Annotated in this window: 58 protein-coding genes (2 of these 58 cut by a window edge); 23 read left to right on the top strand and 35 right to left on the bottom strand. The window is 69.8% G+C overall.

Annotated features, from left to right (window positions below):
• The 6 genes in view from AB0B61_RS44475 to AB0B61_RS44450 are tightly spaced (at most 3 nt apart) and all read right to left on the bottom strand, a layout consistent with a single transcriptional unit that may run on beyond the window.
• Positions 1-254 carry the 5' end (the start) of an aldo/keto reductase gene (locus AB0B61_RS44475; protein WP_358445947.1) on the bottom strand. It extends 706 nt beyond the left edge of the window, so the window shows 254 of its 960 coding nt (coding positions 1-254); the start codon lies at positions 252-254; the stop codon falls past the left edge of the window.
• Complete coding sequence (locus AB0B61_RS44470; protein ID WP_358445945.1) at positions 251-1114, bottom strand: ABC transporter ATP-binding protein; 864 nt, start codon at positions 1112-1114, stop codon at positions 251-253. The genes AB0B61_RS44475 and AB0B61_RS44470 overlap by 4 nt, the downstream gene beginning before the upstream one ends.
• Positions 1111-1980 (bottom strand): ABC transporter ATP-binding protein, encoded by an 870-nt coding sequence (locus AB0B61_RS44465; RefSeq protein ID WP_358445942.1) that lies wholly within the window; start codon positions 1978-1980, stop codon positions 1111-1113. Before AB0B61_RS44465 ends, AB0B61_RS44470 begins: the two co-directional genes overlap by 4 nt.
• Positions 1977-2939: an ABC transporter permease gene (locus AB0B61_RS44460; RefSeq protein ID WP_358445939.1), complete on the bottom strand. Its 963-nt coding sequence runs from the start codon at positions 2937-2939 to the stop codon at positions 1977-1979. Before AB0B61_RS44460 ends, AB0B61_RS44465 begins: the two co-directional genes overlap by 4 nt.
• Positions 2936-3871 (bottom strand): ABC transporter permease, encoded by a 936-nt coding sequence (locus AB0B61_RS44455; protein ID WP_358445935.1) that lies wholly within the window; start codon positions 3869-3871, stop codon positions 2936-2938. Before AB0B61_RS44455 ends, AB0B61_RS44460 begins: the two co-directional genes overlap by 4 nt.
• 3 nt (positions 3872-3874) lie before the next feature.
• Entirely contained in the window at positions 3875-5401 is a 1527-nt protein-coding gene (locus AB0B61_RS44450) for an ABC transporter substrate-binding protein (protein ID WP_358445933.1), read from the bottom strand.
• Positions 5402-5760: 359 nt separating this feature from the next.
• Between AB0B61_RS44450 and pdxA the strand changes: the two genes are divergently transcribed.
• Both pdxA and AB0B61_RS44440 read left to right on the top strand, forming a co-directional pair.
• Entirely contained in the window at positions 5761-8169 is a 2409-nt protein-coding gene (gene pdxA / locus AB0B61_RS44445; RefSeq protein WP_358445931.1) for a 4-hydroxythreonine-4-phosphate dehydrogenase PdxA, read from the top strand.
• Positions 8170-8207: 38 nt separating this feature from the next.
• The gene (locus AB0B61_RS44440) at positions 8208-9035 is read left to right on the top strand and encodes a DeoR/GlpR family DNA-binding transcription regulator (RefSeq protein WP_358445928.1); all 828 of its coding nucleotides are present in this window, start codon (positions 8208-8210) and stop codon (positions 9033-9035) included.
• Positions 9036-9077: 42 nt separating this feature from the next.
• Here AB0B61_RS44440 and AB0B61_RS44435 read toward each other — a convergent pair whose 3' ends face one another.
• The 3 genes from AB0B61_RS44435 to AB0B61_RS44425 all read right to left on the bottom strand — a co-directional run bounded on the left by AB0B61_RS44435 (position 9078) and on the right by AB0B61_RS44425 (position 11855).
• Positions 9078-9479, bottom strand: coding sequence for a hypothetical protein (locus tag AB0B61_RS44435; protein WP_358445925.1), 402 nt, complete (start codon positions 9477-9479; stop codon positions 9078-9080).
• A gap of 613 nt (positions 9480-10092) precedes the next feature.
• Positions 10093-11196 (bottom strand): HAMP domain-containing sensor histidine kinase, encoded by a 1104-nt coding sequence (locus AB0B61_RS44430; RefSeq protein ID WP_358445923.1) that lies wholly within the window; start codon positions 11194-11196, stop codon positions 10093-10095.
• The gene (locus tag AB0B61_RS44425; RefSeq protein WP_358445920.1) at positions 11193-11855 is read right to left on the bottom strand and encodes a response regulator transcription factor; all 663 of its coding nucleotides are present in this window, start codon (positions 11853-11855) and stop codon (positions 11193-11195) included. Before AB0B61_RS44425 ends, AB0B61_RS44430 begins: the two co-directional genes overlap by 4 nt.
• 115 nt (positions 11856-11970) lie before the next feature.
• Here AB0B61_RS44425 and AB0B61_RS44420 point away from each other — a divergent pair, with 115 nt between their 5' ends.
• Positions 11971-13509, top strand: a complete 1539-nt coding sequence (locus AB0B61_RS44420; protein ID WP_358445918.1) for a hypothetical protein — start codon at positions 11971-11973, stop codon at positions 13507-13509.
• On the opposite strand, the gene AB0B61_RS44415 is transcribed toward AB0B61_RS44420, so the two are convergent.
• Complete coding sequence (locus AB0B61_RS44415; RefSeq protein WP_358445916.1) at positions 13500-14354, bottom strand: helix-turn-helix transcriptional regulator; 855 nt, start codon at positions 14352-14354, stop codon at positions 13500-13502. The two genes, AB0B61_RS44420 and AB0B61_RS44415, sit on opposite strands and share 10 nt — an antisense overlap.
• Before the next feature lie 142 nt (positions 14355-14496).
• On the opposite strand from AB0B61_RS44415, the gene AB0B61_RS44410 reads away from it, so the two are divergent.
• Complete coding sequence (locus tag AB0B61_RS44410) at positions 14497-15273, top strand: alpha/beta hydrolase (protein ID WP_358445913.1); 777 nt, start codon at positions 14497-14499, stop codon at positions 15271-15273.
• Here AB0B61_RS44410 and AB0B61_RS44405 read toward each other — a convergent pair.
• The 4 genes from AB0B61_RS44405 to AB0B61_RS44390 are packed head-to-tail and all read right to left on the bottom strand — an operon-like array spanning position 15257 to position 19534.
• Positions 15257-16444 carry a glycoside hydrolase family 68 protein gene (locus tag AB0B61_RS44405; RefSeq protein WP_358445910.1) on the bottom strand — a complete coding sequence of 396 codons (1188 nt, stop codon included), beginning with the start codon at positions 16442-16444 and terminating at the stop codon, positions 15257-15259. The two genes, AB0B61_RS44410 and AB0B61_RS44405, sit on opposite strands and share 17 nt — an antisense overlap.
• A 2-nt stretch (positions 16445-16446) precedes the next feature.
• On the bottom strand, positions 16447-17271 hold the full coding sequence (locus tag AB0B61_RS44400; RefSeq protein WP_358445907.1) for a carbohydrate ABC transporter permease: 825 nt from the start codon (positions 17269-17271) through the stop codon (positions 16447-16449).
• The gene (locus AB0B61_RS44395; RefSeq protein ID WP_358445904.1) at positions 17268-18167 is read right to left on the bottom strand and encodes a sugar ABC transporter permease; all 900 of its coding nucleotides are present in this window, start codon (positions 18165-18167) and stop codon (positions 17268-17270) included. Before AB0B61_RS44395 ends, AB0B61_RS44400 begins: the two co-directional genes overlap by 4 nt.
• A 5-nt stretch (positions 18168-18172) precedes the next feature.
• Positions 18173-19534: an extracellular solute-binding protein gene (locus AB0B61_RS44390; RefSeq protein WP_358445901.1), complete on the bottom strand. Its 1362-nt coding sequence runs from the start codon at positions 19532-19534 to the stop codon at positions 18173-18175.
• A gap of 148 nt (positions 19535-19682) precedes the next feature.
• Between AB0B61_RS44390 and AB0B61_RS44385 the strand changes: the two genes are divergently transcribed.
• A complete protein-coding gene (locus AB0B61_RS44385) occupies positions 19683-20753 on the top strand; it encodes a LacI family DNA-binding transcriptional regulator (protein WP_358445898.1) in 1071 nt (356 codons plus the stop codon).
• 14 nt (positions 20754-20767) lie between these two features.
• Here the strand turns inward: AB0B61_RS44385 and AB0B61_RS44380 are convergent, their stop codons facing one another.
• The 5 genes from AB0B61_RS44380 to AB0B61_RS44360 form a co-directional block, all read right to left on the bottom strand.
• On the bottom strand, positions 20768-21505 hold the full coding sequence (locus AB0B61_RS44380; RefSeq protein ID WP_358445896.1) for an MFS transporter: 738 nt from the start codon (positions 21503-21505) through the stop codon (positions 20768-20770).
• Complete coding sequence (locus AB0B61_RS44375; RefSeq protein ID WP_358445894.1) at positions 21427-22458, bottom strand: nitronate monooxygenase; 1032 nt, start codon at positions 22456-22458, stop codon at positions 21427-21429. Before AB0B61_RS44375 ends, AB0B61_RS44380 begins: the two co-directional genes overlap by 79 nt.
• A 98-nt stretch (positions 22459-22556) precedes the next feature.
• Positions 22557-22943, bottom strand: a complete 387-nt coding sequence (locus AB0B61_RS44370; RefSeq protein WP_358445891.1) for a hypothetical protein — start codon at positions 22941-22943, stop codon at positions 22557-22559.
• A 340-nt stretch (positions 22944-23283) separates the two neighbouring features.
• On the bottom strand, positions 23284-23919 hold the full coding sequence (locus tag AB0B61_RS44365; RefSeq protein WP_358445966.1) for a serine hydrolase: 636 nt from the start codon (positions 23917-23919) through the stop codon (positions 23284-23286).
• 33 nt (positions 23920-23952) lie between these two features.
• Positions 23953-25239, bottom strand: coding sequence for an alpha/beta fold hydrolase (locus AB0B61_RS44360; protein ID WP_358445888.1), 1287 nt, complete (start codon positions 25237-25239; stop codon positions 23953-23955).
• Between the two features lie 59 nt (positions 25240-25298).
• Between AB0B61_RS44360 and AB0B61_RS44355 the strand changes: the two genes are divergently transcribed.
• The gene (locus AB0B61_RS44355) at positions 25299-25850 is read left to right on the top strand and encodes a helix-turn-helix domain-containing protein (RefSeq protein WP_358445886.1); all 552 of its coding nucleotides are present in this window, start codon (positions 25299-25301) and stop codon (positions 25848-25850) included.
• 19 nt (positions 25851-25869) lie between these two features.
• On the opposite strand, the gene AB0B61_RS44350 is transcribed toward AB0B61_RS44355, so the two are convergent.
• The 3 genes from AB0B61_RS44350 to AB0B61_RS44340 are packed head-to-tail and all read right to left on the bottom strand — an operon-like array spanning position 25870 to position 27491.
• Entirely contained in the window at positions 25870-26388 is a 519-nt protein-coding gene (locus AB0B61_RS44350; RefSeq protein ID WP_358445883.1) for a YceI family protein, read from the bottom strand.
• Between the two features lie 3 nt (positions 26389-26391).
• Positions 26392-26760: a hypothetical protein gene (locus AB0B61_RS44345; RefSeq protein WP_358445881.1), complete on the bottom strand. Its 369-nt coding sequence runs from the start codon at positions 26758-26760 to the stop codon at positions 26392-26394.
• Between the two features lie 8 nt (positions 26761-26768).
• The gene (locus AB0B61_RS44340) at positions 26769-27491 is read right to left on the bottom strand and encodes an SDR family NAD(P)-dependent oxidoreductase (RefSeq protein WP_358445878.1); all 723 of its coding nucleotides are present in this window, start codon (positions 27489-27491) and stop codon (positions 26769-26771) included.
• 103 nt (positions 27492-27594) lie between these two features.
• Here AB0B61_RS44340 and AB0B61_RS44335 point away from each other — a divergent pair, with 103 nt between their 5' ends.
• A complete protein-coding gene (locus AB0B61_RS44335; RefSeq protein WP_358445875.1) occupies positions 27595-28431 on the top strand; it encodes a helix-turn-helix transcriptional regulator in 837 nt (278 codons plus the stop codon).
• Positions 28432-28517: 86 nt separating this feature from the next.
• Here AB0B61_RS44335 and AB0B61_RS44330 read toward each other — a convergent pair whose 3' ends face one another.
• A complete protein-coding gene (locus AB0B61_RS44330) occupies positions 28518-29747 on the bottom strand; it encodes a serine hydrolase domain-containing protein (protein WP_358445873.1) in 1230 nt (409 codons plus the stop codon).
• 291 nt (positions 29748-30038) lie between these two features.
• Here AB0B61_RS44330 and AB0B61_RS44325 point away from each other — a divergent pair, with 291 nt between their 5' ends.
• A complete protein-coding gene (locus tag AB0B61_RS44325) occupies positions 30039-30755 on the top strand; it encodes a helix-turn-helix domain-containing protein (RefSeq protein ID WP_358445870.1) in 717 nt (238 codons plus the stop codon).
• 139 nt (positions 30756-30894) lie between these two features.
• Here the strand turns inward: AB0B61_RS44325 and AB0B61_RS44320 are convergent, their stop codons facing one another.
• Positions 30895-32127: a glycosyltransferase gene (locus AB0B61_RS44320; protein ID WP_358445867.1), complete on the bottom strand. Its 1233-nt coding sequence runs from the start codon at positions 32125-32127 to the stop codon at positions 30895-30897.
• A gap of 429 nt (positions 32128-32556) precedes the next feature.
• Here AB0B61_RS44320 and AB0B61_RS44315 point away from each other — a divergent pair, with 429 nt between their 5' ends.
• The 4 genes from AB0B61_RS44315 (at position 32557) to AB0B61_RS44300 (ending at position 36420) form a co-directional block, all read left to right on the top strand.
• Positions 32557-33528, top strand: coding sequence for an NAD(P)-dependent oxidoreductase (locus AB0B61_RS44315; RefSeq protein ID WP_358445865.1), 972 nt, complete (start codon positions 32557-32559; stop codon positions 33526-33528).
• A 176-nt stretch (positions 33529-33704) separates the two neighbouring features.
• On the top strand, positions 33705-34646 hold the full coding sequence (locus tag AB0B61_RS44310; protein WP_358445862.1) for an RNA polymerase sigma-70 factor: 942 nt from the start codon (positions 33705-33707) through the stop codon (positions 34644-34646).
• A 68-nt stretch (positions 34647-34714) separates the two neighbouring features.
• A complete protein-coding gene (locus AB0B61_RS44305; RefSeq protein ID WP_358445860.1) occupies positions 34715-35560 on the top strand; it encodes an alpha/beta fold hydrolase in 846 nt (281 codons plus the stop codon).
• Positions 35561-35610: 50 nt separating this feature from the next.
• The gene (locus tag AB0B61_RS44300; RefSeq protein WP_358445857.1) at positions 35611-36420 is read left to right on the top strand and encodes a MerR family transcriptional regulator; all 810 of its coding nucleotides are present in this window, start codon (positions 35611-35613) and stop codon (positions 36418-36420) included.
• A gap of 4 nt (positions 36421-36424) precedes the next feature.
• Here the strand turns inward: AB0B61_RS44300 and AB0B61_RS44295 are convergent, their stop codons facing one another.
• Positions 36425-36799 (bottom strand): nuclear transport factor 2 family protein, encoded by a 375-nt coding sequence (locus tag AB0B61_RS44295; protein ID WP_358445854.1) that lies wholly within the window; start codon positions 36797-36799, stop codon positions 36425-36427.
• Positions 36800-36964: 165 nt separating this feature from the next.
• Here AB0B61_RS44295 and AB0B61_RS44290 point away from each other — a divergent pair, with 165 nt between their 5' ends.
• The 4 genes from AB0B61_RS44290 to AB0B61_RS44275 all read left to right on the top strand — a co-directional run bounded on the left by AB0B61_RS44290 (position 36965) and on the right by AB0B61_RS44275 (position 39016).
• Positions 36965-37162, top strand: coding sequence for a hypothetical protein (locus AB0B61_RS44290; protein WP_358445852.1), 198 nt, complete (start codon positions 36965-36967; stop codon positions 37160-37162).
• Positions 37163-37452: 290 nt separating this feature from the next.
• Complete coding sequence (locus tag AB0B61_RS44285) at positions 37453-37701, top strand: hypothetical protein (RefSeq protein ID WP_358445849.1); 249 nt, start codon at positions 37453-37455, stop codon at positions 37699-37701.
• A gap of 37 nt (positions 37702-37738) precedes the next feature.
• The gene (locus AB0B61_RS44280; protein ID WP_358445846.1) at positions 37739-38194 is read left to right on the top strand and encodes a transcriptional regulator; all 456 of its coding nucleotides are present in this window, start codon (positions 37739-37741) and stop codon (positions 38192-38194) included.
• A 9-nt stretch (positions 38195-38203) separates the two neighbouring features.
• Entirely contained in the window at positions 38204-39016 is an 813-nt protein-coding gene (locus AB0B61_RS44275; RefSeq protein ID WP_358445843.1) for a class I SAM-dependent methyltransferase, read from the top strand.
• On the opposite strand, the gene AB0B61_RS44270 is transcribed toward AB0B61_RS44275, so the two are convergent.
• Together AB0B61_RS44270 and AB0B61_RS44265 are read right to left on the bottom strand one after the other, a co-directional pair.
• Positions 39004-39447, bottom strand: coding sequence for a RidA family protein (locus AB0B61_RS44270; RefSeq protein WP_358445840.1), 444 nt, complete (start codon positions 39445-39447; stop codon positions 39004-39006). The two genes, AB0B61_RS44275 and AB0B61_RS44270, sit on opposite strands and share 13 nt — an antisense overlap.
• 10 nt (positions 39448-39457) lie before the next feature.
• Positions 39458-40558, bottom strand: a complete 1101-nt coding sequence (locus tag AB0B61_RS44265) for an aminotransferase class V-fold PLP-dependent enzyme (protein ID WP_358445837.1) — start codon at positions 40556-40558, stop codon at positions 39458-39460.
• Positions 40559-40705: 147 nt separating this feature from the next.
• Between AB0B61_RS44265 and AB0B61_RS44260 the strand changes: the two genes are divergently transcribed.
• From AB0B61_RS44260 to AB0B61_RS44250, 3 genes are all read left to right on the top strand, one after another.
• Entirely contained in the window at positions 40706-41509 is an 804-nt protein-coding gene (locus tag AB0B61_RS44260) for an IclR family transcriptional regulator (protein ID WP_358445834.1), read from the top strand.
• A 114-nt stretch (positions 41510-41623) separates the two neighbouring features.
• On the top strand, positions 41624-41950 hold the full coding sequence (locus AB0B61_RS44255; RefSeq protein WP_358445832.1) for a metalloregulator ArsR/SmtB family transcription factor: 327 nt from the start codon (positions 41624-41626) through the stop codon (positions 41948-41950).
• Positions 41919-42308, top strand: a complete 390-nt coding sequence (locus AB0B61_RS44250; RefSeq protein WP_358445830.1) for a VOC family protein — start codon at positions 41919-41921, stop codon at positions 42306-42308. The genes AB0B61_RS44255 and AB0B61_RS44250 overlap by 32 nt, the downstream gene beginning before the upstream one ends.
• 26 nt (positions 42309-42334) lie before the next feature.
• Here AB0B61_RS44250 and AB0B61_RS44245 read toward each other — a convergent pair whose 3' ends face one another.
• Positions 42335-43513 carry a DUF3500 domain-containing protein gene (locus AB0B61_RS44245; protein ID WP_358445827.1) on the bottom strand — a complete coding sequence of 393 codons (1179 nt, stop codon included), beginning with the start codon at positions 43511-43513 and terminating at the stop codon, positions 42335-42337.
• Positions 43514-43667: 154 nt separating this feature from the next.
• On the opposite strand from AB0B61_RS44245, the gene rox reads away from it, so the two are divergent.
• On the top strand, positions 43668-45095 hold the full coding sequence (gene rox, locus AB0B61_RS44240) for a rifampin monooxygenase (RefSeq protein WP_358445824.1): 1428 nt from the start codon (positions 43668-43670) through the stop codon (positions 45093-45095).
• Positions 45096-45116: 21 nt separating this feature from the next.
• Here rox and AB0B61_RS44235 read toward each other — a convergent pair whose 3' ends face one another.
• From AB0B61_RS44235 to AB0B61_RS44205, 7 genes are read right to left on the bottom strand one after another with little or no spacing between them, the layout of a single operon-like run.
• Positions 45117-46244 (bottom strand): enolase C-terminal domain-like protein, encoded by a 1128-nt coding sequence (locus AB0B61_RS44235; protein ID WP_358445822.1) that lies wholly within the window; start codon positions 46242-46244, stop codon positions 45117-45119.
• 4 nt (positions 46245-46248) lie between these two features.
• Positions 46249-47217: a D-2-hydroxyacid dehydrogenase gene (locus AB0B61_RS44230; RefSeq protein WP_358445819.1), complete on the bottom strand. Its 969-nt coding sequence runs from the start codon at positions 47215-47217 to the stop codon at positions 46249-46251.
• Positions 47214-48200 (bottom strand): hydroxyacid dehydrogenase, encoded by a 987-nt coding sequence (locus AB0B61_RS44225; protein WP_358445816.1) that lies wholly within the window; start codon positions 48198-48200, stop codon positions 47214-47216. Before AB0B61_RS44225 ends, AB0B61_RS44230 begins: the two co-directional genes overlap by 4 nt.
• Positions 48200-49348, bottom strand: a complete 1149-nt coding sequence (locus AB0B61_RS44220; protein ID WP_358445813.1) for a hypothetical protein — start codon at positions 49346-49348, stop codon at positions 48200-48202. Before AB0B61_RS44220 ends, AB0B61_RS44225 begins: the two co-directional genes overlap by 1 nt.
• Positions 49349-49351: 3 nt before the next feature.
• Positions 49352-50206 (bottom strand): carbohydrate ABC transporter permease, encoded by an 855-nt coding sequence (locus tag AB0B61_RS44215; protein WP_358445810.1) that lies wholly within the window; start codon positions 50204-50206, stop codon positions 49352-49354.
• Positions 50206-51210, bottom strand: a complete 1005-nt coding sequence (locus tag AB0B61_RS44210; RefSeq protein WP_358445807.1) for a sugar ABC transporter permease — start codon at positions 51208-51210, stop codon at positions 50206-50208. The genes AB0B61_RS44215 and AB0B61_RS44210 overlap by 1 nt, the downstream gene beginning before the upstream one ends.
• A gap of 22 nt (positions 51211-51232) precedes the next feature.
• Positions 51233-52687, bottom strand: coding sequence for an extracellular solute-binding protein (locus AB0B61_RS44205; RefSeq protein ID WP_358445804.1), 1455 nt, complete (start codon positions 52685-52687; stop codon positions 51233-51235).
• Between the two features lie 192 nt (positions 52688-52879).
• On the opposite strand from AB0B61_RS44205, the gene AB0B61_RS44200 reads away from it, so the two are divergent.
• The 3 genes in view from AB0B61_RS44200 to AB0B61_RS44190 are tightly spaced (at most 27 nt apart) and all read left to right on the top strand, a layout consistent with a single transcriptional unit that may run on beyond the window.
• On the top strand, positions 52880-53656 hold the full coding sequence (locus AB0B61_RS44200; protein ID WP_358445801.1) for a sugar phosphate isomerase/epimerase: 777 nt from the start codon (positions 52880-52882) through the stop codon (positions 53654-53656).
• Positions 53657-53683: 27 nt separating this feature from the next.
• A complete protein-coding gene (locus AB0B61_RS44195) occupies positions 53684-54742 on the top strand; it encodes a LacI family DNA-binding transcriptional regulator (RefSeq protein ID WP_358445798.1) in 1059 nt (352 codons plus the stop codon).
• 26 nt (positions 54743-54768) lie between these two features.
• On the top strand, positions 54769-55509 hold the start of the coding sequence (locus AB0B61_RS44190) for a DUF2264 domain-containing protein (RefSeq protein ID WP_358445796.1). Its footprint extends 1044 nt past the window's final position; only the first 741 of its 1785 coding nucleotides appear in the window; the start codon lies at positions 54769-54771; the stop codon falls past the right edge of the window.

Raw genomic sequence — 55509 nt, 5'->3', positions numbered from 1 at the left:
GGCGCGTGCTCGCCCGCGTCCGGATGGGGCATGCCGGCCTTGGTGGCGAGGACGACCCGGTCGCGCCGGGTGGCGAGCAGCGGTCCGAGAATGGATTCGGTCGCGCCGCCCGCGTAGGCGTTCGCGGTGTCCACACCGGTGATGCCGGACTCGAGCGCCACGTCCAGCATGCGCTCGGCCTCTTTCGCGTCGGCCGTGTCACCGAACGTCATGGTCCCCAAGACCAATGGGGACAGCCGGACGTGTGATGTCATTGATCGGTTCCTCGCTGAACGGGTGTCGCCGGGAGCTGCGTAGTGGACGGGGCCCGCACCAGGTCGCGCGGCTTGCGCCCCTGGATCGCGGTCGGATCCAGCGCGGCCCTGCGCAGGGCGCGGGTGTAGGGGTCGGCCGGTGCGGCCAGCACCTTCCGGGTCGGGCCGGACTCGACCAGGCGTCCTTTGCTCATGACGATGATCTCCTCGCTGATCTCCCTGACCACGCCGAGGTTGTGGGAGATCACGACATAGGTGAGGCCGGTCTCGGCCTGGATCTTCATGAGCAGGGCGAGGACCTGCGCCTGCACGGACACGTCCAGCGCGCTCGTCGCCTCGTCGCAGACCAGCAGGTCGGGCTTGGAGGCGAGGGCTCTGGCGATGCCGATGCGCTGGCGCTGGCCACCGGAGAACTCCGGCGGGCGGCGCTCCAGGGCCGTGGCCGGCAGGCCGACCTGGTCGATGAGGGTGGCCGCCTCCTTGGCCCGCGCGCGTTTGTCGCGCATTCCGCGCACGCGCAGCGGTTCGGCGACGATCTCCTGCGCCGACAGGTGCGGGTCGAGCGATCCGTACGGGTCCTGGAAGATCATCTGTACCCGGGTACGCAGGGGACGCAGCTGTTTCTCGCTCATCCGGGCGATATCGGTGCCACCCACCACGATGCGCCCCGCGGTGGGTTTGACCAGCCGGACGATCGACCGGGCGATCGTGGACTTGCCGCAGCCCGACTCCCCCACGATGGCCAAGGTGCCGCCCCGCCGGACGGTGAAGCTGACGTCGTCGACCGCGCGGAACACGCCGCGGGCGACGGGATAGTCCACGACCAGGCCGTCGACCTCGAGCAACGCGTCATCGGTCATCGGGGTTCTCCCAGCGCTACGGGCGCGTCCGGAGACTCGCCGTCCTCGTCCCACGGGCCGAGCCGTGGGACCGCCGCCAGCAACTTCCTGGTGTACGGGTCGCGGGGCGCGTTGACGATCTGCTCGGCCTCACCGGACTCGACGAATCGGCCGTCCTTCATGACATGGATGCGGTCCGAGACGAGCCGGGCCACGCCGATGTCGTGAGTGATCATGAGGATGCCGATGCCGATGTTCTCCTGTACTTCGAGCAGCAGGCCGAGGATGCCCGCCTGGACGGTGACGTCGAGGGCGGAGGTGGGTTCATCGGCGACGAGCAGGACGGGCGATCCGGCGAGCGCGATCGCGATGAGCACGCGCTGCAGCATGCCGCCCGACAACTGATGCGGATACTTGCCCAGCTGGGACGCGGGGTCCGGGATGTGCATCCGGGCCAGCAGGTCGACGGACCGCGCGACGGTTTCCGCCCTGGACAGGCCGCGGTGCCGCAGCCGTACGGCCTCGCGCAGTTGCTGCCCGATGGTGTGGACGGGGCTGAGCGCCGTCATCGGATCCTGCGGGATGAGCGAGACGGTACGCCCGCGCACCTCGCGCACCGCGCGCGGGTCGGCGATGACGTCGACGCCCTGGAAGCGGGCCGTGCCGGACAGGACCGCCAGCTCCGGGGGGAGCAGCCGCAGGATGCCCATGGCCGTGGTGGACTTGCCGGATCCCGACTCACCGATGATCGTCACGGTTTCGCCCTGGCGGATGACGAAGCTGACGCCGTCGACGGCGCGCACGATGCCGGCCTCGGTCATCAGCTCGATCTGCAGGTCCTCGACCTCCAGCAGGGGACGATCGGCCGCGTCGAACTCGGCTGTCATGCTCGGCTCACCTTCCCTTCCGTCTGCGGGCCCTTGCGCCGGCGAGCACGGTCCCGCAGGCCGTCCCCGAGCAGGTTGACACCGACGACGAGCAGCACGATGACCAGTCCGGGCAGCGTGACCAGCCACCACGACGTCGTGATGTAGTCCTGGCCGTCGGCGATGATGCGGCCCCACGTGGCGAACGGACGCTGCGGACCGGCGCCCAGGTAGCTCAGCGCGCTCTCCAGCAGCACGGCCTGGGCCAGCAGCAGCAGGATCACGAGCGAGGCCTGCTTGACCACGTTGGGCAGCACGTGCCGGAGCAGGGTGGTGATGCGGTGCAGGCCGAGCACCCGGGCCGCGGCCACGTACGGTTTCTCGCGCTCGACGAGCACCAGGGAACGCGTCAGGCGGGCCACCTCCGGCCACTGCGCGAAGGCGATCACGAAGGTGATGACCGGAATGGACGGACCGAAGAGCGCGACGACGAGCAGCAGCATCAACAGCAGAGGCAACGACAGCTGCGCTTCCAGCAGGCGGGAGACCACGGTGTCGACCCAGCCGCCGAAGAATCCGGCCGCCGCGCCGGCGATGAGGCCGATGATTCCGGACACGACGATGGCCAGCACGCCGACGGTCAGCGAGACCTGGCCGCCGTGCAGGACCCGGGAGAGCAGGTCCCGGCCGAGCTGGTCGGTTCCGAACAGGTGCCCGCCGGTCAGGGGCGGCAGGCGGCGCAGGCTGAGGCTCTGCTCGTCCGGCCCGGGAATCGGCAGGACGCCGGCCAAGGCGACGGGCAGGACGACAAGGGCCACGCCCACCGAGCCGATCCATATCTTCAGCCGCGCGCTCTTGCGGCGGCGGACCGCCCCCGATCGAGCGAGATCCTTGGCGGTCACCGCGCTGGGCCGCGCGGCGGGCGCCGCGGTGTCCCCGCTGCCGGAGCCGTCGGCGGGGCCGACTGTCGTGGCGGTCATGAGGCCACCGCCTTCCCGAGTCGCACCCGCGGGTCGAGCAGCGGGTAGGTGAGATCGATGAGGAGCTGGACGAGCACGGTCAGGATGGCTGTGACCAGGACGGTCGCCTGGATCAGCGGGTAGTCCCTGGTCTCCAGCGCGCGTACGACGAGCGATCCGACACCTGGCCAGGCGAAGACGACCTCGACCACCACCACGCCGTTGAGCATGGCGGCGAAGCGGGTGCCGAGCGCGGTCACCAGCGGGACGGCCGAGTTGCCCAAGGCGTAGCGCCAGGTCAGGCCGCGTTCGGAGATGCCGCGGGCGCGGGCGATCGTCAGATAGGGGGCCGCGAAGCCGGCTCCCATCTCCCTGCGTACCAAGCGGGAGATCAGCGCGATCTGCAGGATGCCGACGGTCACGGTGGGCAGGACGAGGCCGGCCCAGCTGGTGAAACCGGATGCCGGGAGCACGGGGACGAGCACCGCGAAGATGGTCAGCAGCATGATGCCGCTCCAGAACTCCGGCATGGACTGCCCGGCGATCATGGCGACGTTGGCCCCGAGCTCGCGGGCGGTGTCGGCGTGCCTGGCCATCCAGACGCCGGCCGGGATGGCCACGACCGCGGCGAACAGGATGGCGGACACGGCGAGCATGATGGTGTACGGCATCCGGCTGAGGACGACATCCAGAGCGGGGGCCTGGAAGGAGAAGGACGTGCCCAGGTTGCCGTGGAACAGGTCCTGGACGAAGATTCCGTACTGCTGTATGAGCGGTTTGTCCAGGCCGAACTGGGCGCGGATGCGGTCGAGCTCAGCCGTGGTGGCCAGCGGGCTGGCGTAGGCGGCCGCCGGATCCCCTGGTGCCAGCCGTACGAGCACGAACACCGTGGAGACGGTCAGGAAAATCGCCAGGATGCTCTGCCCGACTCGCTGCGCAACATAGCGGACCACGATTCATCCATTCAGTCGCACGGATGCGAGTTCGTAGGAGTTGGTGGGACTGAGCAGCACGTTCTCCACGCGCTTGCGGCGGGCGATGACGGTCTTGGGGACGAAGGCCCACATGCAGGGCCAGGTGTTCCAGATCTCCTTCTGGGCGGTGGCGAGGATGCTCTCCCGGGCCGCCTTGTCGGTTTCCTGCGAGGCCTTCTCCAGCAGGGCGGCGATCTTAGGGAACACGTAGCCCTGGTAGGTGTCGCGGGTCGCCTCCTTTTCCTTCGTGCCGGCGAACATGCCCTGCAGGGGCGTCAGCGCCAGCCCGGTCGGGCCGGGGTAGCCGTTGCCGAGGACGTCCCAGTCGCCGCCCCGTCCCTGCCGCCACTTGGAGATGTCGCCGCCCGGCTGGAACTGCTGGAGTTCGGCCTGCACGCCGACGGCCTTGAGCATCTCCACCACCGCCTCCATGACGCTCGTGTCGTTGGCGAACTCTCCGGTCTCCCAGATGATCTTGATCTTGAGATCCTTCACCCCGGCGGCGTCGAGCATCTGCTTGGCCTTCTGCGGGTCGTAGACGTATTCGCCCGTCTGGACCGCGCCGGTCAGGGTGTCGGCCACCACGCCTCGAGCGGGGGAGACCGAATCGGCGAAGACGTCCTTGATCAGGGAAGGGCCGTTGATGGCGTAGCTCAGCGCCTCACGTACGCGCGGGTCGGCGAGCGGGTGCCCGGCGGGCTTGCGGAAGTTGTAGAAGAGCTGAGTGATCCGCGTGCTCGGCACCTGCTGCACCTCCACGTCGCCCAGACCGGACAGCTGGCTGATCGCATCGGGAGAGATCGCGTCGATCACGTCGACCTCGCCGCTGCGCAGCGCGACGACGCGGTTGGCCTCCTCCGGCAGGAACCTGACCTGTACGGTCTTGATCGCCGGCGCGGGGCCCCAGTACTTGTCGTTGACCTGCAGCGTGTACTCGCCGGTGCCCCGGTTCGCGGCGGTGACGACGTACGGGCCCGAGCCCACGCCGCCCTGGAGTTCCTCCGGTTTGTTGGCGGCGGCGGGGGTGATGAGGATGTTCGCCATCAGGTAGTCGAGCGTCGGCACCGGATGCTTGGTGACGAGCTTGAAGGTGGCGGCGTCGACGGGGGTGACCGTCGGCCATTCGGGGAAGAGGCCGGCCAGGAATGATCCGGGGACCTTCTGGTACATCTGCAGGGCGGTTGAGACGTCTTCGACCGTGACCGGGCTGCCGTCGGAGTAGCGGACGCCGTCGCGCAGCTTGACCGTCCACTCGGTGGGAGCCGTCAGCTCGAACCGCTCGGCCAGGACGTGCTGCACGGTGAGCTTCGGGTCGATGAAGGTCAGCGCCTGACGGACGCCGCGCTGGACGGTGACGGCGGCGTCGAACTGGTTGAGCTTGTTGTCCAGCGACACGAGCGAGCGGTTGAGCGCCAGGGTGATGCCGGAGCCGGCACCGGCCCCGCTGGTGGAGCCCACGCCGGGCGCGCTTCCCGGTCCCGCGCAGGCGGCGAGGGGACTCAGGGTCATGGCCGCACCCGTGAGAGCGCCGAGACGGAGAAGACTGCGACGGGAGAACTGGGGGCCGCTTCCGGGATGAGTCACTGGGCTTCTCGCTTTCTGAACCGTCCGCAGTGGTACGCCGCTCAGCAGCGGCCGTCTGCCAGGACCGGATGTTTCCCACGTCACAACGACGTTGCTGCACCATTACACGACTGCGCATCTCGCGCAAGAGGCCTAGCGCATTTTGTGCAAGCTGTGACATCATCCAGTCAAGACGAAGGATACGTCGGCGTGCCCGCCCCGCTCCGGAGCGGATCGCGCACGAGGGTTCGCGACAGCCGCGAGAGTCCGTCTGACCTGCAAAGATCAATCGCACCGGGGGTTCCTTGACGCCCAAGCCCAGCACGGCCGCACACGGTGTCCTCATCGTGGCCGACGACCTGTCGGGGGCGGCCGAGTCCGCAGCACGCGTCATGATGCGCGGAACACGCACGAGGGTTCTTCTCACTCATGACGCCGTGCGCGGCGAGCGCGATCTCGCCGACATCCTGGTCGTCGATACCGACTCCCGGCACCGGCCGCCCGCCGAAGCCGGCGCGGCGGTGCGTTCCACGCTCGCCGCGGCCTCCGCCGGGCGGCTGATCTTCAAGAAGATCGACTCTCTGCTGCGCGGCAACGTCGCGGCGGAGGTCGCCGCGCTCGCGGCGCCCGGGGCCGCTGTCGTCCTCACCCCTGCCCTGCCCGGCCTGGACCGGGTGGTACGCGACGGCGTGCTGTACGTGGCCGGTGTCGCCCTCCACCAGGTGAACGCCTGGGCGGTGGACGGCGTCCCTGCTCCGGCGTCGGTCGAGGCGGCTCTGGCGCCGCTCCCGGCCCGCGTGCTGGACCTCGCGACCGTGCGATCGGATCGCCTTGCCGACGCGATCGCCTCCTGCGCGCGGGATGCGCACATCGCGCTGTGCGACGCGGAGACGGATCAGGATCTGGACGCCGTGCTGCGCGCCTCGCTGGCCGTGCCGTCGGTGCGGCTGGTCGGATCCGGCGGGCTCGCCGACGCGCTCGGGCGTCATCTGCGCGGTCTCGGCCCGGCCGCCGGGGAGCATTCGCCTGTTCCACAGCCTGTTTCGCGGCCTGATTCGTGGCCTGTGTCGCGGCCTGATTCGCGGCGCGGCGGCGTGGGCTCCCCGGGACCGCTCGTCGTGACGGGCGGCGGTGCGGGCTCCCCCGCGCCGCTTGTCGTGGTGGGCAGCGCCGAGCCGGTCGCGGCCGAACAGGTGCGCCGGCTGGCCGAGGCCGGAGCCGTGCCCGTGGCCCTGCCTCTGACGGCGCTCCTCGGCACACCCGACGGCCGCGAACCCCTCCCCCGCATTCCCCTCGGCGATCGGACGGTCGTGGCCTACCTCGACTCCGCCGGCGTCGTCCTCCCCGCGGCCTCCCGTGACCTCGCGCGCCGGCTGGCCGATGCCGTCGCGGACGCGGTACGCGCGTACGAGAGGCCAGTGGACCTCGTGCTGACCGGCGGCGAGACCGCCCGGCGCGTCCTCGACGCCCTCCAGGTGCGGGAACTGACCCCGCTCGGGCAGGTACACCCGGGAGCCGTCCACTCCCGGACGGCCGACGGCCGTTCCGTGGTCACCCGCCCGGGCAGCTTCGGGGAAGCCGACTCGCTCGTCGAGATCGTCAGGGCCCTGGCCCCGCACTCCCTCGAATCCCTTGACCCCACTCTCTCCGAAAACCCAGCGAAAGGTCCCGTCGTGAGCATCAGCACTGCCGGCGTCAGCCGACAGCCTCGCACAGCGGCCACTCCGATCATCGCCGTCACCATGGGTGACGGCGCCGGTGTGGGCCCGGAAGTCATCGTCGGCGCCCTCCAGGACGCCGGCACCGCCGCACTCTGCCGTCCCGTCGTCATCGGCGACGCCGTACGGCTGCGCCAGGCGGCCGGCATCCTCGGGATCGACACCGAGATCGTCGCGATCGACACGGTGGCCGACGCCGTGTTCGAGCCGGGACGCCTCAATGTCATCGACCTGGGACTCCTGCCGGAAGACCTGCCCTGGGGGAAGATCTCTCCCGTGGCGGGGGCGGCCGCGTACCACTATGTCCGCGTCGCCAGCGAGCTGGCGATGGCCGGGGACGTGCAGGCGATCTGCACGGCGCCGCTGAACAAGGAGGCCCTGCACGCGGGCGGCTACATCTTCCCCGGCCACACCGAACTCCTCGCGCACCTGACCGCGACCGGCGAGGTGTCCATGATGTTGTCCTCGCCGAAGATCCGGGTCATCCACGTCACCACGCACATCGGACTGATCGACGCCATCGCGAAGATCGAGCCCGGCCTGGTGGAGCGGACAGTGCGCCGAGGCCACGAGGCGCTACGGCGGGCCGGGATCGAGAACCCGCGCATCGGAGTGTGCGGCATCAACCCGCACGCCGGCGAGAACGGCCTGTTCGGCTACGGCGAAGAGGCCGAGAAGATCGTCCCCGCTATCGAAGTCCTCAAGGCCGACGGCATCGACGTGCAGGGGCCGCTGCCCGCCGACACGGCCTTCTTCGTCGCGGGACGCGGTGACTACGACCTCATCGTGGCGATGTACCACGACCAAGGGCACGGCCCGGTGAAGATCCTGGGTATCGAGGCCGGGGTGAACATCACCGTGGGCCTGCCCGTGATCCGCACGTCCGTGGATCACGGAACCGCCTTCGACATCGCGGGGAAGGGCATCGCTGAGGTCGGTAGCATGATCGAGGCGCTGCGGCAAGCCGCCCAGATGTCTCCCAGTCCGGCGAGCTGACCCGGGACCGTTGAACGACCAGCCGAGAAGGAGGAGCGTTGTCCAGGAACTCTGACCGTCGGCGCGCCGAGATCGTGCGCCTGGCCACGACCAGTGGTCTGGCCAGTGTCGAAGAACTGTCCTCGACGTTCGCCGTGACGCCCTCCACCATCCGCCGTGACCTCGCCCGGCTGACCACGCAAGGGCTGCTGACCCGGACGTTCGGCGGCGCGATGGCCGTCGTCGCCCACCCTGAGGATTCGGTACGCCAGCGCGTCGGCGACGCCTTCGAGGCCAAACACGGCATCGCCCGATGGGCGGCTCAGCAGATCGGAGCCGGCGAGTCCGTACTGCTCGACGCCGGCTCGACCGTCGCGGCGCTGGCTCACGAGCTGCGCTCCAGCACCCAGCTCTTCATCGCCACCACGAGCTTGACCGTGCTCAAGGAGCTCGGCGACGTCGAGAGCCTCCATGTGGAGTGCCTCGGCGGCCGGCTGCGCCATCTCAGCCAGGGGTTCGTGGGCCCCATCACCGAGGCGTCTCTAGAACGGATGTCGTTCGACCGCGTCTTTCTCGGGGCCGACGGAGTCACCGCCGACCGGGGGATCTGCGAGGCCGACCTCCAGCAGACCCGGCTCAAGGAGCTCATGGCCCGCAACTCCCGTAAGACCTACGTACTGGCGCACGCGGCCAAGCTGGGGCGAGGTCCGTTCCATGCCTGGGTACGGCTCCCCCGGCCCTGGACGCTGGTGACCGACGACACGGCCTCGGAAGACGCGCTGACCCCGTTCGCGAGAGAGGGAGTCGAGGTGGTCGTGGTCGACGTCGAAGGCCGGATCAGCAAACCGAGGCCGGCCGCCGATCAGCCGAGCGCCCCGCAAGGGTGAGGGCAGCGCGGCCGATCATGCCGCCCTGACCCGGGCAACCGGTCACGATCCTTGGTGGAGCGGGGCCTGATCGGCCGGTTCCGTCAGGCTCGTACGATTGGCGGCATAGGCGGTGAGGGCGCCGATCGCGCAGATGATCGCGATGCCGAACAGCGCGTACCGTGCCGAGTCGAGCATCGAGGCGCCGCCCAGGTTGACCAGGACGCCGCCCACCGCCGTACCGAACGCGATCGACAGGATCGTCACGGTGGCGATCGCCGCCGCCCGGCCGCTTTCCTCCGGATCACGGGTGCTGGACATCGCGGCCACCGACAGATGCGGATAGGCCAGACCGATGCCCGCACCTGCGACGAACAGCACCGGAGCCCAGACGAGCACCAGCCAGCTCGGCGTGTCCGCACGCTGTAGCAGCCCCTGCAGGAGGAGGCCGGCGGCGAGCAGCACCGGGACAGGAGGCGGCCGGTGAGCATCGTCGCGATCACCATGGCGACGAGGTAGATCGTCATGTTCCAGGCATAGAAGCTCGCGCCGCCGAGGCCGGCCACCGCGGTCGGCAGCAGGGTATGAACCGTTCTTCATATTCGCTATGAAAACCTGGGATTCTGCTCTGGGCTCGTAGTCCGTGCTGTGCCGGTGGAACGTGATCCGCGGGATGGATCGGTATCCGGCGGAGGTGTATCGCTCACGTGTTCTACCCAAAGCGGTCAACTCTTGGTAGCGTTACGGTTACATATCGTGGTGGCGGGGGTGGGCGGGGTGCAGGTTACGGGCTGCAGGTCCGTGCGGTACACGCGTCGATGCCGCCTGGTCACCCATGACCTGGTGGGGGCGGTGGGTGAGTAGGCTCACTGCGACGGCCTCCCGCACCGCTTACGCGGCGGTGGTGGAGGCGACTGGTGAGGTCGTCGCGCAGGCGCTGGTGGCCAGGCCACGCCCGTCCGAGTTGCCTGCTTCCTTCAGGGAACCACAGAGAATTCAAGACGCTCGCCGCCAGATAGATGTTGATCGCGCCGACGAGTACTCCGCTAGCAACGCGGAGCCGGGGCGGCGTGCCCGGTCAGCGGGGACGAGATCCGTGGGCGAAGCGCACGGTGATGGACAGGCCGCCTTCGGGGCGTGCGCTGGCGGTGAGGGTGGCGTGGTGGGCTTGGGCGACGGCGTTGACGATGGCCAGGCCGAGGCCGTAGCCGTCGCGGCGGCCGTGACGGTCGGGCGCCAGTTTCTGGAAGGGCTGGAAGAGCCGCTGGATCTGGTCGCCGGGGATGACCGGCCCGCTGTTGGTGACCGTGAGGGCCACCTGGGTTCCGATGGTCTGGGTGGTGATCTTGACCTGCCCGCCCGGGTGGTTGTGGCGGATGGCGTTGTCGATGAGGTTGGCGACGAGGCTTTCGATCAGTCTCGGGTCCCCGGACGTCACCGCGGGCGTGAGGTGTTCGGCCAGGTCGATCCCAGTCTGCGCGGCTTGGTCGCGGCGGGAGGCGAGCACTCCCGCGACGATCTGAGTGAAGTCGAGGGGGTCCCAGCGGGTGACGCCGCGCTCACTGGTGGCCAGAGCGAGCAGCGCCTGGACGAGCCGCTCCTGGTGTTCACCCAGGGCGAGGGCCTCCTGGCAGACCGTACGCAGGGTCTCGGCGTCGGCGTCGGGGTCGGCGAGGGCGACTTCGAGGAGGGTACGCAGGCCGGCGAGCGGGGTGCGCAGCTCGTGGGAGGCGTTGGCGACGAAGTGGCGTTGGGCGTCGAAGGAGGCTTGCAGGCGGGCGAACAGGTCGTCGAGGGTGTGGCCGAGTTCGGTCAGCTCGTCCGCGGGCTCGCCGAGGTCGAGGCGCCGGTGGAGGTCTCCGGCGGAAATGATCTTGGCAGTGGTGGTGATGGCGCGCAGCGGGCGCAGGAACCGGCCGGCGACGTACCAGCCGAGAGCCAGGGCGACGGGGATCAGGATGACCAGGGCGACGGCGGATCCGGCGAGGAGCTGGGGCAGGCTGATCCCGGCTCCGGTTTCGGCTATCGGGCCGGATGGGCCTTTGGGCGTGGTCTGCTGGATGCTGGCCAGCGGGACGTCGACGAAGATGAGCACAACGATCCCGGCGGCGTAGATGCCCGCCGCGTAGGCCAGTGCGAGCCGCGTCTGCAGCGACCTTCTGGTGAGCGTCTGGGAGGTCATGACGGTCCGATGCGGTAGCCGCCTTCGCGGATGGTCTCGATCACGGGCGGGTCGCCGAGCTTGACCCGCAACCGGTGCATGGTGTGCTTGACGGCGCTGCTGAAGGGGTCGGCGGCCTCGTCCCAGACGCGCTCCAGCAGTTCCTCGGCGGAGATGACCAGCCCGGGAACGGCCAGCAGGCATTCCAGCAGGCCGAACTCCCTGGGGCTCAGCTCAAGGCGCCGACCGGCCCGGAAGGCGACACGGCGGGCCGGATCGAGGGTGATGTCCCCGCATGCCAGGGTCGGCGGCAGCGGCGGGGTGGCACGGCGGGCCAGGGCACGGACGCGGGCGACCAGTTCGGCGAACGCGAACGGCTTGGGCAGATAGTCGTCGGCGCCGAGACTGAGCCCGTCGACGCGGTCCTCGATCGTGCCGGAGGCGGTGAGCATGAGCACGCGAGTCTCACAGCGGCCGTGGGCGAGTCGCCGGCAGATCTCGTCCCCGTGGACGCCGGGCAGATCGCGGTCGAGGATCACCACGTCGTAGCGGGTGGTGGCCAGACGGTCGAGGGCGGCGGTGCCGTCCAGGACTACGTCGACGGCCATGCCCTCGCGGCGCAGCCCGGTCCCGATGGAGCGGGCGAGGATCTCGAAGTCCTCGACGACCAGGACCCTCACCGACCCTCACCGCCTGGTTGAGGTGCCATGCCTCAACGATCCCAGATCCCCGGTCGCAGCCAGGTCGCAGCCGCTGCGACCCGGCTGGAACCAGGCACCGCGTACAACCGTCGGCATGAATCCATCGTCGCCGTACCGATCCGGCTTGCACGCGGAGTGGACCAGGTTCCGCACCGGGCGAGGCTGGGTGCTCGCCATGGCGGCCTCCGTGCTGATCACCGTGTCCCTCGGATTACTGATCAGCGGGGGCGTCCGCAGCAGCTGCGTGACCGGGAAGGGCGAAGGCCCCTGCCCGCCGCCCTTGCTGGGACCCGATGGCACGGCTGTGCAGGACAGGTACTACTTCGTGCACCAGCCGCTCAAGGGGAACGGCGGCATCACCGCCCGCGTGGCGGGCATGACCGGGCAGATGCGGCTGCCCGACGCCGTGCCCGGGGTGCGCAACATCAAGCAGGGGGTGGTGCCGTGGGCGAAGGCCGGGCTCCTCGTACGGCAGAGCCTCAAGCAGGGCACACTGTACGCCGCCGTCATGCTCACCGGAGATCACGGCGTGCGGATGCAGCACAACTTCACCCACGACGTGGCCGGCGGACCGCACAACGGCCCGCAGTGGCTGCGGCTGACCAGGTCGGGCGACACCATCACCGGCTACGAGTCGGACGACGGCAAGGCGTGGACCGAGGTCAGCACGGTCAAGCTGGCCGGGCTGCCGGAGACGGTCGAGATCGGGCTGTTCGCCGCCTCGCCAGGCGCCTTGTGGGACATGGCGAAGGCCTTCGCCCAGGCCACCGCCACCTTCGACCAGATCAAGCTGCAGGGCGCGAACGGTTCGTGGCGCCGCGACGACGTCGGCGTCGCCCTGGAGTCCGACGGCAAGACCCCGCATCACCCGGGCGGGGCCGTCGAGTCCGGTGACAAGCTCATCGTGACCGGGGGCGGTGACATCGGGCCCGCCACGGTGGAGGGCGGTATGCGCGCCGACTTCACGCTGATCGGCGGCGTCTTCGGGCTGATCCTGGTGCTCGGGGTGGCGGTCACGTTCTTCACGGCGGACCACCGGCGCGGGCTGAGCAGGACCGGCCCGCCGCTCGCACAGCCGCTCGCACAGCCGGTCGAGCCACTGGTCGGGTCACTGGTCGGGCCGCGTCCGGCGCGGCCGCTGGCGGCCAAGGCCACGGTGCTCGGCGCAGTCGCGTTCGCGACGGGGCTGGTGACCTCGGGGATCGTGGTCCCTGGCGGTCTGGCGCTGTTGCGTGCCCATCAGAACCCGATCCAGCCGCTCCCCCTGGGTACCGAGCTGCGGGTGATCGTCGGCTACGCGGCGCTGACCGCGGCCGTCGCCGTGCTGGCTCTGGGCCTCGCCGCGCTGGTCAAGCGGGCCATCGTCGCCATCGGGCTGGCCATCGCGCTGGTCGTCGTGCCCTACCTGCTGGCCACCGCGGGCCTGGCGCCGTGGCTGCTGATCATCACCCCTGCCGCCGGGTTCGCGATCACGCAGAGCGTCCCCACGTTCGCGCATGTGGACGTGGGCCCGTCACTGTTCGGCAGCTATTACCCGCTCCCGCCCTGGGCAGGGTTGGCCGTGACCTGCGCGTACGCCGCCCTCGCCCTCGGGGCGGCGATAGCCGTACACCGCACGAGAAATCATCGATGACTGCGGTGGGCGGTCTCCGGGCCGATGACCCGCAGGAGCTCGAGAGCCTCGACGCTCTTGGATCCGGGCGGCGGCGTGAACAGGCGCAGGCGCTGGTCCGCGGCCTGCGTCTGCAGCATCTCGAAGTCGAATTCGATGGGCCCGACGGAGGGATGAATGACGCGCAACCGGCTGTCGCGGCGCACGGCGACCTCGTGCCGCTGCCAGAGGGCGGCGAACTCCTCGCTCGCCGCCCCAAGCCGGTCGATCAGGGCGCTCGCGGGCCGATCGTAGTCACGACGCGTCGCGGCGGCACGCAGGTCGGCGACGCGCAAGCGGCTGTGGTGGTCGTGTTCCTCGGCGGGGTACGCCTCGCGTACGAACGGGTCGGTGAACCAGCGCCACACGATGTTCCGGTCCCCTTCCTCGATCCTGCACACGCACCCGAACAGCGCCTCGGCCAGGGCGTTCTGCGCGAGCAGATCGCCGAGGTCGGTGAGGAGCTGGGCGGGCGTGTCGCCCAGCCGGTCGAGAAGGTAGAGCAGGCCGGGACGGACGTGACGTCCGGCGCGCGCCCCTTCGGGCGGCCGGTGGCCCGCCAGCAGGTAAAGATGATCTCTTTCGTCCTCGGTCAACCGCAAGGCCCGGGCGAGTGCGGCCAGTAGCTGGACCGACGGCTGGGAGCTGCGCGCCTGCTCGAGCCGCATCACGTAGTCGGCCGACACCCCGGCCAGCTGGGCCAGCTCCTCGCGGCGCAGGCCGGGCGTGCGGCGCCGCGGTCCGGCGGCCAGACCGACCTCCTGCGGCCGGAGCCGCTCACGGGAACGGCGGAGGAAGTCCGCCAGCTTGACGCGGTCCATCTTCATGTCATCCATCCTCGCCGCCCGGCCCACCGCGCGTGCCGCGCACGCTAGGAGGGCCGATCCTAGGGAATGGGCTCCCCTCCTCATCGCCGCGGGCTCCTGGCATCGTCCCCGGTGTCGAGCAGCGATGAGAAGGGAGACAGACATGAGGGAGCTCACAGTGGGCGCCGCGCGTGTGCCGTACCGGGTGATGGGCGAAGGCCGCCCGCTCGTACTGGTGCATGGCGGCAGTCCGGGCTCGAAGGCCTGGGACGGTGTGGCAGGGGCGTTCACGGGCGCCAGCACGGTGGTGCTGCCGGATCTTTCTGGAAGCGACGCGGCGCGCGACGACGGGGGCGAGCTCACGGTCGAGCTGCTCGTCGAGCAGGTCGCCGCCGTGATCTCCGATCTCGGGCAGGGGCCCGCCGACGTGGTCGGGCACTCCATGGGCGCTTCGGTGGTCGCCACGTTGGCCGCCGTACGGCCGGATTTGGTACGCAGTGTCGTGTTGGTCACGGGCTGGGCGGGGCGGGGCGATGCGTACCTCCGCAGCGCGTTGACCGTCTGGCGTGATCTCGCCGGTGACGCCGACACGTTCGCGCGGTACACGATGCTGATCGCCTACAGCCGTGAGCATCTGGGTTCCATCAGCCCGGCGGCCGTGGAGGAGCTCGCCACCGGCTATCGGCCCCATGCGGGCAGGCTCCGGCAGATCGATCTCGCCTTGCGGCTGGACGTCCGTGACCTGCTGCCGCGGGTCCAGGCGCCGACATTGGTGATCGGGTGCGCCCGCGACGCGCTGATCTTCGTGGCGTACTCCCGCGAGCTGGCCGCCGCCATCCCGGGTGCCTCGTACGCGGAAGTGGACAGCGGGCACAACGTGACGGCCGAGCGGCCGGCGGAGTTCGTGAAGCTCGTCCGCGACTTCATCCACCCGGAATGACCGAGGTGGTCATCGCGTCGATGGTGAGCTTGAGCATCGGGGCTATGGTGCCGCCGAAGCCGGCCCGTGCCTGCGCGGCTCCCGCGGATCGGAGGTCCACGCCCTGGGCGGAGCGGTAGTTGGCGAAGCTGACCACCTGGAGGTCGGGCAGCACCAGCCAGGCGTATGCCTGGTCGGGTTGGCGGGCGGGGTTCTGGATCACGAGTCCGGATCCGTTGAGCGGCTCGTACGGTCCGGTCAGGCTGGGTGCGGCGAAGCCATACAGCCCGGTGGGCGCGCGGCCGGCCGGGTGGAAGGTGTGGCGCTGGGTGGAGAAGAAGAGGTAGTACCGGGAGTCGTGGACGATGACGTGCGGTCGTTCCAGCTCGTGGTTGATGCCTTCGGCGACGAGCAGCGGCGGCAGGAGGGACCAGGTGCCGGCTCGTGGCTCGGCCAGGGCGATCGCGCCGGTGAAGCCGTCCTCCCCGGCGGTGGACGCGGCGACGAGGAGATGATCGCGCCCATCGGCCGGGTCGCGGAACCAGCCGGGATCACGGAAGGCCCTGATGCGGCCCGGCGCTCCATCGCCCTCCTCTTTCGACAGGCCCAGGGCTCCATCGCCCTCCTCTTTCGACAGGCCCGGGACTCCGTCGCCCTTCTCTGTCGGCAGGTACATCCGGCCGTCGGGGCGCAGGACCTCCCGGTGCTCGGCGTCCGGTCGCAACGCGATCCGACCGGCGTCGGCGATCAGGGCGGCGCGGGCCTCGATGACGCTCTGCCGGTACGTCGGGCGCGCTTCGCCACGCCGACCGGCGGCCGTGTAGTACACCGACACGGTCCCATCAGGCCGCCGGACCGCTGACCCGGACCATTCGCGGCTGCCGGGCGCGGCGCCGTCGGCAAAGGCGTTCCCCAGGTCCTCCCACTTGTCGTCGCGGTGGGCGAGCAGGCGAATCCGGGCCTGGTCATGGCGCTCCTCGGGGTGACCGGTGGCGGGGGCCGACAGGGCCATCCACAGCTCCTGGCCGCCGATCACGCTCGTCGAGCCGTCCTCGTCCTGGATCGGCCACAGGTCCCACAGATCGTGGTCGGGCAGAATCGGTGCCGCGGTGGCGATGACAGGCGCCGTGGTCGTGGCGGCCTCGGCGAGCAGGTCGAGGTGCCGGTGGGTCCAGCGTGCCGGATAGAGCATGGTCAGCCCTTCAAGGAGCCCTGGAGCAGGGCTTTGACGAAGTGACGCTGGAAGATGAGGAAGATCACGAGTGTGGGCGTCAGGATCAGCAGCGATCCGGCGCACAGCAGCGGGATGTCGGTGCCCCACTGTCCCTGGAAGGCGCCCAGGGCGCCGGACATCGTGCGTTTGGTGGGATCGTCGACCAGGACGATGGCCAGGAGGAACTGGTTCCAGGTCCACAGGAACAGCAGGATGCCCAGGGACGAGATCGCCGGCATGGCCAGAGGGACGTGGATGCGCCGGAACAGCTGCCACACGTTGGCGCCGTCCATCCGCGCGCTCTCGGACAGCTCCCCGGGCATGTTGACGAAGTGGGCGCGCATCCAGAAGACGCTGAACGGCATGAACAGGCCGATGAGCGGCAGGATGATGGCCCAGCGCGTGTTGAGCAGCCCCATGTCGCGGATCTGGTAGTACAGCGGCGTGATGATGCCCTCGAAGGGGAGCGTCAGGCCGAGCACGAACAGCAGGAAGATCACCCGGCCACCGATCACCCGCAGGTGGCCGATGGCGAAGCCGGCCATCGTGCCCAGCAGGATCGAGATCGGGACCACGCCGAGCACGATGAGGGCGCTCGACTTCAGCAGCTCGCCCATCTTGGCGGCCTCGAAGGCGCGCGGGAAGTTGCCCCACTGCGGGTGGTCCGGCCAGGCCAGCCCGGCCGGATAGGTGCCCGAGGGGTGCAGGGCGGTGACGAACAGGCTGAGGAACGGCAGCAGCGTGACCGCCATCATGAGGACGAGCAGCAGCCTGCCGGTCCAGGCCTCCCGCGACGCGGTGATCATCGGTTGCCGTCCTTCGCGAACCACTGGATGGGCAGGGCGCAGGCGATCACGAGGACCATAAGCACCACGGCCAGGGCCGAGGCCATGCCCACCTCGCGTTCGGAGAAGGCCAGGTAGAAGATCTGCAGGCCGGGCACCATGGTCGTGTTGCCGGGACCGCCCTGGGTGGAGATGTAGATGATGTCGAAGCTCGCCAGGGCCGCGATCACCGTCACGGTAACGCAGACCGCGATCTCCTGCCGCAGGCTCGGCACCGTGATGGAGACGAACTCCCGCCACGCTCCGGCGCCGTCCAGCCGGGCGGCCTCGTACAGCGCCGGGTCGATCTTGCTCATGCCGGCCAGGAGCAGGAGGGTGCACAGGCCGAGCAGCACCCACGCGCCGATCATGCCGACGGCGGGCAGGGCGGTGGCGAAGTCGCCCAGCCAGGCCCGGGTCACTCCCCCGAGACCGACGAGCGAGAGCAACTGGTTGATCACACCGGTGGAGGCCAGCAGCCAGCTCCACGCGATGCCGGCCGCCACCAGCGGGATGACCTGCGGCAGGAACAGCACGGTCCGCGCGATCAGGGCGAGCCGGCTGGCCGCGATCCGCCGGATGGTCGCGGCGATCGCCAGGCCCAGCACGACCGGGAGCGCGCTGAAGAACACGATCAGCTTGACGGCGTTGACCAGCGAGTCGAACAGGTCCTGATCGGTGAAGACCTTGCCGTAGTTGGCCGGACCCACCCAGGTGGACGGGCCGATGCCGTCCCAGTCGTACAGCGAGTACTGAACGGTCAGGGCGATCGGGCGCAGGACGAACACCGCGTAGAAGGCGAGCGCCGGGGCGACGAACAGCCAGCCGGTAAGGCCGCGCAGCTTGGCCACCGCCGGCCGCCGGTGCGAGGGTCCCACCTGCCTCAGTTCCCTTCGAGCTGGCCGGCGTAGTCGGCCTGGACACTCTTCAGCAGGTCCTGCGGCGTCTGCTGTCCCGCGACGAGTTTCTGCAGCTGGGGGGTCCAGCTCTTGGCGTAGATGGCGCCGGTGGCGTTGGCGATGAAGTCCATCGCGCCGTTGTCCTTGGCGATGTCCGCCCCCGCCGCCAGCGTGCCGGCGGTGACCGTGCCGGATTTGACGGCGGGCATGTACGCATCAGCCGGCCCCATCGGACGCGATCCGCCGACCTCGACACCGATCTCGCGGGCCCGCTTGTCGGTGGCCACCCAGTTGAGGAAGGAGGCGGCGCAGTCGGCGTTCTTGGCGTTGGCGGCGATCCCGAAGGTCAAAGGCGCCGACATGGCGGCCCGCTTGCCGCCCTGCTGGACCGGCGGCATCAGGGAGAAGCCGACGTTGCCCGCCATCTGCTTGTCGAGGTTGCCCGACTCCCAGTCGCCGTTGAACATGAACAGGCCCTTGCCGCCGATGAAGCGGCTCATCATCGTCGCGTAGTCGACCGCGTTGACGTCCTTCTGGAAGTAGCCGGCCTTGATCCACCGCTCCAGGTGCTGGGCCGCCTGCAGATTCGACGGGGTGTCGATGGTGGCGCCGGGCTTCTGGAAGATCCAGTCGTTGATCGGCTGGGGCGGTCCGTAGGAGGCCATGAGGTTCTGCAGCGGGAAGGCCAGGCCGCCGGTGGCGCCGCCGTTGAACTGCACGATGGGCGTGATGCCCGCGCTCTTGGCCTTGGCCAGCACCGCGTCGAGCTCCGCCAGCGTGGCGGGCGGCGCGGACATCCCGGCCTGCGCGGCGAGCTTCTTGTTGTAGAAGACGCCGGTCATGCTGAAGTTGAGGCCCAGGGCGTACAACGAGCCCTCGCCGCGCGGCCGGCCGCCCGGGCCCAGGCGCAGTTGCTGGAGCTGCGAGGCCGGCCACTTGTCCCAGCCGAACGCCGTCGCGTAGCCGTCCAGGTTCTTCAGCAGGTTGTCCTTGACCAGCTCGGATACCTGGGGCAGGCGCATCAGGTCGGGCGGGTTGTCGGCCAGCACGCGCGGGGCGTTCTGGGTGATGACGGCGAACTGGTCCTCGCGGATGTTCCACGTGACGTTCGGGTGCTGCTTGGTGAACTCGGTGGTCAGCGCCTTGGGGAGCGGGAAGCCGGTCTCGAAGTAGCCGTTCATGGTGATGGGCGCGGTGCCGCAGGTGGGCGCCGCGGACACCGGCGACGCGCTGGTGGCCTGGGGTCGCGGGCTGTCGCTGCCGGGTGCCGCGCAGGCGGCGGCCAGCGTCCCCATGGCGATCACAAGCGCGGCCCCGGACCTGCCGGGGCGAACTCGGCGAGCCATGTGCATCTCCTCTCCTGCTTGGGACGATCGGCACCGGCCTGATGTCCCGCTTTCCGTTGCTAAATCGGGTTAGCGCCCGATAGTCTCACGGCGCGCGTCGTACGATGTCAACCCCCCGTAACACTCTCTTGACGATCGGAGGTCCTGGGTGAGCCCTCGACGGGTCACGCTGGCCGATGTGGCCAAGGCGGCCGGTGTCTCCCGCCCGACCGCCTCGCTGGTGCTGTCCGGCCGCGGCCGTGAGCTGCGCATCTCTCAGGATGTCGAGCAGCGGGTCCTGCGAGCGGCCGAGGAGTTGCAGTACCGGCCCAACATCGTCTCCGTGGGCCTGCGTACGGGTACCAGCCGGACGATCGGCTTCGTCTCCGACACCGTCGCCACCTCAAGGCTGGCCGGCGACATGATCAAGGGTGCGCTGGAGGCGGCCCGTGAGCGCGGCTTCATGCTGTTCATCGGTGAGACCGAAGGCGACGCCGAGCTCGAACGGCTCCTGCTCCAGGCCATGCACGACCGTCAGGTCGACGGGCTCATCCTGGCCTCGATGTTCACCAGGTCCATCAAGGTGCCCAAGGGCATCACGGCCGCGCCCGCCGTGCTGCTCAACGCGTTGCCCAAGCAGCCCACTCCCCTGCCCGCCGTCGTCCCCGACGAGGTCGAGGCCGGCCGCCGCGCGGCCCGCGTCCTGCTCGACGCCGGCCACCGCGACGGCATCTACCTGATCGGCGCGGGCCCGCGCCTGCGCGATGTGCCCGCGCAGAGCGTCGCGGCGGTGGAGCGGCTCGTCGGCATCCGCGAAGCGCTCGGCGAGGCGGGAGTCAAGGTGGCGGGCGCTCGGACCTGTCCTGACTGGCAGCCGGAGTACGGCCTCGCCGCGACGCGCGACCTCCTGCGCACCGCGCAGCCGCGTGCGCTGATCTGCTTCAACGACCGCATCGCCATGGGCGCCTACCAGGCACTCGACGACTTCGGGCTCAAGGTGCCGGCGGACGTCTCCATCGTCTCCTTCGACGACCACCCCCTCGCCTCGTGGATGCGGCCCCAGCTGACCACGGTGGCGCTGCCCCACTACGAGCTGGGCCGCAAGGCCGTCGAGGTGCTGTTCGCCGAGATGGAGCTGCTCACCGAGACCGACCGTGCGGACACCGACCGGACCGGCGAGGTGCACCGGGTCCCGATGCCGGTCCGCAGCCGCGAATCCGTCTCGCCGTCAATGGCTTGACGCTCGGTCGTTGATCACGTGCCGGCCGGCGTCTCCAGCGATGGAGCCGCCTCAGTACGGTCGAACCGGTCCCACACACCGCTGACCGAGCGGTTCTTCCGGCCGTTACGCAACAACGTCACGCTGACCAGCGCCGACAGTGCCGCGACGACGATCGGATAAGCGACACCGGCGAGCTGGTTCCCGGTGGAGGAAGTGAGGGACAGCGCGATGAGCAGGGTGAAGCCGCCGAACAGCCCTGCTCCGAGGTGGTAGGAGATGGAGAGCCCCGTGTAACGGATCTGCGGGGGGAACAGCTCGGTCAGGTACGCGGCCATCGGTCCGTAGATCATCTCCGAGAACACGATTTGCAGCAGCACGGCTATGACGACCTGCGCGTACCGGTGATCGCCCGCGGCCGCTTTCATCCAGGCGTACAGCGGCAGGAAGGTCAGCGCGGCCAGGACGAGGCCGGCGACGATGATGGGCTGTCTGCCGTACCGGTCCGACAGCCGGCCGAACACCACGAAGAACGGCGTGCCCAGCGTCAGGGCGATCGTGAGGCAGAGGGCCTCTTGGCCGGTTGACCAGCGACAAGGGGACGTTAAGCGCGCCCTTATGTTCGGGTCCAACGATTGTTGGCGATGGGAGCCGTCTCCCTGAGAGAACCAACGGCCGCCCGGAAGCGGCGGTGCTACAGGTTCGCCGTGAGGCGGGTCAGGATGCGCGCCGCGGGCTCGGCGGACGCGTGCCGGTAACCGGTGCCGGCCCACAGGTGGAGGCGTTCGGCGTCACCGGCGGCGGCCGCGGCTCTGCGCAGTGGACTGGTCAGGTGGTGCAGCGCGGGGTAGCCGGCCGGAGCGAGGTGGTCATAGCGGTCGGTGAAGGCGTTGCGCAGCGCGCGTGCGGGGCGGCCGGTGAACGCGCGGGTGACGAGCGTACGGTCGCGGGCCGGGTCGGCGAGCGCGTCCTGGTGCGTTTTCGAGGCGCCGCTCTCGTCGGCGCGGAGCAGGACGGTGCCGACCATGGCGGCCACGGCGCCGGACCGCAGGACCTCTTCGACGGCGCCGGCGGTGGCCAGACCTCCCGCGGCGATGAGCGGGAGATCGGTCACGTGGGCCACCTCGCGCAGCAGCTGCGTGATCGGTGTCGCCATGGGGATGCGGTCGGGGGTGAGGGTGCCCGAGTGGCCGCCGGCCGCGCCGGCCTGGACGGCGAGGAGGTCGGCACCGGCGTCGGCGGCGCGCAGCGCTTCTTCGGCTGAGGTGACCGTCTGCATGATCAGCGTGCCAGCGGCGCGCAGCGCCTTGATGACCGCCGGATCCGGGATGCCGAAGGTGAAGCTCGCCAGCGGGACAGGGTCCGCCAGGAGGAGGTCCACCTTGTCGCGCCAATGGTCGTCGTCTTCGGTGAGGGCGACTTCGGCGAGGTCGAGTCCGTAGCGTCCGGCTTCGGGCTGGAGGGCGAGGGCGTAGCGGCGGTAGGCGGCGGGGTCGGCCGGGATCGGATTAGGGGCGAACAGGTTGACGCCGAACGGAACGGCGGCCGCCCGTACCTCGGCGATCTGCTCCGCGAGCGCTTCCGGGCGCTTGTAGCCGCCGGCCAGCAACCCGAGGCCGCCCGCTTCCGCGGCGGCGGTGACCAGCCGGGGCGTGGTGGCGCCGCCGGCCATGGGTGCGGCCAGCACGGGAACGGACAGGCCGATGGCGGTCAGTGCGCTGTTCATCGTGCCCTGCTCTCCTGCCGGTGCCGGATCCGGCCCTTCGCCGTCCTCGGCTCCGAGGTTAGGAGGTGGGACCCACGGCTGGGAAATTGTGCCGTCACTCAGAGCGGAACGCCCAGGTAGGGGAAGACCGTCAGCGTGCCGCCGTGCGGCTTGATCCCCTGGGAGGGCGCGCTCCCCTTGGTCAGGATGGCCGGCTGCGCGTCGATGATGTCATCGGCGAACCGGCGGCCGTTCGGGTAGCCGACCGGCGTGGCGCAGTCGTAGGTGATCAGGTCGGGCAGCAACTGCCCGGCCACCTCGGCGGCCTCGTGCCCGGTGTAGCCGCCGCCCGCGTCAAGCAGGGCCGCGACGATCTTGCCGGTGTGGTCGCGCCGGTCGTCGGCGGGCGAGCCGGTGCTGTAGGTGTTCTTGTCATCGTCCTTGGTGAACACGATGTTCATCAGCGGCCGGCCCATCCGCTCGACCTGCTGGCCCTCCAGCAGCACCGTCGTCCAAGTAACCGACCGGACAGCTTGCGGCCCGCGTCTCCGGATGCGCCGGTGTCGCTTCGCCTGGCGCATCCGGCTGTCACGACTGCCAAGGCGACGATCGTCGAGATCAGGGCAGGGCGGAATCCGCGTACGTTGGGCATGACGATTCCTGGATCGATAGAGGCCCGCGTGTTGGCGGGCGAGTGGGCCTCCACCCGCCCGCTCGGAGCGGGCGTAGCGGCGATGGGAGGACCTTAGGCCGGCGTCGGGCTTCGCATCCAACGATTGTTTGCGAGGCGAGTCATCTCCAGAAGAGAACTCTCCCTTCGCCCCATCCCGGCCGATGTCGCGATGATCACCGTGGTGGAGCCAGGAGGTGGAAGGCGCCCCGGATGACGGCTTGACCACGGGCCGCCACGTCGAGGGTGTCGAGTGCGGTGTCCGGGTCGGACACCATGAGGCTGACGGCCAGCGCTCGGCGGTCGGGAGTGCGGGCGAGATAGTGCAGGGATACGACCCCGGGCTCGCTACCGCCCTTGTACCACACCGCCGGAAAGCGGGATGCGTCCAGGTTGAGCCCGTCGTCGTTGAGCGACAGCGCGTGGTGGATCTGCGGCTGGTCGAGCCGCAGGAGCCCCGCGTAGGCGTGGCAGATGTCGGTCGCCGAGGCGAACCACTCGATCTGGTCGATGTATCTCGGTCGAGGCCAGGTCTCGTGCACCTCGGGCAGCGGCAGCCGTTCCAGCTCCAGCACGGCGGCGATGCGCTGGTGGACCGGCAGAGCCAGATACCGCCCTGCGCGTTGCGCGTCCGAGGTGGCCTTGAGCTGGAATAACGCCTTGGTGGTGAGGAACGGGAGGTTCGCGTCGGGATGCCGGTGGCCGAACAGCGACAGCTGTCGCACCACCGCGTCCCGGCCCAGCCGATGGATCAGGTGGTCGGTGGCGGTGTTGTCGCTGATCGAGATCATGTGATCGGCGTATTCCGCCAGTCGATCGCTGCTGTGCCTTTCCTGAAGGGGTGGTCAGTGCTTGAACCTGGAGATGAGCCGGGCCATGGCCGGTCGCCGGGGTGCCAGCCAGTCGGCGATGTCGGCGACCACGGCCGCGTCGACGTGCTGGGGCGCCTCGTAGCCCGCGGGCGTGGACGGGCCCGAGCCGGGGAAGAACAGGTGGTCGTCGGCGTCGTAGACGCGAATGTCGACGTCCGGCCGGTGCGCGAGACCTTCTCGCCAGCCCGTGAGGTCGTCGGCGACGGTCACCTGGTAGTCCCGGCCGCCCTGGAGGATGAGCATCGGCTTGTCCAGCGCCGCCGCGGTCGCCACCGGGTCGTAGCCGCGCAGATCCAGCCAGTACGCCCCCGAGTAGCCGAACGGCAGGTCCGCGGCGGGGGTGGCGGCCGACAGGCCGGGACTGTCGACGAGTGCGGCCTGCCGCGTGATCATCTCGACCGCGTCTCGCGCGCCCGGGTCCAGCGAGGCGAGGTAGCGGACGACGCGTACGGCGGCCCGGTGCATGGGCTGGCTGTCGGCGGCCAGGAGCACCAGTCCGGCCACGGACGGCTCGGCGGCGGCGACCCGTGGGGCGACCTTGCCGCCCATGCTGTGGCCCACGACATGCACACGCGCGGCGTCGACGGCCGGGTGGTCCTGGAGCAGGCGTACGGCCGCGACGGCGTGCGGAACGTACTCGTCGCTCATCGTGAAGTCCGCCCGTGCCGCCACCTGATCGGCGTGGGCGCAGGTCACCTTGTCGAAACGCAGCACCGCGACATCGCGCCCGGCCAGCCCCCAGGCCAGGTCCTTGAGCGGCTTGTTGGAGCCGCTGGTCTCATCCCGGTCGAACGGCCCGCCGCCACTGAGCAGCACCACGCCCGGCCAGGGCCCACGCCCACGCGGCACGCTCAACGTGCCGGGCACGGCCAGCGCGCCGGAGCCCACGGTGACCTCGTGCTCGTCGAACCTCCGACGGCGAGCGTACGGCGGCGGCGCCCACTGCGCGGTGAGCGCGGGCGCCAGTCGCAGGCCGTGCAGCAGCCCGGCCTCATCGACCGACATGACCACCGTCAGCCCGCCCCGCTCGCACGTCACCGGCACGCTCACCCGCACCAGCCCCGCCTGGATCGGCTCGCTCACCGGCGTGCCCAACGCCGAGATCGCCCCGGTCCTGGCGATCTCGCTCTCCCAGCCGACGCGCAACGTCTGCGCGGACACCACCGCGCGCAGCGGCGCGGCGAACACCTCCTCAACCTCCGCGAATCGCCCATCGCCCACCATCTCCACCACTGCCACCGCGACTGCCGCTGGATCCACGCCGATCCCCACCTTTCTACTGTTTTGCGAACGGTAGCACGGTATGAGAACGTCGTCTGGTGGACACCTTGGAGCTACTGGCACATCCGGTACGGCTGCGGATCGTGCACGCGATGCGCGGCGGGCGGGAACTCACCACCACCCAGCTGTGCGCCCGGATCCCCGACGCCTCGAAGGCCATGGTCTATCGGCACGTAGACCTGCTGGCGTCCGGCGGAGTCCTGGAGGTGGCCGACGAGAGGCGGGTGCGTGGCGCGGTGGAACGCCACTACCGCCTGCGCCTCGACCGGGCCGTCCTCGACGCCGACGCGCTGGCGGGCATGTCGCCCGACGACCACCGGCGCGTCTTCGCCACCTCGATGGCGGTCCTGGTCGCCGAGTTCAACGCCTACCTCGACCGCCAGGACGCCGATCCGATGGCCGACCTCGTCGGTTACCGGCAGCACGCCGTCTGGCTCAGCCATGGCGAGCTGGAGAAGGTGATCGGCGAGCTGCGTCGCGTGATCTTGCCCCTGCTGGCCAACGAGCCGGCACCGGACCGCGCGCGATACCTGCTCAGCCCGATCTTCTTCCCGGTCGAGCAGCCGCCCGCCGACTCCGGCTCGGCCTAGCCCGCCTTTCCCGCGGCGATCAGGTGTCGCGGGTGGCGACGATCTCGATCGCGATCCTGAGATACCTGGCGGCCATGCCCCGGCCTTTCGTGAGGCCGAAGGCGTAGCGGTCGATCGTGACCGTGGCGTCGGCCGTGAGGAGGGTATCGGTGCTTGTCACGGAGAGGAGGGTCAGGCTGAGCGGCTGACCTACCCCCCGCACGGTCAGGTGCCCGTGCAGCGCCATCAGTGCTTCCCCGTGATCGGGCGGCCCGCCTCGGAAGGACATCGTCGGGTGGGTGTGCGCGTCGAGGAAGTCGGCCGCGCGCACGTGTCGGTCGCGCATCCGCAACCCACTGGTGAAGCTGCCGGTGTGGATCTCCACCACGACGGCCGAGTCCGCCAGTGGGTCCCGGACGCTGATCGTTCCCCTTCCGATCGTGAACGTCCCGCGTACCGGAAGCAGCCCGAACAGGGCGCGGGTCCTGAAGCGGATCGTGGATCTGCCGGCGTCTATGAGGTAGTCGCCCACGATGGGCGAGGAGCTCTTGAGTTCCATGGGTCAAACCCAACGGCGAATGGCGTCGATCGTCGTTTCCGGTGAGGTGTTGAAGCAGAACCGGATTCCGGGAGCCGTCGCCGCCAGAACGTTGATCAGCCGTTCGAACAGGAGAGTGTGCTCTGGGATCATGCGCACACCACCTCCGATCATGACCACGCCGAAGGGCCCCTGCGGCAGCCGTTCGCGGACGGTCTTCTCCGCCTCGTCCGGGTCGGTGCCGACCAGGCACGACACCGTGTCGAAGCCCGCCGCCCGCAGCGCCGCGTCGCCCTGCTCGATCCGTGCGGTGAGCGTCGCCTCGTCAAGGCCGGGAAATCCGGTGTAGTCGATCGCGCTCGGATGCAGCCCGATCGTCAGGATCTTGGTCATCGTCACTCCTACCATGGAACCGGGCCGTCACTGCCGAAGAAGCCGCCCGTCGGCCCGCCGGAGTCCAATGTGGCCAACCTGATGATCGCGGCGGTTCCCTCCTCGAGGGTGTGGATACCCGTGTGATGGTTCATGTCGGTGGCGGGGTTGCCCGGATCCGCGGCGTTGACCTTGAAGCCGGGCAGCGCCCGGGCGTACTGGGAGACGATCATGTTGAGCGCCGCCTTCGACGAGGCGTAGTCCAGGCTCAGAAAACCGTACTCGGGGCGGGCGGGGTCCGCGGCGTGTGCCAGCGAGGCGAGGGCGCTGGACACCATGACGATGCGGGGCTGAGGCGACCTGCGGAGCAACGGCAGGAACGCGTGGGTGACCCGCACCTGGCCGAACACGTTCACCTCGTACAACGCGCGTAGCGCGTCGGCGTCCATGTCGGCCGGATCCAGCAGCGGGCCACCGGCTCCGGCGTTGTTGACGAGCACGTCCAGGCGATCCACGCGCTCGGCGACGGCCTTCACGGCCGCCGCCACGGACTCGTCCGAGGTCACGTCAAGCTCGACGAACTCCACCTCGAGCCCCTCCCCCGCCAGCGTGTTCGCGGCATCGATGCCGCGTCCCCGATCCCGCGCGGCCAGGAAGACCTGCCACCCCGTGCCGGCCAGGCGGCGTACGGTCTCCCGGCCCAGCCCCTTGTTCGCTCCGGTGACCAACGCCACCGTCTTCACTTCTGTCATGGAGCCGATCCTGGCCGCGCACGCCCGGGGCCCACCAGGACCGCTGAGGCATAGGACCTGCGGTACCACCCGGCCGAGACGATCTACCAGGCATGATGGAAGGGTGAACCGCGCCGAACTCGCCGAAGTACTCCGTACGGCCCGCGCTCGGGTACGACCACAAGACGTCGGGCTGCCGGCGGGAACGCGCCGCCAGGTGCCGGGTCTGCGCCGGGAGGAGCTGGCCATGCTCGCCGGTCTGAGCGTCGATTACGTGGTCCGGCTCGAGCAGGGGCGCGGACCGCGCCCCTCGAGTCAGGTCATCGCCGCGTTGGCCCAGGCCCTGCGGCTCGACGACGATGATCGCGACCTGGTGTTCCGGCTGGCCGGCCACGAGCCGCCCCAGGCCGGGCGCATCGCGATGCTCGTCCGGCCGAGCGTGCTTCGGCTGCTGGACCGCATGGCGGACCTGCCCGTGCTGGTGCTGTCGGCCAAGGGCGACGTGCTTGCCTGGAACCCCTTGGCGGCAGCGCTTCAAGGTGACATGTCCGCGTGGCCGCAGCGGCAGCGCAATCTCATCTGGCAGCGTTTTCTCGGCAGCAGCCGCTGCCAGGTCGCCGCGGGCCCGGACGAGGACGACGCGGCCGCCCGCGCCTCGGTCGGCACGCTGCGTGCCGCACAGGCCCGTTACCCCGACGACCCCGACCTGGTCCGGCTGATCGCGGAACTACGTCGTGGCAGCCCGCGATTCGACGAGCTCTGGCGGGAGGGGCACTCCTCCCCATGGCGTACCGCGACCAAGAGCATCAGGCATCCCAGCCTGGGCACGATCTCGCTCGACTGCGACACCATGCTGCTGCCGGACGGCCACCAGACCGTGCTCGTGTACTCGGCCGAGCCGGGATCTCCCGAAGCCACGGCGCTCGACATGCTGCGGGTGATCGGGCTGCAGCAGGTGTGAGGCTCCGTGAAGCGGCGTCTTTCGGTGATCTCGCGGGTCGGCTCGCCCTTGCCCGACCAGGCCAGGGCGATGCCGCCGTGGGTGTGTCAGTTGTCGATCCCCTGGTAGAGGGTGGTCCAGAAGTCGTGGATGAGCTGTGCCGAGTTCGGGACCGACATGCCGACCTGGGTGAGCAGGAGTCCGGTGAGCTGGTTGTCCGGGTCGGCGTAGGTGCTGGTGCCGCTGCCACCGTCCCAGCCGAACTGGCCGATGGGCGCGTAGTCGCCGCGGTAGGTGCGTACCGCCATCCCGAAGCCCCAGCCGCCGTGCTGGCCCTGGCCGAAGGACAGGTGGACGTTGCCGGTGGCCATGGCGTGCCGGGCGGCTTGCTGCTCGGCGGTGAGGCGGTTGGTGGTCATCAGCTGGACGGCGGGCCGTGACAGGATCCGTTCGCCCTCGTGCGTGCCGCCGTTGAGCAGCATCTGGAAGTAAGCGTGGTAGTCGTCGACGGTGGAGACCAGCCCACCGCCGCTGCCCTGGAAGGCCGGCGGCTTGCTCCAGCGTCCCCCTTCGGCCGCGTCCCACACGTGGAACTCGCCGCTCTGCGGGTCGGGGGCGTACAGGTCCGGCAGCCGGTCGATCTTGTCGGCGGGTACGTGGAAGCCGGTGTCCTTCATGCCCAGCGGATCGAAGACGCGCTCGCGCAGGAACGTCTCGAACGACTGGCCGGTGACCCTGGCGACCAGCACGCTGAGTACATCGTGGCTGATCTGGTACTGCCAGCGCTCGCCGGGCTGGTGCATCAGCGGCAGCTCGCCCAGGCGGCGCATCCACTCATCCGGCTCGGGCATCGGCTCCGGCAGGTCGGGCGTCAGCCCCCGCTCGAAGATCGCGCCCATGATCGGCGCGCCCAGCGCCGTCATGTCCATGCCGAGCCCGAAGGTGGAGGTCAGCAGGTCCCGCACGGTGATCGGCCGCCGCGCGGGCACGGTGTCGTCCAGCGGGCTGTCGATCCGCTTCAGCACCTGCCGGTCGGCCAGCTCGGGCAGCCACGACTCCACCAGGTCATCCAGCCGCAGCCGGCACTCGTCCAGCAGCACCATCGCCGCCGCCATCGCGACCGGCTTGGACGTCGAGGCCATTCGGAAGATCGTGTCCCGGCGCATCGGCGCGCCACCGCCATGACGCATCGTGCCGAGCGCCTCGACATGTGTCTCACCGCCCCGGCCGACCAGGGCGACCAGCCCGGGAATCTTCCCGGACTCCACATGCCGCGCCAGCACCTCACGCAGTCTCCGCAGCCCCGCTTCGGACAAACCGCTCTTGCCAGCTTCCATGATCAATCTCCTCAACACTACAGCGTTTCATCTTGCGAGACCCGCCCATTCGCCGTTCGGGAATCTCTGAACGCCCGTGACACTACATTGCGTTCACAAATCAGTCAACAAAATTGGAAGGGCTATGCCGCTAATTAGCCTGGCAAATCGGCTAGTATTTGCAATGACCATGAAGCTGAATGCAATGAATGATCGTTTTGCATTGCAATGGGTTACGAGTGAATGCATACTGTGCAGCGGGTGTGCGGCCGCAGAGACCCGCGCATGCCGACAGACAGGAGACGAGCACCGATGCCCGGAGGCAGACTCACCAATGAGGACCGTCAGCACATCGCTGCGGCGCTGGCCGAGGGACTCGGATACGCGGAGATCGGCCGGCGTCTAGGGCGGCCCGCCTCGACCGTCATGCGGGAGGTCACCCGCAACGGCGGACCCGACGATTACGGGGCGGACCGGGCGCACGAGGCCACCCGGCATCGTGCGCGCCGGCACAAGCAGGCAAAGCCTCCGGCCCCGCCGATCCCCGACACCGGCCATGGGCGCGACCCCCAAGCGGTGCGGGACTTCACGGAGTCCTTCACCGCTCTCCTCGTTCAGCAGGGCCTGCCCCGGATGGAGGCCAGGGTGCTGGCCTGCCTGTACATCACCGACTCCGGCACTCTCACCGCCGCCGACCTGGTCCAGCGGCTCCGCGTCAGCCCGGCGTCGATCTCGCACGCCGTCGCCTTCCTCGAACAGCAGGGAATGCTCAGCCGGGAACGGGCTCCCGGCGCGCGCCGCGAACGCTATGTCATCGACGACGCGATCTGGCTCCGGACGCTCCAAGCGGCTCTGCGGATGAACGACGTCCTGACCGTCGCATCGCAGCGCGGAGCCGAGATCCTCGGGGCCACCACCCCGGCGGGCGCCCGCTTCGAGTCATCCGCCGAACTTCTTCTCCTCCTGAGCGATGCCTTCCGGCAGGTCATGGAGCAGTGGCTACGGAACCAGGCCGCCCGGAGCGCCTGACCGAAGCCTTCCAGCCAGGAGGTCACTTCAGCCCGGTGGGAAGAAGGCGAGCATTCTCCGGCCGGCAGGCGCGCGCACATCTCGATCGTGACCGCAATCCGTCGGCTCGGATCCGCTCGACGGCGGCGTCGAGCCGGGATCAGCCCGCGGACCCGGCCCGGTCGATCATGTCGAGCAGCAGCTTGGCGGCCCGCTCCGCCCCGTCGGCGCGGACCGTCTCGGCCACGACGGCCGCGCGGGCAGCGGTCTCGGGGGCCAAGGCGATCTTGAGTGCGGCCGACAGGGACTCGGCGGTCGGCGTCGGACCGTCGTGTCCCGTGCCGATCCCCAGCTCGGTCACCCGGCCCGCCCAGTACGGCTGGTCGGCGACCTGAGGCACGAGCACCTGCGGCGCCCCGGCACGGGCCGCCGTCGCCGTGGTGCCCGCGCCGCCGTGGTGCACGACCGCGGCCACCCGGCCGAACAGCTCCTGATGGTTGACGTCACCGACCACGAAACAGTCGTCCTGGTCGTCGATCAGGGCCAGGTCGGCCCAGCCGCTCCCGAGCAGGACGCGGCGACCCTGCGCACGGACCGCTTGGATGACGGCCCGGGAGACGTCCTGCGGGTTCGCGCCCCGTACGAGCATGCTGCCGAAGCCCACGTACACCGGCTCCGCACCGGCGGCCAGGAACGCCGCCAGATCGGCCGGAAGCGGGCGCTCGTCCGGGCGGATCCACGCGCCGGTCTGTGCCACGTCAAGCTCCGGCGTCTCCTGCCACGGGCCCAGCACCGGGTCGGCCGCCAGGAACGGGTGGTCGGTGAAGACATAGTCGCGGACGCCGTCCACCGGCGGCAGGCCGATCGAGGCCCGGTGGCTGTTGATCGTCTCACCGAACAGCGCGTTCTTGTGCTCGGCGTCCAGATCCCACAGCGCCTGGTTGCCGGTCACCTCCGGGGGCACCTCCTGGCCCGGCCAGGGGCGAGGCGCGTGGTGCCGCGACGGCAGGTAACTCGGAGAGAATGACGTGAACACATAGGGCACGCCCAGCTTCTCGGCCGCCGCCCGGGCACCGGCCACGGCCGGGAACGAGCCGGTGGCCACCACCGCGGCCCCGCCCTCGGCCGCCCCGGCGACCGCCTCATAGGCCATGGCGGTCAGCTCGGCGGAGATGTCGGCCAGGCTCGTCTTGCCGGGGACCGCCCCCGTCGCCAGCGCGCGGATCGGCCAGCCGAGGGGAATCAGCGGCACGCCGATGCCGTCCAGCAGTTCGGCGAAGTCCGGCGGCGCGCACACCCGTACCTCGGCGCCGAGAGCCTGCAGCCGCAGCGCCAGCCCCGTCATCGGCTCGACGTCCCCGCGCGACCCATAGGTCTCCAACACAACGCGCATTCCGCGACCCCCGCTTTCCGTACGTTTCAGCGTCGAGGGGTGATTGTGCGGCATGACCGGGGCCTTGTGGCAAGGCCCCCCATGCGCTATAGGTTGGAAGTGAAGGAGCGGATATCTCTCCTTTCACTCCCAGTCGATCTCGCGCAGCGCGGCCACGCCCTCATCCGGGTCGGTGATCACCGCGTCCTCGTCGTCCTGTGGTCGACCCAGCGCCACCCTTCGCCGCTCTCGGGCTGCCATCCGCGACTCTCCAGCCGGCCCTGGATGTCGTCTATCGTCACTGGCCGTTCCTTCATGATCGTTATCAGGGCCGACGGCTGTCCACCGGAGCTGCTCCGCCGAGAGGCTTTGATAGCTTCACGTGGGACATCAGCCGGACTTCGTGGATGAAGCACAGGAAGTCGTACTTCATCTGATTTGAGGAGCAGTATGAGGGTTGTCGTCATTGGGGGCAGCGGGCACATCGGCACTTTCCTCGTCCCACGGCTCGTACGGGCGGGTCATGAGGTGCTCAACATCAGCCGGGGAAGCCGGGTCGCCTATGCCGACTCCCCTGAATGGCAGCACGTACAGCAAGTAGTGGCGGATCGCCAGCGGGAGGACGCCGAGGGCGTTTTCGGCGACACGGTGGCGGGGCTGCGTCCGGATGTCGTCGTCGACTTGGTGTGCTTCACCCTTGAGTCCGCCGTGGCCCTCGTGGAGCGACTTCGTGGCGAGGTGGGCCACCTGCTGCACTGCGGGACCCTGTGGCGTTACGGGCCGAGTCACAAGTCGCCCATCGCGGAAGGGACGGGGACGGAACCGTTCGGCGAGTACGGCATCCAGAAGGATCGGATCGCACGGATGCTGAAGGACGAGACCGTCGGCGGCGGTGTGGTGACGACGTCACTGCACCCCGGGCACATCGTCGGCCCGGGCTGGGCCCCGATCGGACCGACCGGCAACTTGGACCCTGCCGTCTGGCGCACACTGTCGGCTGGACAGCCACTGAAGATCCCCGGACTCGGTGCCGAACTCATGCATCACGTTCACGCCGACGATGTCGCTCAGGCCTTCGAGAAGGCGGTCGAGCATCGTGACACGGCAGGTGGGGAGGACTTCAATGTCGTCGCCCCCACGGCTCTGAACGTTCGAGGGTTCGCCCACGAAGCGGCGAGCTGGTTCGGGCAGGCGGCTTCGCTGGAGAGCGTGTCATGGGAGCAGTTCCGGGCGTCCACGACCGATGAGCACGCGCAGGTGAGCTGGGAACACCTCTATCGCAGCCACTGCCTCACCATCGACAAGGCCAAGACGCTTCTGGGATATTCGCCCAGGTACGAGCCCGAGGCCGCGGTACTCGAGTCCGTTCGCTGGCTCATCGAACACGACCAGCTCGAGGTGGATCGTCCCCTCGTCGTCTAACTTCTCGCGGTCGCCGGCTGTCCCGGTCTCAGCGACCAGCGGCGTCCTGACGACCATGAGGCGCCGGCCACCCGAACCATGTGACGTACGCCACCGATAACGGGTGTCACACAGCGGTGCGCGCCGGCGTCTTGTGCGTGCGGCACAGTTGAGAAGCGAAAAGGCAGGAGCCGGCGATGAACGAGCGCAGCGAGCCAACGGCAGGCACAGCCGCCCCGCTCACTGGCGACAGCCCGATGGACGCCGCCACCGAGGCGTTCGTCACCCATCGCAACCTGCTGTTCACCGTCGCCTACGAGATGCTCGGATCGGCCGCCGACGCCGAGGACGTCCTCCAGGAAACCTGGCTGCGGTGGATGAAGGTCGACCTGGCGCAGGTGTACGACCAGCGCGCCTACCTGGTGCGGATCACCACCCGGCGCTCGCTCGACCGGCTGCGCACCATGAGGCGCCGCAAGGAGGCGTACATCGGCCCTTGGCTCCCCGAACCGCTGCTCACCGCGCCGGACGTGGCCGAGGACGTCGAGCTCGCCGAGAGCGTGTCCATGGCGTTCATGCTCGTCCTGGAGACGCTCTCGCCGACCGAGCGCGCCGTGTTCGTCCTGCGCGAGGCCTTCGACGTCAGTTACGACGAGATCGCCACCGCCGTAGGCAAGAGCCCCGCGGCCGTCCGGCAGATCGCGCACCGCGCCCGCCTGCACGTCCAAGCCCGCCGCCCTCGCGAGGTGATCTCCCCCAGCCAGGCCCGGGCGGTGTTGGAGTCATTGCGGCGCGCGCTCGAAACCAGGGATCTGCAGGGCCTGCTCGACGTGCTCGCCCCCGAGGTCGTCCTCATCAGCGACGGCGGCGGTGTCAGGCAGGCCGCGCCGCGGCCGATCACCGGCGCCGAGAAGGCGGCCCGCTTCATCGTCGGCGGCCTCGGCAAGGCCCAAGTCGCGCTCACCAGCGACCCCACCGTGGTCAACGGCAACCCGGCACTGATCCTTCGCGTGGACGGCGAGATCGATGGCGTCATAGCGATCCGGGTCGAGGACGCCCGCATCACCGGCCTCTACTACGTCCGCAACCCCGACAAGCTCACCCGCATCGCATCCGAGACTCCGCTCACCCTGCGATGACCAGGGACAAAGCCGCTTGTCGCGCGACGGTTGACCCTTACGTAGGGTCAATGTCTCAGCATGGTGGCATGACCAAGAAGACCAGTGCGAACGAGGTCGCGGGGCCGCGCGAGTCGTACGGCGATGGGGAGCAGACGGCGAGAGACGACAGGACGATGCGGCACTTCACGATCCACCACGACGGCGTCACGCTTCCGGTGACTCGCGGTGGCCACGGACGAGCGCTGGTCCTGTGCCCCGGACTGAACTCGACCCAGGCCCACCTGCACGAACTGGCCGAACTGCTCCGGCGCGACCACGACGTGGTGACCTTCGACCTCCGGGGCCATGGCCTCGCCTCGGCCGCCGACCAGTATTCCTTCGAGGCGTTCCTCAGTGATCTGACCGCGGTGATGGCGGAGCTGGATGCGGTCCCCACGCTGGTGGGCTACTCGTTGGGCGCGGATCTGGCCGTACACTATGCCGCCGAGCATCCCGGCACCGTCGCCGAGCTCGTTCTCATCGACGGCGCGAACCCGGTGCCCGAACCGTTCATCACCGAGGCCCTCCTGCCGGAGTTTCGCGCCATGTGGGAGGACCAGGCGGCGCGGCAGGACGCCGAGCGGGGCACCGCGCGTCAGGTGCTGCTCACCGCCCAGGAGATTCTCGACCTGAACCTCGAGATCGACGCGGTTCGGTCCAGGATCCTCGACCGGTACAGGAAGATCGACCGGCCCATCAGCCTGATCATGTCGACCTCGATGGCCGGCGACGGCTGCGAAGGGCCCGCGCCGCGGTTCAACCAGAACTGGCGTGCCGGTGTCGAGCGGCTCGTCCGCGACCAGCCGCACCTCGCCACGTACTGGCTCGACGCCGACCACCAGCTGGTCTTCACCCACGCCCCGGCCATCGCCCAGATCATCCGGAGTGCGTGACGCCCAGCCGGCCAGACGACTTCTTGAGCGACTCCTGGGAGGCTGCTCTGATGCTGACCATCGGCGAGCTGGCGTCCTACGCCGGAGTGACGGTACGCGCGGTGCGGCACTACCACGCCAAGGGGCTGCTGCCGGAGCCGGAGCGGGACCACTCCGGCTACCGCAGGTACGACGCCGGCGCCGCGGTCGAACTGATCAAGATCCGTACCCTCGCCGAGGCCGGCGTCCCGCTGGCGCGCGTCCGAGAGCTGCTGCAGGCCCGCGAGGAGGAGTTCGCCACGGCGGTCGCGGACATCGACAAGCGGCTGCGGGCGGATATCCGGCAGCGGCAGCGCCACCGGGAGCGGATCGCCCGGCTCGCCGCCGGCGACGGCTTGACGCTGCCCCCGGAGGTGGTCGACTATCTCGACCGGCTGCGGGCGCTCGGGGTCGACGAGCGGATCGTCCGGGCCGAGCACGACGGCTGGATCCTGCTGGCCGCGCACTCCCCCGAGCGGGTCCCGGAGTGGATGGCACGCAAGCGGGAGCAGATCGCCGACCCGCAGCTCATCGATTTCTTTCTCACCCTGAGCCAGGCACTCGACCGGACCGCCGGCGACCCACGGCTGGCCGAGCTGGCTGACAGGCTGGCCGCCTACATCACGCGGCTGGCCGAGGAGAAGGGCGAGGACTACGTCGACGACACCGACATCGAACCGCCGCTCGTCAAGCTGATGGACACACTGGCCTTCGACACTGTGCCGCCGGCCCGTCGGCTGATCGAGCTGCTGAAGAAGCGAGGCTGGACGGGCTGGACGAAGCTCGAGCGCGTGGAGCCCACGCGGGCGACAAGTACGCCGGACCTCACGCCCGAGTTTTGACGCGCTACCGGGTCTTCCTGCAGGCCTCCTTGAGGCATATCTTCCAGTCGCGGAAGCGCCACAGGTCGATGCCGTACTCGCAGTACGGCGAACCGCTATCGGGGACGAGGTGGTACGTCCAGGTGCACACGGCCCATTCGCCGTTGAAGAGCGGCTCGCCCTGCTCGATGACCGCACCGGCGTCGTGCTCGAACATGGCACGGAAGCCATCGGCCAGCTCGGCATGGCCACGGAAGGTGCGGCCGGGCTCTGGGCCAACCGATGCGGCGTAGACCGCGTCCTCGGTCATCAGCGCCGGCAATCCGCCGATGTCGCGTCTGCCCCAAGCGTCGGCGGAGCCTACCAGGCATTCACGCGGGCTCATCTCAGACTCAGACATCGTCGTTGTACTCCTGTGCGTGGTAGGCGCCCAGGTCCGGCCCGCCGGGGTTGGCGAGGACGTGCGTCATCCAGGCACGCGAGCCGGGGCGCGTCATGGGCGATGACGAACTTGACACCGTACCGGTCGGGTGCGACGGCAGGCACGGGGAACACCGTTCGCGCGGTGCGCAAGGCGGCCTCGGCGACTTCCGCGCGATCGTCGAACCGGCGGATCAAGGTCAGGGTGGACACCACGGTCGAGCTGGCCTACGCGCTCGACCGTATCCGCGCGATCCCGGCGATCTCACACACCAACTCCACGGTCGTCCTGCGCACCGTCTTCGAACGACCGATCACCATCGAGGCCGGACAGCCGCACTGAAGAAGGCGTTTCATCCGGCAGCCTCTTCCGCCGCCCGAGCCGACACGAACTCGGCCGACACGTGCGTCTCCAGCGCTGCCCATCCTCGGTGGTGGCCGAGGCGCGCCACCCGACATCCGTTCCCCTCCCCCGCAGGCGTGACGCTCAGGATTGACGTTGCTAGTTATTTCAGTCATGATTGAAACAACTAGCAACCTTACAAGGAGCAGATCACGGACAGGTGACCTTCAACAGCCTCGGCACCCGCTGCGCGGGCGATCTGTATCTGCCTCGCGCCGACACCGCTGCTGATGATCGCCAACGGCGGCTGGGACCCGCACCACATGCTCGAGAAGGCACAAAGCGCCTTCGACGGGGAGGGAGAGCCCAAGCGGCTGGCGGTGCTGCCCTACGACGTGCTCGGCCTCTACACCGGGCCGGGCCTGGAGGAGGCGATGGCGCTCGCGATCGACTGGTTCGACCTCTACCTGCGCAAGACCCGCCTTGCCGACATCACCCCGACCCCCACCTTCGAGTCGGTCGCCGCCATGACACAGTGAGCCGGCACACGATCAACACACCGAGGAGGACCCGACGATGAGCAGTGAGGAACACCAGGACCGACTGCTTCGATGGGTGGAGCGGGTGACCGCCTTCTGCGTCGAGGAATGGGGGCTGCCGCCCATCACCGGACGCATCCTCGGGTGGCTCATGATCTGCGATCCGGCCGAGCAGTCCGCCGGCCAGATCGCGGAGGTGATCCAGGCCAGCCGGGCCTCGCTCACCTCGAACATGCGGTTTCTCACCGCCATCGGCCTGGTCAAGAAGGTGAGAAGGCCCGGTGATCGCACCGCCTACTACTGCATCGAGGACGACGCCTGGCAGAAGGTCATCCAGCGCAAGCTCAAGAGCCTCGGCGCCTTCGGCGAGATCGCCGACGAAGGAGTCGACCTTGTCGGCGGCGAGGGGCACCGCGCTGAGCGCATCAAGGCCGCCCATGACTCCCTGACCTGGCTGCAGAACCTCGCAGCCCGCCATCCGCTACGCCGTTAAGGAACCATCATGCACCGCTGGCAACCCAAACTTGGGCTGATCCAGGAAACACTGCTGCTCACCCTCTATGCCAGGGCCCTGGACGCCGAGCTGCCCAGCCCGATCCTCGGCGACAGGCTCTCCGCCGACCTGGCCGACGGAATCGACTACGACTTCCGCAAGCTGAAGGTCAAACCCAATCTCGTCCTCACCACCGCACTGCGCGCCAAGAAGCTCGACGACGTCGTACGCGCCTACACCGCCGCTCATCCCGGATGTGTGGTGCTCGACCTGGGCTGCGGCCTGGACACCAGGATGCTGCGCTGCGATCTCCCGCCGGGCGTCGACTGGTACGACATCGACTTCCCCGAAGTGGTGAACCTGCGATCCGAGCATCTGCCCAGCCGTTCCCACCTGGTCGGAGCCGACCTCACCCAATCCGGCTGGCTCGCCGCCATCCCCGACGACCGGCCCGCCGTCATCGTCGCCGAAGGGCTGCTGCCCTTCATGCCCGACGACTCCTTCCAGATGATGACTCGCCAGCTGACCCGCCATTTCCCCTCAGGTGAGCTCGCGCTCAACGGCTACACCCGCTTCGCGGCCTGGGCCATGAAGTACCACCCGACCATCAAGGCACTCGGCATCACCGCCGCCCAGGGCTTCGACGACGCGCACGAACCCGAGTCCTGGGGCGCGGACCTCGAACTGGTCGAGGAGCGGATCCTCACTCGCGCACTGGAAGTAGCCCGGTTCCCGCAACCGCTACGCGCGCTGACCCGTCTCACCGCCCGCAGCACGGCCTTATCGCGGCAAGGGGCGCGCATTCTCCGCTATCGGTTCTGAGGGCGAGGAAGCCGAGCTTGGGCGTCGCCCCGTACCGCGATGACGGCCTCAACTTCCACGGTGAGATCCGGGGTGGCGAGTGCGGCGACGACGGCCAGGGAGTGCGCCGGGACGTCGCCGTCGGGATACCACTCGGCGAAAACCTCGTCCCGGGCGGCGAAGAAGCCGGGCAGATGCTCGGTGCTCGATACGAAGGTCAGCAGCTTCACCACATCGTCCGGTGCCGCCCCGAACTCGTCTAGTACGGACCGCAGATTGGCGAACACCTGCCGGGTCTGCGCCAGGGCGTCCGGTCCCGCGAGTGAGCCGTCTCGCAGGTTCCCCACCTGCCCCGCGACGAACACCAGCGTGGTGTTCTCCGGCACCGTGGCCACGTGACTGTACTTGCCGATGGGTGCGGGCACGCCGACCGGGTTCCAGCGCTTGGGCATCTCACTCACCTCATTGATCAAATAGCGCGTTCGCGGCTCGTTCGACGTCGGAGCCGTTGTTGAAGTAGTGGAAGCCCACCCGGAGCCGATCTCCGAGCAGGGTCGCGCGGACGCCGTCTCGCGCCAGGCGGGCCCGGACCGCGTCCGGATCGATGACGCGCACCACCGCGATGTGGCTCTGGGAGCCGGGAAGGGGAGTGCCGGCCTTCGTCTCGGCCACCTGGGCCCGGAAGTCGGCGGCCAGCCGTAGGCAATGGCGCTCGACCTGCTCGGCGTCGAGGTCGAGCAGGAGCTCCAGTGCGGGCAGCGCGCCGACCCAGGAGAGCCAGGCGGGCGAGGTGTCGCAGCGCGCCGCGCTGTCAGCGTGGACGTACGGCCCGCCGAAGAACTCGTAGGGCGGCTCGGTGGACCTCCAGCTCGGCAGCAGGGGAACCAGTCCGTCGATGTGCTCGGGCGCTGTCACCAGCCAGGCGGCCCCGCGCGGGCACAGCATCCACTTGTAGCCGTGCACGGCGAGGTGGTCGGGACGCACCCGCTCCATGTCGAGGTGGAGCACGCCGAGCGACTGGGTCGCGTCGACGAACAGGCGGGCGCCCACGCCGTCGGTGGCCTGGCGCAGCGCCGGCAGGTCGGCGCGGTGGCCGTCGATCGACAACACGTCGCTGATGGCGAGCAGGACGGTGCGCGTGTCGAGCGCGGCCACGAGGTCCTCGGTACGGGTGTGGCCGTCCCTGGGCGGCACCAGCACCACCTCGTGTCCGGCGGCCTCCAGTTGCCGCCAGGGGAAGAGGTTGCTCCGGAACTCCTGGGCGGGCACCACGATCCGTCCGGGCGGCAACGACCTGGCCACGGTCGCGGCGGCCTCGGCGGTCGAGCCCATCACGGCGATCCGTTCCTCGGCGATGCCCAGCAGCCGGGCCACAGATCTCTTGCTTTCGGCGGGGGCGCGGTCCCATTCCCGCCAGTCGTGCTCCCCGTAGAGCCACGAGTCCAGGGCCGCCTGCAGCGCGTGCACGACGCCGAGCGCGGCGGGCGGGCTCGCCGGTGTGTCGAGCCACACGTGGCGCTGCAACGCGGGGAAGTGTGACCGGAACTGCTCGGAGCTGAGCATGTGATCCTTCCTCAGCGGATGTGTCGGTTATGGCACCTGTTCGGCGGTTTTCAGCATGACCTTCGCCGAGCACATCGGCTCAAGGAGCGCTTGCCTTTTTCGCTATAGTCGAAAACTTGATAGTCGAAGACCGGCTTCGATGGCCCCGTGACTGAGAACGCCGAGATCACCGAGGACGGCAGCCTGCAGACTCTGCTGCGCGGCCTCGACGTGTTGCGGGCCGTCGCCCACATGGGCGGCCAGGCCACGGCCAAGAGCCTCAGTCGGCAGCTCGACCTCAGCCTCGGCCGCTGCTACCACATCCTGCGCACGCTCAAGGCGGGCGGTTACATCGTGCGACTGCCCGGTGGGCGAGTCGACGTCGGCCCGCACGGCGCCTCCCTCGGCCGCCAGCTCGGTGCCAGGTTCGAGCCCCTTCCCGAACTGTTCGCCGTCTTGGCCAGGCTGCACGCCCGGACGCGGGAGACCTCCTATGTCAGCGGCTGGCATCATGGCGTCATCACCCTGTTGCAGTTCATCGCCAGTGAGCAGTCGCGCGGCGTGCGCGGCCTCGACGTCGGCTACACCGGCGACCTGCACGCCCGTGCCTCCTGTAAGGCGGTGCTGGCGCACCTGCCGCGCGAGCAGATCGAGATCATGTTCCGCGGGGTCGAGCTGCGGCGGCTGACCGCGCACACCCACGGCGACGTCAACAGCCTGGCCGTGGAGCTCAGCAACATCCGCCGGCAGGGCTACGCACTCGACCTGGAGGAGTTCAGCGAAGGCGTCTGCTGCGCATCCGCCGCCTACTTCGATCATGACGGTGCTCCGGCGGGCTCGTACACGGTGTCGGTGCCCGTCACGCGGTTCAGGGCCGCCCAGCGCGACCTGGTCTCCGCGGTGCAGGAGGCCGCCGCCATCGCGACGAACCTCCTGCGCGGCCATCACCTCGCGGTGCCCGGCCACGGCTGACCGGCTACCCGCGCCGTCGTACGCACGCCAATCCGACGCCGTTGGTGCCGCCGGTGACGACGGCGACCCTCGCTCGCTTGACATGCAAGTAGCGGCTTGCCTATGGTGCGGCGTGTGGGTGACGTCTTCAAAGCCCTGGCCGATTCCACCCGCCGGACGATCCTCGACGAGCTGACCGACCGGAACGGACAGACGCTCTTCGAGATCTGCGCCCGACTGGCCACCAAGCATGGGCTCGCTTCCTCGCGGCAGGCGATCTCGCAGCATCTCGACGTACTCGAGGCCGCCGGGCTGGTCGAGACCAGGCGGGAGGGCCGGTACAAGTTCCACTACATCAACACAGGACCGCTCGAACCGATCATCGAGCGGTGGCTGAAAGCGCCGATACAGACGGCAAGAGGGGACCGACATGAGGATCAACCTGGCGAGCGTGCTCGTTGACGATCAGGAGAAGGCGGCGCGCTTCTACACCGAGGTGCTGGGTTTCGTGAAGAAGGACGACATCCCGCTGGGCGAGCACCGGTGGCTGACCGTGGTGTCCCCGCAGGACCCGGACGGCACCGCGCTGCTGCTCGAACCCAGTGGCCACCCGGCGGTGAAGCCGTTCAAGGAGGCGCTGGTCGCCGACGGCATCCCCTTCACCTCTTTCGCCGTCGACGACATCAAGGCCGAGTACGAGCGGCTCCGCGGCCTCGGCGTGCGCTTCACTCAGGAACCCGTCGACATGGGCCCGGTGACCACAGCCGTGCTCGACGACACCTGCGGCAACCTGATCCAGATCGCCCAGCAGGCCGGCTAGCGCCGGCCGGCGCGCTGGTCCACTCGTCAGTGCGGGATCTCGGTGCGGTGCGATGCGAGCAGGTCCATCCCGAAATCTCCGTCCGGGTCCCGCCACACGGAGTGCGCGTGGTCGGCGGCGCGCTGGGTGTTGTCGTACTCGATGAGCAGGCGCGGTCCGGTGAGCCGGTAGTAGTGGGGCTCGCCGGGTGAGATGCCGCCGGCCCAGCCGAAATGTACGGGGTCGAGGTTGCGCTCGACGAGATAGTGGCGGCGGTAGGCCTCGGCGACCGGCGCCGGAGAGCGGTCGGTGTAGGCCGCCAGCAATTCGCGGAGCAGCCCGCGCTGCTCCATCGTCATCTCGTGGGCGGCGACGCCTCGGGGATCATGGGTGAGCGCCATCGCCTCGTGGTCCTCCTCCGTGTAGCCAGAGGCGCGCTCGGCGGCCTCGTCGAGCCGGTGGGCCAGCGCGGACAGCCGAGGCGTGGGAAGCGGTCCGCGGAACAGGTCCGGCAGGTGGATCATGCGGTCTCCGGGGCGTACGCGGGCGCGGTTGCCCGAGACGATGTCGGAGATCGCGCGGGGGTGCAGCAGCGCCCGCGCCTGATCGGGTCTGCGCAGCGAGCCCATCACGGAGCGAGCGAGGTCCTCGACTCCGCCGAGCGGGCGCAGCGTCCCGGCGAGCAGCGGCGATGCCGCGGGGTTGGCGCCCAGGAACGACGGTGTCGCCGCCGCGATCCCGCCGTCGTGAATCAGGAGGTTCACCGACAGATGGTGGCCGCCCACACGCCACCCCCACAGGGGGTCACCGGGACGTCCGAAGACGCGTACCCAGTACAGCCCCGGGTCGCGGGTACGCTCGCGGCCCCAGTCGGCGCCCCACCCCTCCACTTCGTCGAGAACGTTCTCCAGCCCCATGATGACGCAGGCCGTGGCGTACGCCGGGCGGGTCAGACCGCTGGCCAGGAGCCGCATGGCGAGACCCTGCCGCCGGGGTGAGAGTTCGCCGAGCGGCACCCCGCCGTGGTCGGTGGGAGTGTAGAACCAGCGGACCCGCTCGGCCTCGACGGCCGGGTCGCCGAAAGGCGTCCACACCACTCGGGAGTGCAGCGCCTCCGGGAGCGAGTCGAGGAACTCGGTCGCGATGCGGACCATGTCGCCCACGAGCACCCGCTCGGCGTCGCCCGGATCCGCCACTCCCTCACGATCGGTGACCTTCTCGCCCACCAGACCCACCTCATTCCTCGCGAAAGGTCCCTTTCGGGAGTCATACGGCGATACGTCCGGTTCCGCGACATCGAGCATAACCTTGATGGCATCGCCGCGTAATTCGGCTCGCCCGCGGAGAAGAGGAGTAGAGCGACAGTTGAAGGGGGGTTTCATGATCGACGTGGTCGTCGCCGGTGGTGGACCTGTCGGCATGATGCTGGCGGGCGAGTTGCGGCTGCACGGCGTGCACGCACTCGTGCTGGAGAAGGAAGCGGAGCCGACCAGGGTTGTCCGCGCGCTCGGCCTGCACGCGCGCAGCCTCGAAGTGATGGACCAGCGCGCTCTGCTGGACCGCTTCCTCGCGCTCGGCCAGCGGTACCCCATCGGCGCTTTCTTCGCCGGCATCGCCAAGCCGCCGCCGGACCGGCTGGACACCGCGCACCCGTACGCCCTGGCCATCCCGCAGACCACCACCGAGCGCCTGCTGACCGAGCACGCCATCGAGCTCGGCGCGGAGATCCGGCGCGGCTGTGAACTGGTCGGGCTGAGCCAGGACGAGGACGGCGTGACCGCTGAGCTGGCCGACGGCACGCGGCTGCGCTCGCGCTACCTCGTCGGCTGTGACGGCGGCCGCAGCACGGTGCGCAAGCTGCTCGGCGTCGGCTTCCCCGGTGCACCCGCCCAGGTGGAGTGGCTGCTGGGCGAGGTGGAGGTGGGCACGCCGCCGGAGGAGTTGGCGGCCGTGGTGGCCGAACTCAGCAAGACCCACAAGGGGTTCGGCGCCGTACCACTCGGGGACGGGGTGTACCGCGTCGTCGCGCGCGCCGACGGGGTGGCCGAGGACCGTACGGTCCCGCCGACCCTGGATGAGCTGCGGCAAGGGGTGCGGGCGATCGCCGGCACCGACTTCGGCGTGCACTCGCCGCGCTGGCTCTCCCGCTTCGGCGACGCCACCCGGCTGGCCGAGCGCTACCGAACCGGCCGGGTGCTGCTGGCCGGCGACGCGGCGCACATCCATCCGCCGATGGGCGGGCAGGGACTCAACCTGGGTATCCAGGACGCGTTCAACCTCGGCTGGAAACTGGCCGCCGCGGTCGACGGCTGGGCACCGGCGGGACTGCTGGACAGCTACCACACCGAACGGCACCCGGTGGCCGCCGCCGTGCTGGACAACACCCGCGCGCAGGTCGAGCTGACCTCCCTTGAGCCGGGTCCCCAGGCAGTGCGGCGGCTGGTGTCGGAACTGATGGACTTCGAGGACGTGAACCGGTACCTGATCGAGAAGATCTCGGCGATCGGGGTCCGCTACGACTTCGGTGAGGGGCATGAGCTGCTCGGCCGGCGGATGCGGGACCTGGAGCTGAAGCGAGGGCGCCTCTACGAGCTGATGCGCGGCGGCCGCGGACTGCTGCTCGACCAGACCGGCCGGCTTTCGGTGGCGGGCTGGGCGGATCGGGTCGACCACGTCGTCGACGGCAGTGAGGAGCTGGACGTACCCGCCGCGCTGCTGCGGCCGGACGGCCATGTGGCGTGGGCCGGCGACGACCAGCGGGAGCTGCTCGGCCGGCTGCCCAAGTGGTTCGGCGCCGCCCTCACCTGAACCCGCCGCACGGTTCGCCTGTCAGAGAGCGAGCGAGCGGACCACCTCCTCGTCCACGCCGATCCCCAGGCCGGGGCCGGTGGGCACGCAGGCGACGCCGTCGGTGACGGTGATGACCGGGTCCGTGGCGTACGGGCTGGTGATGAACTGCCGGCCGTTGAGGTCGACGGGCGTGTCCACGCCGAACGCGGCGAACAGGTGCAGCGAGGCGGCCAGCCCGATGTCGGACTCGGTGAGGCCGGAGCCCATGACGGCCAGGCCGCTGTCCTCGGCGAGCTGGCACTGACGCAGGGCCAGGGTCAGCCCGCCGCAGCGCTGCACCTTGGCGACGGCGACGTCGATGGCGTCGAGCCGGACGAACGTCGCCAGGTCGCTCGGGTGGCGCAGGCTCTCGTCGATGGCCACCGGGATGGGGCTGGCGTCACGCAGGCGGCGCAGGCCGGCGATGTCGTTGGAGGGCAGCGGCTGCTCGAAGACGAAGACGTTCAGGTCGGTCAGGCGCCTGGCCACCCGGAGCGCGGCGGCGGCGGTGTAGCCCTGGTTGGCGTCCACCCAGAGCACGGCGTCGGGCGCGGCCGCGCGGACGGCGGTCACGATGGCCACGTCCTCGTCCTCGGTGTGCAGGCCGAGCTTGACCTTGACGTGGCGGTAGCCGTGCGCGCGGCCCTCGGCCACCGAGTCCGCGGCCTCGGACGCCGACTCGCCCGACACGATCCAGGCCAGCTCGATGGTGTCGCGCCTGCGCCGCCCCCACAGCTCGCCGAGGGACACGCCCAGGCTCCGGGCGTAGGCGTCGTGGCAGGCCACGTCCACCGCCGCGCGCGCCAGCGGCATGCCGATCGAGAACCCCTTGCTGATGGTGCGGTCGAAGGTCCGGCAGAGCCCGTCGAGGTCCCACAGCGGGCGGCCGACGGCGGCCGGGGCCAGGTAGCCCTCGATGGTGGAGACGATGGACTCGGTGGTCTCGTACGTCCATGAGGGAATCGGCGTGGCCTCGCCCCATCCAATGGCGCCGTCGTCGGCTGTCACCTTCACCAGGACCCTGATGGCGGGGCGGCCGCTCTGGACCACGGACCCGCCCGCGACAGCGAAGTCGCGCAGCGAGGGCAGGGCCACGGTGAAGGTCTCGACGCGTGCTATCTGGTTCACGTGATCAGTACCATTCCGACTTGTCCACCACATTGATCAGTTCGCGCCCGGCCACGAAGCGGCGGGCGTTCTCCAGCAGGACGGCGAAGCACCGCTCCGAGGCGTGCGGTCCCACGCCCGCGACGTGCGGGGTGATGATGACGTCGGTACGCCGCCAGAGCGGGTGGCCGGCGGGCAGCGGCTCGGTCTCGAAGACGTCCAGGGCCGCGCCGGCCAGGTGGCCCGAGGACAGGGCGGCGGCCAGGTCGTCGAGCCGGACGATGGGCCCCCGGCCGACGTTGACCACGTACGCCCCCGGCTTGGCCAGCGCCAGCCGCCGCGCGTCCAGCAGGCCCTCGGTGGCGGGGGTGTGCGGGATCGTCAGGATGACCAGGTCCGCCTCGGGAAGCAGCCGGTCGAGGGCGTCCGGCGGCAGTACCTCGGCGAAGCCCGGCACGGGAGCGCCGCGCCGGGCGTCCGTGCCCACGACCCTGGTGCCGAAGGCCGCCAGCAGCCTGCCGACCTCGGCCCCGACCGCGCCAACCCCCACGACCAGGGCCGTGGCCTCGCTCATGGGCAGCACGGCGCCGGGGTCCCAGTCGGGCGCCCAGCGCGCGCGGGCCTGTTCGCGGGCGTATCTGGGCAGGTCCCTGGCCAGCGCGAGCACGAGCGCCAGCGTGTGCGCGGCCACGTGGTCGGTGTAGGTGTCGCGCATGTTGGTGACCTGTACGGGATGCGCGACCAGGGCCGGATGGTAGAACGCCGGAGGCGGCCCGGCCTGCGGAGCCTGCAGCCAGCGCAGCCGCCCGGCGTGCGCCAGCAGGTCGGCGGGCAGCGTGCCGTAGGCGGCGTCGGCCGCCGCCAGCGCCTGTGCCGCCTCCGCCGGGGTCTCCGGCTCTAGGACGACGAGCCCCGGCACCGCCTGTTCCAGCCGGGCCCGCCAGCCCGCGGTGGCCGGATCGTGCGGCGGCAACAGCACCAGGGTGGTGCTCACGCCCTTCTCGCGAGGCCGGACTCGGTGATCTCGTAACGCAGCGGCTCCCCCGCGAGGTAGCGGACGAGCTCCTCGGCCATCGCCTCCCCGTGGCGGCGGCGCTCGTGGCCCAGGCTGCCCGCCACGTGCGGGGTGACGACGATGTTCGGCATCGTGAACAGCGGCGACCCGGCGACCGGCGGTTCGGGGTGGGTGACGTCGAGGACGGCGAACAGGTCGGTCCGCCGGCTCAGCACGTCCACGAGCGCGGCCTCGTCGACCAGCTGGCCGCGCGCCGAGTTGATCAGGGTGGCGTCGTGCTTCATCGACTCCAGCAGCGCGGCGCCGACCAGGCCGTTCGTCTCGGGGGTGAGCGGCGCGTGCAGGCTGACCACGTCGGAGGTGGCGAACAGCTCCTCGAGGCCGACGAGGCGCACCCCGAGCCGCTCGGCCTCCGCCGGGTCGGCGTACGGGTCGTGGGCCTGCACGTCGAGCTTGTGGTGGGCGAGCAGCCGCGCCGTGGCCCGGCCCGTGGCGCCGAGCGAGACCAGCCCGACCGTCGCGCCGTAGGCTCCCAGCTCGGGTCCGCGCGGGGCGGTGGCGGCGGCGGCGCGCGCGTTGAGCACGTAGCGCCAGCCGTGCTTGAGCGCGTACAGGATCTGCGACAGCGCGAACTCGGCGACCGGCTCGGCGTTGGCCGTGGCCGCCGTGGTGACCCGCACTCCCCTGGCCCACATCTCCGGGGTCACCATCGAGCGGATGGAGCCCGCGCCGTACAGCACCAGCGAGAGTTTGGGCGCGGCGGCGAGGAACTCGGCGTCCAGCTTGGGCGCGCCCCACCCGGTCACCAGGACCTCAAGGCCGCCGAGCACATCGGGAGTGAGCCGGTCTGCGGTGAGCAAGGGCGAGTCGATGGCCAGGTGCTGCTCAAGCGCGGCCCGGGCCTCCGGGCCATAAACGTCGTCAAAGCGATTCGGGTCCATGACATACAGGCCGTTCAGCATTATCTCTCCTTCAGGCGAGCCGCCGCCCGCACACTGGCCAGGCGGGCGGGTGAGCCCAGCCCGGCGTGGTAGTAACGCAGTTGCCGCGCGCCCCCGGCGACGAGGTCGGCGGCCAGAGCCGGGATCCGGGCGTGCCCGTCCTCCAGCACGGTCAGGTTGGCGACGAGCGGGACTTCGGTACGGCTCGCCGCGGCCTTCATCTGGGTCAGGGCCGCCTCCTCCTGGCCCCAGCACTTGAGCACGTACGCGTCGGCCGGCGCCTCGAAGGTGGCCAGGTCGATGCCCACGTCGGGGCCGGTGACCTGCGGGTCGTCGGTGGCCATGAGCAGCAGCTCACGGCCGCCGGCCAGCGCCGCCACATCCCGGACCAGGCCGGCGATGACGTGCCCGCGGTGACCGTACACCGCCTGGGCACGCTCGAAGCCGAGTACTTCGTCCAGGCTCGTCCCGGCCGGGACGCCTCGCTGCAGTTCCCCGTCCACGGCGGCGCGCACGTCACGCGCCAGTTCCTCCACGTCCAGGCCGCGCCCGGCCAGCCCGGCCCGGCAGGCCGGGCAGAGACACAGGGACAGCAGCGCCTTGCCGCAGGCGGACAGGTGGGCGCCGGAGGTCTTCTCGTGGTGACCGGCGTGCTCCATGCCCAGCCAGCCGCACGCCTCCAGCATCAGCGCGGGCACGTCGTACTGCTCGCACACCTCGCCCACGAGAGTGAGCGCGTAGTCGTGGACGGCGGGCTGGGCCGGGCACAACGCGTAGGGATAGGACTCACCGTAGGCGTTCGTGACCGTCAGGTCGGGTGCTTGGCGGCCCAGCACCGAGGAGTGCGTGAGCACCAGCCAGGCCTCCGCCCGCAGCCCCGCCCCGGCCAGCGCGGCCAGCGCCGTGCCGAACCGGTCCTCGTCGGCCACTCCCCAGCTCGGCGGGAGCGGCCGGAGCCGCCCGCGCCAGCGCTCGGGGCGCAGCCGGAAGTAGGCCGCCGCGTGGTCGGCCTGCACGATCCGGTGACGCGGATGCCACGGGGTGACGCCCCGCACCGAGTGGTAGGCGGCCTGCAGCGTCACCGTGCTCACGCCCAGGCCGGCGATGCGCTCGGCCGCCGCGGGGTCGCCCACGACGTCCCAGGTGTAGGCGAAGGCCCCATGCCTCACGCGTCATTCTTTCGTGGCGCCGGCCAGGCCGCGCGTGAAGTAGCTCTGGAAGAACAGGAAGATCATCAGCATCGGCAGGAACGAGATCGTCATGCCCGCGGCGAACCCGGTCCAGTCCGTCGCGTGCTCACCCTGGAAGGACAGCATGCCGACGGCGAGGTTCTGCAGCTCGGGCTGGCCGAGCGTGAACACCAGCGGGATGTTGAACTCGTTCCAGCTGCTGATGAACTGGAAGATGACCACCACCGCGATGACCGGCTTGGCCAGCGGGAGGATGAGGCGGAAGGTCTTGAGGAAACCGGCCCCGTCGAGCTTGGCCGCCTCGAACAGGTCGGTCGGGACGCTGGAGAAGAACCCGACGAACAGCAGGACGTAGAGCGCGCCGGCGCCGCCGGACATGGCCAGGATGACCCCGGCCCGGGTGTTCAGCAGGCCGAGGTTCTCGATCAGCACGAACTGCGGGACGATGATCGAGGCGACCGGGATGAACAGCGTCCCCACGATCATCCGGTAGAGCAGCGTACGGCCGGGGAACTCGTACCTGGCCAGCACGTAGCCGCACAGGGCCGCCTTGACCAGCTCGACCAGGGTCGAGGCGGCCGAGTAGAGCACCGTGTTGAAGAAGTATCCGGAGAACCCGGCGTTGACCCAGGCCCGGACGAAGTTGTCGAAGTTCAGCTGGTCGGGCAGGAGGCTCGCGCCGCTGGTGAACATCCCCGCCTGGGTCTTGAACGCGGCCGAGATCGTCCACAGGAAGGGATAGACCCACACGAGCCCGACGACCAGCAGGATCGGCAGGGCGATGAGATTGGCCCGCACGGCATGGCTGCGCCGGCCCGCCCGAGTGGTCGCTGCCATCAGACGCCGTACTCCTTCCTGAGCCGCTGAGCCCGGCGGACCGCGAGGCCCTGGGCGGAGACCAGGACGAAGGCGATGACGGAGAACAGCAGCGCCGCGGCCGAGGCGTAGCCGTAGGCGAACGGCACCGAGCCGAACGCGTTCTGGTAGATGAAGTAGGACACCACGTAGGTGCTGGTGCCGGGCCCGCCCGCGGTGAGCGTGACGACCAGCCCGAAGACGTGCATGGCGTTCACCAGGCCGAGCAGGGCGATGATCACGGCGACCGGCCTGATCATCGGCAGCGTGATGCGGGTGAGCTTCTTCCACTCCCCCGCGCCGTCGATGGCGGCCGCCTCGTAGACCTCCTCCGGCACGTTCTGCAGCGCCGCGATCCAGTAGATCATGTACTGGCCGAAGATCTGCCAGATGGAGACGAGCACGAGCACGACCAGCGCGCTCCACCGGTTGGCGAACACGTCGAACCCCTGGTCGACCAGGCCGAGGTCGCGCAGGATCGCGTTCAGCGCGCCGTTGGACGGGTTGAGCAGGTAGGTGAACACCAGCCCCGCCATGGCGACGGGGATGATGAGCGGCGCGAAGAACATGGTCCGGAAGAACCGCTTGCCACGCAGCCACTTGCGGGTCAGCAGGATCGCCGCCAGCAGCGAGATCGGCAGCTTGATGACGGTCGTCAGCAGGGCGAAGACCAGCGTGTTGACGACAGAGAGCCAGAACAGCGGGTCGGCCAGGATCGTGCCGTAGTTGCTCCCCCCGACGAAGTCGTCGATGGGGCCGACGCCCGACCAGTCGAAGAAGGAGTAGTAGATCGTCGCGATCAGCGGCCAGATGGTGAAGCCGAGGTAGAGCAGGAGGAAGGGGGCCAGGAAGACGAGCAGCCAGACCCTCTCGATGCCGCGGACGCGCTCGCGGGAGTGATCGGGGCGCTCTGGCACCCGCTTGGCGGGCGACCGGTCCCTGTCCGGCACCCTTTCCCGCCTGGGGGCGGGAGCGGTGGTTGTCATGATGTCCTCACGAGGAGTCCGGTCAGTTGCGGTACATGTCCGAGGTGAAGTCCTTCGTGTACTCCCAGTCGGGGAAGGTGTAGCAGTCCATCGACACCTTCAGGCCGCTGGCCGCCTCCTGCTTGAGCCCTTCCTCCAGAGCGGTCTGCCGCTGCTTGGCGATGGCGGCGCCCACGCTCTCCAGAGGCTGGCCGCTGGTCAGCGCCTCACCCATGGCCTCCCACTCCCCGTCGGGGCTCTTCGCCACCGCGTTGACGTACGCCTTGGACTTGGCGATGTCGGGGCACTTGAGCAGCGGCACGGGGAGCTGGACCCGGTAGCCCGGCTTTCCGCCGATCTCCATGATCTGCCTGAGCGCCGGGTCGGTGACCATCTTCTGGTTGTCGACGTAGGCGAGCGTGCCGAAGGCGCTCTTGTAGTACTGCTTGACGAAGTACCCGTTGGGGTCGGTCATCCACTGGATGAACGTCCACATGGCGTCGGGATGCTTGGTCTGCGAGCTGACCCAGTACTTGTTGTTGTCGTACTTGCGGCCGGCCGCGCCGGTCTGCCCGCTGTCGGGGTTGACGCGCGGCGCCACCACGTACTTGTCGCTGCTGAAGCCCTGGCTGGCCCACACGCTCGGCAGCCAGGTGCCGTCGAACATGATGCCGGCCTGATCGGCGGCGAACTGCTGGCGGGAGAAGTTCTTGTCGTTGGTGCCGGGCGCCAGGTAGCCGGCCTTGTTGAGCTCCTGGATGAAGGCGAAGGTCTTCGTCTGCGCGGGCTCGGTCAGGTCGAACTTGCCGGTCTTGTAGTCGAAGAACTCGTCCGTCGAGACGCTGCCGATCAGCCCGTACCAGATCCGCTGCATGTCCACGCCCTTGGTGGGGGCGGCGATGCACTGCGCCTTGGTCTTGGACTTGATCTGCGCGCAGGCGTTCTTGAGGTCGGTCCAGGTCTTGGGCGGGCTGTTGACGTCCAGCCCGGCCTCCTGGAAGACCTTCTTGTTGAGGAACATGTAGCCGGAGCCCCAGTACAGGTTCTCCGAGAACGGGAAGCCGTAGGTCTTCCCGTCCTGCATGTTGATGCCTTCCAGGAAGGACCCTTCCGGCCAGCGCTTGGTGAAGTCGGCCGGTATGGTCCCGCTCGGGTTGAGCGGGCGGATCCACTTCTGGTCCGTCAGCTGGGACAGCCCGAGCGCGTTCCAGTAGAACATGTCCGGCGCCTGGTTGCTCTGGAAGGCCAGGGGCAGGGTCTTCATGTACTCGGACTGGGTGATCGAGCGCCAGTCGATCTTGATGTCGGGATGCTCCTTGGTGAACTGGGCGCCGATGTCCTTGTGAAAGTTCACCTGTTCGGCGGAGAAGTCCCAGATCCGCAACGTGGTCTGCGAGCCACCTCCGCTCTGGTTGCTCGAGGTGCCACACGCCGCCACGAGCAGTGATGCCATGGCTGTGGTGGCCATCACGGCGGTCAAACGCGAACGAGGGATCATGGACCCTCCTAAAGAGGCGGAGGTCAGAGGGGGCTCGGGCGGCTGGTAAGCGCTTACCCGAGGGTGGGTCGAGAGTAGCCCGCCTCATTCCCCGTTTCAAGGCTTGTGAGAAAGCGGTTTCAGATGGATGCTCAGCGATGAAGACCGTCTGACCCAAGATGTACAAGCGCTTTCTCAACTTCAGGAGTACGTGTGCGCCTGCTCGCCTTCACCAAGCCCTTCGGCTCCATCGACGCCCCCGAGCTGGCCGAGGCCGTGGCCTCGGTGGGCGCCGAGGGGGCGGACCTCCTCGTGCGCGAGGGCCAGACGGTCAGCCCCGCCGACCCGGACGGCATCGCCGTCGTCGCCGCCGAGCTCGGGCGCCGCGGGCTCACCCTCGACGTCGTCACCACCGACTTCCTCGACGCCGACGCGGACGCCGAACGGCTCATCGCGGCCTGCGGCGAGAGCGGCGTCCCCCTCGTACGGGTCGGCTTCTACCGCTACGACCCCGCCATCGGCTACCACCATCAGCTGAAGGAGGCCAGAGCCGCGCTGACCCGCCTGGCCGGCCTCGCCGCCCGGCACGGTGTGCGGGTGGCGGTCCAGCTGCATCACGGTACGATCCATTCATCCGCCTCGCTCGCCCTCGCTCTCGCCGGCGACCTGGACGACGTGCGCTTCTACGCCGACCCCGGCAACCAGGCCAAGGAGGGCAGCGAGGCATGGGCGCTCAACGTCGAGCTGCTGGGCGATCGGATGGCCTGCATGGGAGTGAAGAACGCCGCCTGGCGATCGGGCCCGGACGGCTGGACGTGCGACTGGCAGCCGTTCGCGGACGGGGGCGTGGTCCGCTGGGCGGAGATCATCCCCGGGCTGCGCGAACGCGGCTACAGCGGGGTGCTGTCGCTGCACGTCCACTACCCGACGGCCGACCCGGTGGCGGCCGTACGGAGAGATCTGGATCATCTGCGCGGGCTGCTCGGCTGACGGGCGCACGGGGGGCAGGAGGAGCGGGTGCGTAATCTGCGGCAGGGCCGCGGGAGCCGGGTGACGATCAGCGACGTCGGGGCGGCCGCGGGGGTGTCGGCCTCGACCGTCTCCCGCGTCCTCAACGGCACGGCGAAGGTCGACCCCGCCCTGGCGGCGCGGGTCCACGACGCGGTCGCGCAGCTGGGCTACCGCCCCAACGCGGCGGCGCAGGGGCTGGCCCGCGGCGAGTGGGGCACCATCGGCGTGCTGGTCCCCGACCTGGCCAATCCCTACTTTCCCGGCGTGCTCAAGGCGGTCTCGGCCGTCGCCCGCTCCCACGGGCGCCGCGTCATGGTGATGGAGTCGGACGACGACCCCGCGATCGAGCACGACCTGGTCGAGGACCTCATGCGCAGCTGCGACGGGGTGCTGCTCGCCTCCTCCCGCATGGAGCGCGCCGACCTGGCCGCCCTGACCGGCCGGGGCCACCCGCTCGTCCTGCTCAACCGGATCGTCCCCGGCCTGGCCGCGCCCGCCGTCTCCGCCGACTTCTTCGGCGGGATGATGCTGATCTGCGGCCACCTGGCGCAGCTGGGCCACCGCCGGGTCGCCTACCTGAGCGGGCCCGAGGTGTCCTGGGCCAACTCCGAGCGGATCCGGGCGCTGGAGGCCGCCAAGGCGTTCGGCCTGTCCGTCACGATCCTGCCGTGCGGGGCCACCAGCCAGTGCGGGTACGAGGCCGCCACCGCGGTGGCCGGCACCGGCGCCACCGCGCTCACCACCTACAACGACCTGGTGGCCCTGGGGGCGGTGACCCGGATGCGCGAGCTCGGGGTGCGGGTTCCCGAGGAGCTGTCGGTGGTGGGGTTCGACGACATCGCCCTGGATCACGTGGCGCACACGAGCCTGACCACGGTGTCGGTGCCCCGGGGGCAGCTCGGCAGGCAGGCGGCCGAGATGCTGGAGGCCCTCATGACCGAGGGGCACGACGGGGAGCCGCTGACCCTGCCGATGGAGCTGCACGTCCGCGACAGCTCCGCCCCGCCCCGGGTTCCCGCGGTGTTGACAAGCGAGGGCGGCGCGGGGAAACCTAGCCCGGGATAGCGCTTTCCCAGCGAAAGAGAGACCCCGTGCGCACTGACGACCTGCCCGGCGGCGATCGAGACGAGTTGGCGCGTCAGGTATTGGACCTGGTCACGCCCCTGATTTCCCGGTTCAGTCCGGGGCGGGGACGGCTGCGGCTGGGGTTCCACACGGCGCACTACGACCAGGAGTCCGCCGAGCTGGAAGCGTTTGCACGCCCGCTGTGGGGGCTGGCGCCGCTGGCGGCCGGCGGCGGGACGTTCGACCACTGGGACCTCTGGAGCGCCGGGCTCGCCGCCGGGACCGATCCCGAGCACCCCGACTACTGGGGCGCGGCCTTCGACAAGAACCAGCGGCTGGTCGAGACCGCCGCCATCGGCCTGGCGCTCGCCCTGGCCCCCGAGCGTATCTGGGACCCGCTGACCGGCCCGCAGCGCGACACGGTGGCCACCTGGCTACGGCACTCCGTCACCGTGGAGCCGAACAACAACAACTGGCTGTTCTTCCCGGTCATGGTGGGGCTCGGGCTCGACCGCGTCGGGATCTCCCACGACCATGACGCCAACACGGCCAGGCTCGACCGGCTGGAGGAGTTCGACCTCGGGCGCGGGTGGTACTCCGACGGGCCGACGTGGCAGCGCGACTACTACATCCCGTTCGCCATGCACTACTACGGCCTCATCTACGCCGCGCTCGGTCAGGACCAGGACAGGGCCGGACGCTTCCGCGAGCGGGCCGCGGCGTTCGCCCAGGACTTCCAGCACTGGTTCAGCAGCGAGGGTGTGGCC

Source organism: Nonomuraea sp. NPDC049158 (genome assembly GCF_040648335.1).
GTDB lineage: Bacteria > Actinomycetota > Actinomycetes > Streptosporangiales > Streptosporangiaceae > Nonomuraea.
The sequence above is the reverse complement of the archived record's forward strand: the minus strand, read 5'-3'. Positions and strand labels throughout refer to the sequence as shown.

Excerpts from the sequence above, each read along its gene's own strand:
- AB0B61_RS44470 (WP_358445945.1), bottom strand. The coding sequence starts at position 1,114 with ATGACCGATGACGCGTTGCTCGAGGTCGACGGCCTGGTCGTGGACTAT.
- AB0B61_RS44465 (WP_358445942.1), bottom strand. The coding sequence starts at position 1,980 with ATGACAGCCGAGTTCGACGCGGCCGATCGTCCCCTGCTGGAGGTCGAG.
- AB0B61_RS44460 (WP_358445939.1), bottom strand. The coding sequence starts at position 2,939 with ATGACCGCCACGACAGTCGGCCCCGCCGACGGCTCCGGCAGCGGGGAC.
- AB0B61_RS44450 (WP_358445933.1), bottom strand. The coding sequence starts at position 5,401 with ATGACCCTGAGTCCCCTCGCCGCCTGCGCGGGACCGGGAAGCGCGCCC.
- AB0B61_RS44430 (WP_358445923.1), bottom strand. The coding sequence starts at position 11,196 with ATGACCTCCCAGACGCTCACCAGAAGGTCGCTGCAGACGCGGCTCGCA.
- AB0B61_RS44420 (WP_358445918.1), top strand. The coding sequence starts at position 11,971 with ATGAATCCATCGTCGCCGTACCGATCCGGCTTGCACGCGGAGTGGACC.
- AB0B61_RS44415 (WP_358445916.1), bottom strand. The coding sequence starts at position 14,354 with ATGAAGATGGACCGCGTCAAGCTGGCGGACTTCCTCCGCCGTTCCCGT.
- AB0B61_RS44410 (WP_358445913.1), top strand. The coding sequence starts at position 14,497 with ATGAGGGAGCTCACAGTGGGCGCCGCGCGTGTGCCGTACCGGGTGATG.
- AB0B61_RS44405 (WP_358445910.1), bottom strand. The coding sequence starts at position 16,444 with ATGCTCTATCCGGCACGCTGGACCCACCGGCACCTCGACCTGCTCGCC.
- AB0B61_RS44400 (WP_358445907.1), bottom strand. The coding sequence starts at position 17,271 with ATGATCACCGCGTCGCGGGAGGCCTGGACCGGCAGGCTGCTGCTCGTC.
- AB0B61_RS44390 (WP_358445901.1), bottom strand. The coding sequence starts at position 19,534 with ATGGCTCGCCGAGTTCGCCCCGGCAGGTCCGGGGCCGCGCTTGTGATC.
- AB0B61_RS44375 (WP_358445894.1), bottom strand. The coding sequence starts at position 22,458 with ATGAACAGCGCACTGACCGCCATCGGCCTGTCCGTTCCCGTGCTGGCC.
- AB0B61_RS44350 (WP_358445883.1), bottom strand. The coding sequence starts at position 26,388 with ATGGAACTCAAGAGCTCCTCGCCCATCGTGGGCGACTACCTCATAGAC.
- AB0B61_RS44345 (WP_358445881.1), bottom strand. The coding sequence starts at position 26,760 with ATGACCAAGATCCTGACGATCGGGCTGCATCCGAGCGCGATCGACTAC.
- AB0B61_RS44340 (WP_358445878.1), bottom strand. The coding sequence starts at position 27,491 with ATGACAGAAGTGAAGACGGTGGCGTTGGTCACCGGAGCGAACAAGGGG.
- AB0B61_RS44330 (WP_358445873.1), bottom strand. The coding sequence starts at position 29,747 with ATGGAAGCTGGCAAGAGCGGTTTGTCCGAAGCGGGGCTGCGGAGACTG.
- AB0B61_RS44325 (WP_358445870.1), top strand. The coding sequence starts at position 30,039 with ATGCCCGGAGGCAGACTCACCAATGAGGACCGTCAGCACATCGCTGCG.
- AB0B61_RS44320 (WP_358445867.1), bottom strand. The coding sequence starts at position 32,127 with ATGCGCGTTGTGTTGGAGACCTATGGGTCGCGCGGGGACGTCGAGCCG.
- AB0B61_RS44315 (WP_358445865.1), top strand. The coding sequence starts at position 32,557 with ATGAGGGTTGTCGTCATTGGGGGCAGCGGGCACATCGGCACTTTCCTC.
- AB0B61_RS44310 (WP_358445862.1), top strand. The coding sequence starts at position 33,705 with ATGAACGAGCGCAGCGAGCCAACGGCAGGCACAGCCGCCCCGCTCACT.
- AB0B61_RS44305 (WP_358445860.1), top strand. The coding sequence starts at position 34,715 with ATGACCAAGAAGACCAGTGCGAACGAGGTCGCGGGGCCGCGCGAGTCG.
- AB0B61_RS44300 (WP_358445857.1), top strand. The coding sequence starts at position 35,611 with ATGCTGACCATCGGCGAGCTGGCGTCCTACGCCGGAGTGACGGTACGC.
- AB0B61_RS44295 (WP_358445854.1), bottom strand. The coding sequence starts at position 36,799 with ATGTCTGAGTCTGAGATGAGCCCGCGTGAATGCCTGGTAGGCTCCGCC.
- AB0B61_RS44285 (WP_358445849.1), top strand. The coding sequence starts at position 37,453 with ATGATCGCCAACGGCGGCTGGGACCCGCACCACATGCTCGAGAAGGCA.
- AB0B61_RS44280 (WP_358445846.1), top strand. The coding sequence starts at position 37,739 with ATGAGCAGTGAGGAACACCAGGACCGACTGCTTCGATGGGTGGAGCGG.
- AB0B61_RS44275 (WP_358445843.1), top strand. The coding sequence starts at position 38,204 with ATGCACCGCTGGCAACCCAAACTTGGGCTGATCCAGGAAACACTGCTG.
- AB0B61_RS44270 (WP_358445840.1), bottom strand. The coding sequence starts at position 39,447 with ATGCCCAAGCGCTGGAACCCGGTCGGCGTGCCCGCACCCATCGGCAAG.
- AB0B61_RS44265 (WP_358445837.1), bottom strand. The coding sequence starts at position 40,558 with ATGCTCAGCTCCGAGCAGTTCCGGTCACACTTCCCCGCGTTGCAGCGC.
- AB0B61_RS44250 (WP_358445830.1), top strand. The coding sequence starts at position 41,919 with ATGAGGATCAACCTGGCGAGCGTGCTCGTTGACGATCAGGAGAAGGCG.
- rox (WP_358445824.1), top strand. The coding sequence starts at position 43,668 with ATGATCGACGTGGTCGTCGCCGGTGGTGGACCTGTCGGCATGATGCTG.
- AB0B61_RS44225 (WP_358445816.1), bottom strand. The coding sequence starts at position 48,200 with ATGCTGAACGGCCTGTATGTCATGGACCCGAATCGCTTTGACGACGTT.
- AB0B61_RS44215 (WP_358445810.1), bottom strand. The coding sequence starts at position 50,206 with ATGGCAGCGACCACTCGGGCGGGCCGGCGCAGCCATGCCGTGCGGGCC.
- AB0B61_RS44210 (WP_358445807.1), bottom strand. The coding sequence starts at position 51,210 with ATGACAACCACCGCTCCCGCCCCCAGGCGGGAAAGGGTGCCGGACAGG.
- AB0B61_RS44205 (WP_358445804.1), bottom strand. The coding sequence starts at position 52,687 with ATGATCCCTCGTTCGCGTTTGACCGCCGTGATGGCCACCACAGCCATG.